This window comes from Clostridium sp. HGF2 (assembly GCF_964240115.1).
In the GTDB taxonomy this organism is placed as follows: Bacteria; Bacillota_I; Bacilli_A; order Erysipelotrichales; family Erysipelotrichaceae; genus Clostridium_AQ; species Clostridium_AQ innocuum.
Map to the genome: position 1 here is coordinate 1 of NZ_CAXSSO010000013.1, position 57,671 is coordinate 57,671.

A 57,671-nucleotide genomic window follows, 5' to 3' on the forward strand; every position below is an offset into this window, starting at 1 on the left:
CCCTGCAAAACCAAAAACTCAAGATTAACCCTTAACTAAAGGGTTTTCTTGAGTTATTTTTTCCTTAAACTGTCAAAAAAGGGATTATATGATAACCTGTTTAGTTCCAGATGGCAAGCCCTTTTCACAAATTGACTATGATAAGATGATTGACGACATTCCTTTCCATCAATTGTGCTGTTCCTGTGGTGCCCATGGTACTCTCATTAGACATGCTTATTATACAAGGCATTTGAAACTTGTAAATCATACATGCTGCCTGTGTGTTCTTCGTGTTAAATGTAAATCCTGCGCATGCCATCTTGCCATCCTGCTGTGTCCCTTACTCACAGCTGTCATTATCCTGTCAGATCCAGATTCGCTGCACCTTTAATATTCTTTTTCCACAACCCACATAGCCTGCTTCTAAGGTCTTTCATCGTTGCTCGTTCCTTCTTTATATAGACATCATATAATATCTCACGCTCTTTATGAGGCAACTTTTCAATCCTATTCTCTACAAACTCCAAATTGTCGTTGATCCTAATAATATCTCTTTTCAGAAATGATGTATTGATTTCGATATCTTGTGTTTCCAGCAATTTAAGATAACATTCCTTCAATTCTGAATCTGATTGATAACTTTCCAGAATGAATTTCATTGTCATATGTTTTCTAGTATAAAGATAACCATATCTCATGATGTTCACCCTCCTCCTGCAGTTACATCTGACCTTATGAATCATTGATGCAAAAAAACCTCTTGAATTGGATATTCAAAAGGTTTTTAAAATCAATATTTATACTCCTTACGGCAAAAAAGAGCCTTGCAGCTCCTTTCCAACTATATTCATAAGCAGTGATATGCTTTAACATTTTATTCCAATTTACTACAGGAACAGTTAATTTAACAGGATAACAGGAATGCGACAATAATATAGATTCGGTTAAAACTAAAAAATGACAAAAATTCATTTATTCTAGCTGATTTTACTGAATTACCTTGCTTAACCAATTTCGAATTTCTTCTTTGTTTTCAGTACCATTAAAACGATATCCTTCTAACCATATTGAAGTATTTGATGTCAATGATTGAAGATTTACAGCACTTGTTCCCACACTACTACTGTGGGATGTACAAAACGGTATGATTATTTTATCACTGAAATCATAACTTTCCAGGAATGTATTCAATATTTTAGGAGCCTGCCCATGCCAAATCGGATAGCCAATTACAATCGTATCGTATTGACCTATATTGATTGTTCTATCCATCATCTTGGGAAGGCTTAATGGATCTTCTTGCTCTCGGTTAGCTCGACAGTTTGTGTTGTAATTCAAATCCTCTTCAGAATAAGGTATTTCTGGCACTATTTCATATATATCAGCAGATAATACTTCTGCGGCGTTTTCTGCTATTTTTCTGGTAGTCCCTGTAGGTGAAAAATACACAACTAGAACTTTCTCTCCTAGACTTGTAATTTCTTTCTCAGTTTCCTTTACTTCTCCTTTGTCTATTGGAACGATATTTTTGTTATTGCTACATGATGTAGCTAATAATCCAATAACAAATATCATTACAAAAGAAGCTATTGTTTTCTTTTTCATGTTACCCTCCAGCTAATTAAATCCTTTAATAGCAATCATGTTTTTCATCACGATTTAATGCATTGATACGCTCCATTTCTGATTTTGATAGCTCAAAATGGTAAATTTCTGTGTTTTCTTTAATATGATCAGGATTACTAGAACCAGGTATAACAACGACACCTTTTTGAAGATTCCACCTTAAAATAATTTGTGCGGATGTAACTTTATGATTTTCTGCAATTTCATTGATGACTTCATCATCTAAAAGCTCTTTTATGTGGCCCCTGCCACCAAATGGATACCATCCCTCTACAACAATATCTTTTTCCTGTATAAAAGGTATGACTTCATTCTCTTGATAATAAGGATGTATTTCATTTTGTACTACAGCAGGCGTAATAGACACTTGTGGTAAAAATGTTTCTAATTCTTCAACATACCAGTTTGATAAACCAATAGATCGTATTTTACCCATTTCCACATAGCTCTCCATGGCTTTATATGCCTTTACATCGTCAACTCCCGGATGATGCAAAAGTAACAAATCGATATAATCAACATCCAGTTTGCCCAAGGCTTCTTCAATAGCTGCCTCTGGATCACTGAACTGATCCGGATAGAGTTTCGTTGTTATAAAAAGATCTTCTCTTGGAACACCTGAGGCTTTTATTGCTTTTCCTATTGCTTCTTCATTGTCATATGCATGTGCTGTATCAATCAGTCTAACTCCAGACGCAAGTGCACTTGATACAGATTGAACACATATTTCATCTTTCAAACTATAGGTTCCCAGTCCATTCAAAGGCATTTCATAACCACTATTTAATGTAACTGTCTTTTCATCGATATCAAAAATAGCATCAGTTTCATTTATGCTATTCATTGTGTTTTATTTAGATTCTGTTAATATATTCATTACATCTTTATTTACTGCGAACCATGTATTTACTTCTTCACTACTTTGACCACCATGATCACTGCCACTACCTCCATGATCTGTCGTAATAATAATCAACCAATCTTCTTCTTGATAACTATCACGCTCATAGATTGCTTGTAAAAGTTTATAACCTTCTCTATCCACTTGCTGCGATGCGCCTACATATTCATCCACATCATTTCCATAACCAATGGAATGTCCTGCATGATCAGTATACTCCAAAGTCGCAAAGATGACGTCATCGGAAGAATCGGATGTATCCTGCAACGCTTTTTGCAACGTTTCTAATGTTTCCGCATCACTGTCCATTTGCTGATAGACCGCTTTTCCCTCAGCATTCATAATATCTTCTTGGTAAGTAACATCGAAATGAGGTGCCCAGGAAGCAATAAAAGTAGATGGATATCCCGCTGATACTGCATCATTCAAAAAAGTGGCTGTACCTGCATCCTTTCGACCAGTATTATCTTGAACACCTAATTGATATGCCCATTTGCCGCTCAGTATTGATAACCAACCTGGAGCAGTACTTGTATCTTGGTTTCCATTAGCACCTGCATAACTATGAAATAGTCCACCTTCCTTAGCTATCCTTTTTACGGCACTCTGTTCCATACCAAATATATTTTCTAACGCATCTTCACGATAACCATCATAGCCCAATACCAGAACTTTTTTTTGCTTACCTTCATTCTTGTCTATAAGAAAATCTGCAACGATGTCATGAATAGCAGTCTGAGGATATCGATCAGTTGATTTATATTTTATTTCTGACAGATCAACTGTGGAATCAGTAAGCACATCATAGCAATTACAGTGTGCATTCACCTCTAAAAATGATGTAGGAAGTATCATTGCTATAACAGCAAGAATAACTTTTGCACTTCTTATCATTTTTCCACGTCCTTTCTTCGTTGCGTAATTCGTATTTTAGCATAGTCTTATATATTCTTCCGTAAATTCTTCGATACCTTCTTTCAGTCTTTTAAGGCCATCCATCATCCGTTCCTGTGGACATGCCACATTAATTCGTATAAAATCCTCACCATTTTTTCCGAAACCGGCACCATCTGAAATTAGCAATTTCTTCTTTTCTCGAAGATACTTACAAAACATATCCACAAATGGATGTATCGTGTGACAGTCGATCCATAAAAGGTAGGTTGCTTCAGACCCGACTAACTGTATTTGTGGTAAGTTTTCTTTGATGAATTGCTTTGCTGCTTTTTTATTTTCGCTGATATAAGTTCTCAATTCATCTAACCATGAGGCACCATCATGAAAGGCCGCAATCGTTGCCTCACAGGAAAATACATTTGGTTCTGCAACCTCGTCATTGTTTAGCCCTCGCCAAACCTTATGGCGAATTACAGAATTAGGAACTACAACACATGCAGACTGTAATCCCGCTAAGTTGAAAGCCTTACTGGCAGAAATACAGGTAATACTGTTTTGCTTACACTGTTCATTCACTGATGCAAAGGGAGTATAATTGTATCCTGGCTCGGTTAAATCACAATGTATCTCATCACTTACAACAAGTACATGATGTTCATAGCATAGTGCTCCAATTCTAGTCAATTCTTCTCTGCCCCATATTTTCCCAATCGGATTGTGAGGGTTGCATAAAATCATCATCGTTGTCTGTGGATCCTGAAGTTTTCGTTCTAAATCCGTAAAACTTATGTGATAGGTACCATCTTCATATACAATATCTGATGAGATGACTTCCCTTCCATTGTTTAATATTGAATTGTAGAAGATATTATATACCGGCGATTGAACCAATATCTTCTCTGCAGGTGATGTCATCCTTCTAACGATGGATGATATTGCAGGAATTACACCACTGCTGAACATCATCCAATCTTTATCTATTTCAAACTGATGTCGTTGTTTCCACCATTGCTGATAACTCGTGAAATAAGCTTCAGGAAGTTCACTATATCCATAGATACCCAAAGTTGCTTTCTTTTGAATAGCTTGCTGAACGCATGGAGCGGTTTGAAAATCCATATCCGCAACCCACATCGCGATTTCATCTTCTTTTACATTCCATTTCATGGAATTGGTGTTTCTTCTGTCAATTAACGCATCGAAGTTAAATTTCATGCAAGCACTTCCCTTGTTTCAATTTTTGTTTTTGCCGGATCAACATATGCTTCCTCAAAAATAATTTCTTTGATTTCTTCTGCACGAATCATTCCTTCATAAGGATTTGTGATACTGTCAATCGTTGATACAATGTCTGCTTTGACGGTTGAATATTCAAAAGCCAGTGTTGTGTTCAATAGTTTACAGTTTTCAAGTTCAACATTATCCATATAACACATGCCCTGTAAGCTATCAATCGTACAATTGACAAAGCGTACATTTTTAGAATTCCAACCAAGATATTCACCAATGATCAAAGAATCATAAACTGTAACATTCTCGCAATTCCAAAATGCATCCTTTGATAAAAGTTTTGCATTATGAACTTCGATATTCTTCGCACCATCAAAGGAATAGTTTCCAGAAAGGGTAAAGTCAGAAATTTTGATATTTTCTGAGTTCATTGCAAAATAGTTTCCACATGCTGTTACATCCTTTAATTTGATATCTTTACAATTCCAAAATGTTTCTTCTGCATTTGGAAGCTGCACATTTAACAAGGTAACACCCTCACATCTGCGGAATGTCTTTGGTGCCTGAATAAAACAATTCTTCATTGTAATATTTTTTGTATACCAGATTCCTGATCTCGCTGTTTCCATCAAGGTTGTGTGAATACAGTAGATATCTTGGCTGTACCATAATGGGTATTTCCACTTAAAAGTACTATTGTTTAATTTTATATTCCTACTTTCCTTCAATGGAGATTCTCCATCTGCAAATGTACAATCTTGTACATCCTTATCTAGTGCATGAAATAATGCTCTTTCACCTGTTAAATACATTTGTTTGATCTGTTCCAATTTGAACTCCTCCTATTTGTTATTTTACTTCTTCGTTATATGTGTTGAAATTTCGTATTTCTCGACAATCAACTTATCTTTTTTTATAGCACTTGTACAAAATTCCAGATTGTCTATTTTTTTATTTTAACTTATAACTAACACATCACTATAATGCAAAATTACATGACATCTTATCTTTTTACAATCAAAGATATTGATACATGTTTCTATGAAATCTGACGATATTTCACAATTCTCAATAAAATCAATAAAAAACTCAGTACCAGCAACAACATACCTCCAAAAATTGCATAATTGATTCCCACAGATGTGATGAACAATCCACACATTGTTGTTCCTATCGTTGTTCCTAAATTTGTTGCAGCTAAGAATAATCCATTGCCAAATTCAGGAGCATCAAATGTTACACTCGTTATCCAATACTGATTGATATTTCCAGCTGCTCCTGCAAGCACACCCCATATGAATGTAAGAATTACCATCGGTATCGTAAGCTCTCCCATGAAAAACAGTACGATATAGACAATTCCGAGGAGAATGGGAAAGTGTCGAACAAAGCGCAAAGGTCTTCTGCTTAATTCTTTACCACCAATCATATTACCTGCAATATTGGCAAGACCGTATACCAGCAATACGATACTAATGGTATTTTCTGACATCTTAGTTACTGTTCCTAATATTTCTGCAAGGTAACTATAGACACCAAATATAGAACCATTTAGAAATACAACGCCGAGAATTGAAATCCAGGTAATCGGAAATTTCAAGCATTTCAATTGCTCACCATATGTCAAACGCTCTGAAACAGACTGGGTTGGAATGAATAGGAAAGTTGTTACCAAAGCAATTGCATTAACGATTGCAAAGAAGAGCATTCCTACCTTCAATGATGTTGAATTTGCGATAAAGCTAACGATAGGTACTCCAAGTACCATTCCTGCTGATACACCCATCAAAACTTTCGATACTGCTTTTGGTGCTTCTTTTTCCTTCACAGATGATCCAGCAACTGTAAGTGCTAATGATACATAGATTGGATGAAAAAACGCAGGTAATACACGAGTGACTAAAGCAACCATAAAATTAGGCGCGAATGCTGCAATTATATTACAAATTGTAAACATACCTAACACCGTGATCATTGCTTTTTTTCGATTCATTCTTGAGAATAGTAGTGGCATGGTTGGTCCGGCGAATGCTACAACTAGTGCAAATAAGCTTACCAATAATCCAGCATCAGTAATGGTAATACCATAATGGGTTGATATTAGGGGCAAGATGCCAATGATTCCCATCTCTGTATTGATAATGCTAAAAACGCCTAGTGTTAAAATAAATATAATCAATTTATTTTTCATAATATCTTTCCTTTTCCTGTTAACTTTCCCAAAATATTTGAAGACTTCTTTCCTGCTCTTTAGGATATTTTACATAACCTACAGGAATCATTTCACCAGTTGCATGATGCATGAGTTTTGCAAGTTCTTCTCCAAATGCGCCACATACCTCAATAGCTCCAAAGCCTTCCTTTGTCAGCTTCTTTGCTAATTCAATTGCTTGATCCGCTGAACAAACTGTGAATATATGATGCTCAATACCTGGAATATTTAATTGAGTATCTTGTGATGTGAAATCTTCGTTCATCAACATCATTGCATATTTTTTTACTGATCCATTCTTATACATGACTACCCATCTCATATGCCGCCTGTAAGGTTTCTGGATGTGTTAGAATAGCATTCATGGCATCAGATGCCGTCCCATATACAACTCCTTTTAATCTTGCTTCTTCAAAACAGTCGATCCATCCCTGCAATCCTTTAATTGCACCATCCATCGCACTTTTTTCACCGTCCGCAGCACTCGTTAACAAATAGATATCGCGGAATTTGTATGCGATTGGAAACAGCGGATTGCTTCGATCAAGTAATGTCTTCATTTGACCACTCATCTCATAGAAGTAGATAGGTGTTGCAAATGCAATCACATCGGCTTCTGCCATTTTCTTTATAATTGCATCGGCGTCATCCTGAAATACACAATGCCCTTGTGTACTGTTCTGACATGCTAGACACCCTTTACAAAAATGGATTGCTTTATCATACAACGTAATTTTTCCAACAGTATGACCAGCATCTTCTGCGCCCTTTATAAATTCATCTGCAAGTTGATCAGAGTTACCTTTTTGCCGCATACTTGTAGATATAACTAATACTTTTTTATTCATAATGTTCCTCCTTGTTTTCTTTACACTTATAGTATAATGCCTTCTTTCATAAATGTTAAATACCTATATCAAATATATTGGCATAACCAAAAAGCATATGTAATTCATTTGTTCAATAGGAGAAGAGACAATGCTATAAAAAGGCATCCAATGAAGAATACCTGTGCTACTGATATAGTTCTTTTCAATCTCTACTAAAAACTTAAAGTCCATGAAAACAATGTTTCATTCTTATCTAATTTTCTTATTTCTTGCATTTCTATATCCGATAATTGAAAATCAAAAATGCTTATATTTTCTATTAGCCTCTCCCCTCTTTTAGATTTCGGTATTACAGAAATACCTCTTTGCGTTAAAAATCGAAGTGCTATCTGCGATGCTGTCTTATGATACTTATAAGCAATCTCCTGTAGTTGTGGATGATGCATGATATCCGCTTTCCCTTGAGCCAGTGGAGACCAAGCCTGCATAGCAGTTCCTTGAGAGTTTAAATAGTTTTGTAGATCCCATTTTTGATAATATAGGTGCGTTTCTACTTGATTTACAGATGGAACAATTGAGCATTGTTTTATCAACGTTTCAAACCATCCTTGATCATAATTAGAAACCCCAATCGCATGAACTTTTCCTTCTCGATATGCTTCTTCCAATGCTTTATACATGTCATTCCCCTCTGCATATGGCTCATGAAGCAATATTAAATCAATATAGTCTAGTCTTAAATTACACAAAGATTCATTGATTGCTTTTTTTGCTGCATCATAACTATTTGTTTTCCGATATAGCTTCGTAGTAACAAACAATTTTTCACGTTCTGTGTTACTTCGTTTGATTCCTTTGCCAACTTCTTTTTCATTTCCATACATCTGAGCAGTATCAATTAAACAATAGCCAAGTTCTATTGCAGTCGCTACTATATTTACACACTCTTGTCCGTTTAAATTCCATGTACCCAATCCAAGCAGTGGCATCTCTATCCCATTATTCAATGTAATATACTCCATCATATATCCTTCTTTCATAATTGTTGTATTATAGAATTTTGAAAATGTATCGTTTCTGAATAATTGATCATCAATATGGTATCAATTATGCTATTTTGCTGTATACAAGCCAATCTATTTTCATTACAATAGTTATCTGTTGTAAAAAAATATGAAGACCACCATATAACAGTATGAAATAACAACACAACCCAAAAAATGATACTACGTCTTTTCTCTTCATAACGCTTCTCCCTTACTTAACAGTCAATTCATATCTGAATTCAATTCATGTAAAACACAGTCAATACAATCCATGACTTTTTTTGTCTTATGGACATTCTCTAGATTTTCATCACGATGTTTCCGTAAGATTTTAATTCTTGCGGAACGAGTATCTTCATCAGATAGTTCCAAAAAAATATATTTTTTTATCGTCTTTACATCAAGTCCCAAAGAATGTAGACATATACAGGAATCTAACCTTTGCACTGCCTCATTTCCATAAACATCATCCTTTATATCTGCTTTTAAATCATCTAAAATTCCTTCCCTTATAAATTGATAGACGAGAGCTATTGGAATACCATACTGCTTACATAACTCCTCTAATTTCATGTTGCTTATCCTCCATTTTATATTCTCAAAAATGATTACCTTCTGGGCAATCTTTACATCATAGGTACCTATAAATATCCCAATTATTTCTTTTTTGAAATTTTCTATAATGTCTTAATACAAACACAACAGCTAAATACGATCAAAATCAAGCCAAACAATACATTTAATCTATACAACCATTTCTCCGTCAATTTCTTTTTCATAAAATTAACAAGTACCACAAGCAATAACCACCAACATAAAGTTCCAAGAAATACTCCAGTGACTAATTGTATTCCATCAATGAAACCAGGTGTACCGTTAATACCGAATACAGAAAATGCAAATAGAAAGGAAATGATTGCTGCTGGATTTGTAATTGCCACTGCAAAAGAAGAAAGAAACATTTTCAAATAATCTTTCACATCAGCTTTCTCAGTAGATAGCATCATTTCTTTTTTTGTGATCATTCTTATCGCTATCAAGATCATCAAATATGCGCCAATCAGATGGATTGGCATTTGGTATGTCAAAAGAAAATCAGAAATCACAGTCAATCCAAAAGCTCCAACACAAGCATATAAAACATCTGCTATGGAAGATGCTGCTCCACTGATGAAACCAGCGACTACGCCATGATTGATCGTTCGTTGTATACTCATAGCTCCTACCGCACCGATTGGCATACCAAAAACCAAGCCAATCAGCACTCCATTTACGAAATATTCAATAATCATGAATTCCTCCTTCATTTCTTTTTTTCTATTTCATAGATCAAATAATCAATATTATCAATAGATTTACAATCCTCATCTATTTCTCCTTGGAGTTCCTGTCGATATTTATCGAATGTCTGTATCATCCCCACTTTATTTTCTTTTTCATCTGTTTTCGTATACACATCAATAATATCTCTTCTACATCCACATTCTTCCATCTTTAAGATGTTTTTATCTGTTTTCTCAACCATATGACCACTTCCCTTTTTCTTATCAATTGTATCGATCTTAAATATGACCGTAAGACATGTTTCCTATGCTTATGTCACTGTATTGTTTCTTACAATTCTTCCAGGAATCCCTACCACAGTACAATTATCGGGTATATCTTCTAAAACAACTGAGCCTGCACCAATTTTACTATTCTCACCAATTGTTACTGCACCAAGAATTTGTGTACCAGCACCAACCATGACATTATCCTTTAAAGAAGGGTGACGTTTTCCTTTGTCCTTTCCTGTTCCTCCAAGTGTTACACCCTGATATAATGTAACATTATCGCCAAGAACTGCTGTTTCTCCAATCACGATGCCATTTCCATGATCAATAAAACAGCCTTTTCCAATAACAGCGCCAGGATGTATCTCAATGCCTGTTTTCTTAGCTCCATGCTGTGATATCCATCTCGCCATAAAATATCTTTCTTTTAGATATAAACGATGTGCCAAGCGATAATGGAGTAATGCCTTGAAGCCAGGATATAATAATACCTCAATTGGAGAGCGAAACGCTGGATCTCGCCCTTCAATCACATGTATTTCTTCTTTCACGTATGAAATCAATCCCATAAATACACCTCCATGAACAACTTAATTTACAGGTCGAATCGAAACAATTTTATTGCTCCACCCTTCTACAACTGGATTGTTTTCCACCGCAGACACAAATTCTTGCGTCGCATCAAAAGTTCCCAGTTTTGTATACTCGCCAGTTACAGTTGCATCTTTATAAAACAGCACGATACGATTTGGTGCAGAGTAATAAACTTCTCCAGCCTTCTCAGAAGTGATTGTTTCAGGATTAGAAGGAATTTCATAGCGATCTGGAATATCATAATATTGCATAACTTCATAGTTTTCATAGTCATCATAATGGTAGATTGGAAGATTCCAATCGCTTGTTCCTACATATCTTGATATTGCACGTGCCGTATCATTATCATATAAGTTCATTGTGAATGGTTCTCCATCACGCCCGAAGCTTACTTCTAGTTCTGGTATAAATTCTGTTGGTACTGATGATGATGCATTGGTTGTTGGTGTATTTGTAGATGATGATGACGATGTATTATTATCATCAGAACTACTGCATCCAGCCATTAAAAATCCTGCTGCTAAGATCATACATAATATTCTTTTTCTATTTTTTTTCATTGATGTGTTCTCCTTTTGCATTTGTATATGCGTGTTTATTTATTCAGAAATTAATTCATTCATATTTAATTTTTTCATTTTTCTTGATGTCAGATATGCAAACAGCATGAACAATTCTGAAACGATCATTCCAGGTAGGATGATGGATATCACATCCGGATAGGAAGCAAAGTTACTGATTCCATATAATTTCATTAAGCTGCCAATAAGTGTATCTGTAAACAGAAAACTCATGAATGTTCCAATCATGGAACCTATTCCTGCAATGATCCCATAACGAATCGCGAATGTGAAACGCAATTGTCCTGTCGTAAATCCTAATGCTTTATAAACTGATAGATTTCGTTTTTCTGATATGAATATCTTGTTTCCCGTAAGAATCGTAACAATCAATATAAATACTGCTGTCACTACATACATGAAAATTAGCAGCATCTGCATCGCAGTGATGATACTGAATAAGCCTGGCCATGTGTTTTCATGAAGATAGACATCTCCACCATAAGCTGCTTCCAACGCATCCATCAAACCCTGTTTTTGATTTGCATTCTCCAAAAAATAATGGTGACACCACATATCCGTAGTTATGTTACCAATTCGTTGAAAACCTTCCCTGCTCATTCCAATATTTCCGCCCATTTCATTTGCACACTGATAGATTCCCGCAATGCGATAATCTGCCGTTTGCCCATTATAGGAAACAGTGATTTGATCATCTACATGTAGGTTACGATCTGCCGCTATCATTTCTGTTATTACGATATCATTCGCATTTTGAATCGTAGTACCATTTTGTATATGGAAGCGTTGTGGCTCTGTGATCACATTTGCTGTATAGTCCACACCGTCAACGGCCACACCTGGCATTGCCAGAGCATAACTATCTATGATTGATGTATAATTTTGAATCAAGTTTTCCATTTCATCTTGTTCATGTTGTCCAAGCAACTGTACACCAATATCAAGATCTGAGGGATTAAATGCATCCATCATGCCTTTTCCATCTGGACCAAGCCACGTATTCATTCTGCCAATCATTGAAATGATGAACACCAGCAACACAGTAGTGACTCCGACACTTAAATATCGCCGTTTTCCACTCAGCAACTGACGCATAGAAATGCTCAACATCAACCAACGCCCACGTAATCTATTTGTTTTCTTGCTAGTAGAGTTCCCATTTGTTTCTTCTTGTATCACCTTTACTGGCGGTATTTTATCAATTTTCCTTGTTTTAAAATGGATAAATCCATAGAAGACAAACAATATACCAAGAAGAATGAAGAACCACAAAAGTATGTGAGGTGTTGCTGGTGTCTGTATACCTGCAAAAGATATCATCATCTTACTAATTACTGGAATCATTGGAAGTGACAGTAATATTCCTACTGATAATCCAATAGCGATGACTAGGAGATATTGCATTTTCATATTCTGTCGAAGTACGCCTCCATTGTAACCAATCGTTTTCAATATAGCCATATTTTTTTGATCCTGCTCGATGACAGCACTGATACTATATCCTACAATAATCATCGATATGATAAATAGGATCAATGCAAAGGAAAAAAACAATCCTGTAAATGCATTCTGCAATATGAGCATGAATCCTAATATTGCTTCTTTGCTGTGGACAAACTCCGTATACTCACTTAACTGTGTTTCACTATTTAAGTATTGATTGAACTGCATATTGTTTAATATACTTTGATCACTTTGCTTAACATGAATCATTTGCCCTGTTCTGGCAAGTGCATCCATATCCGCCTGATTGATTCTTTCAGCAACCTCATCATAATCAATCTGACTAATCAAAAATCCTTTCATACCAATCATAGAACTGCCCATGAAAGGATCTTCATACATTCCTTTCACAGTAAATGTTTTTTCATTTCCTGCTCTTCCTATTACAAAACTTATCTCATCACCAATGGAGATATCAAAGGTAGAACGTAAGGATGGGGATATATAAATTTCACCCGCTTGAATGCTTATAGATTCTTTTTGATATCCATTCATTGTTTCATTGAAGATACGATATGGAAACTCTTGTGGATTGTAGACAATCAACTGTCCTTCACTATCTGATTCTGTGTCATTGATGATGTAATCCGAATAAATCAGCTGTTGTACAGAAACAGACGCAACATCCTGCTGCTGATTGATTTCTTCTAATAATTTATCCTGATCAGGAATGCCTTGTGTCCATACCGTGATATCACCATACTGCAAACGATCCATCTCTGTTGTAACATAGGAATTGGTGTTCAGCCAAAGTGTTAAAACGCTGATCAGCGTAAGGGATACCATCCCCATGATAGCGAATATTCCTATCATCACTGCCTTATGACGTTTACTATTTGCCTTGATCAATATTCTATTTTTCATGCATACACCTCCGCTACCATTTTAAAGATGTAAGCCATTCATGTATCCTTGCTTCTCTTTCTTTCAAATCATCTTTTATCATAGAAGCAAGCTTCATTTCTGCTAAGATTTTTCCATCTTCCATATATAGGATTCTGGTTCCATATGCTGCGGCATGCATATCGTGTGTTACCATCAGAATACTTTGTCCTTGCTCATGCAGTTTCTGCAAAATGGATAATACTTCGTCACTATTTCTCCGATTCAATGCACCAGTTGGCTCATCCGCAAATAACATCTTTGGATCATTGATAATAGCACGAGCAATGGCTGCTCTTTGTGCTTCACCACCAGATACTTTCGATGGTAAGCGATCCATCGCATGTGCTACATCCATCTGTTTCAAAAGTTGTTTTACTTTCTCATCGGTTTCGTTTGTTGTTCTTTTTTTATTTAGATATCCAGCAACCGCAACATTCTCTAACAATGTTAAATTACTGACTAGATTGGTCTGCTGAAACACAAAACCAAATGCATCTGAGCGAAGTTTCGCTTTTTGCTTTTCGCGAAAGGTCGTAATATCATCGTCGTTATACAAGATTTTTCCTTCATCAATCGCATTCATACCACTTAAAGAATAAAGTAGTGTAGATTTTCCAGCACCCGATGCTCCCATAATAACCGTAAAATCACCATCATATAGCTCTATATTTACGTTATTTAAAACAGGAGTATCTGCTTCTTCGAATTTCTTTGTAATTCCACTGCCTTCCAAAATCACAGGTTTCATATAGTTACTCCTTTTTTTCTAAAATAATCAGTCGTTTTTTCCCAGTACGGTTATCTGGAAGTATCTCATCTACAAAAGATATAGCAAATTCTACATAGTCAAGCCGCTTTTCTTTTAACATGGATGTTATTGATGTCGTCATCTTTTTTTGTATCGTATCCTTATACTCCTCGTTAGACACTTCGATGTCCAATTCAAAAGAGTGTTCATCCTTTTGGATGAATTGATAATCCAACATATGTTCCATACAAAATCCTTCGATTGCTAGTGGATGAAGAAATTCTCTGGTTCCCTGTTCATTTTGAAACCACATCAGATCTTCGTTTCTCCCTGCCAGATTTTTAATCTTCGAGAATGGATAATGATCATCAAATTCATCAAATACGAGGCGATCTGATAATTCATAGCGAATCAATGGCTGTGCATAATTATATAAAGAGGTCAGATACATTTTGCCATTCTCCACTTCGATATAATTCATATCATCAAAAAGATACATTCCTTCTTCTCCATGTAGTTCAACACCTAAAGCAAGGGATTCACTAGCACCATAGAAATTTACAATATCACAATGGAAGATTTGTTCCAGATAGGAGCGAAGATTTGCATTCAATGGTTCTCCACAGGATATGATTCTTTTGATTTGAACGCTTACTTTGCCTGTGGATACCTGTTCTGCAAGTATCTTGATAGCGGACGAATATCCTATTACGATATTTGGCTTAAATTTCTGAATCTGATTGATCCATTCATCCAGCGGTTGTTTAATATCCAAAGACAGCTGTAATGCACGTACACCTTCGATACCTGAACCAACTGCCATAGCACCACCATAACGTCCATCGCATGCTGCAATATAAACGATACGTGGTGTTTTCCATAATAACTTCAAAATATCCCACATACTCATATCCCATAATGCTCCGCGAATAATTCCTAGCAGCATATGATTCCATGCCTGTTCATCATAAATAAAATATCCTGGTTTTCCTGTACTTCCTGAGGAATGAACGACATGATAATTATTTTTAAACGTATCTTCCGTATCCTCAAGTTCATCAAAAACCTGCAACTCACTCTGTTTCACATCATCAACTGTAACTAGTTTATCGAAATGTTTGATAAGCTCTTTTTTATTGATAGAAGGAAACTCTGAAATAGGAGTGATATCAATGGTCTGTTTTGTAATACCTGCTTGCATAAATGCAGTCCTATAATAATCGGAGTGATCGTATGCATAATGAAGAATCTTAGATAACTTTTCCTTCTGTAGCTTTTCCATTTGTATTTTTGTTTTCTTTGTATTATTTTTAAGAGATCGAAGCTCCCATAGTAGTTTAAAATAATTCATATCTGATTCCTCCATCTTATTCGCTTATATGAAATACATAGCGCTGATTATAATTTTCTCTATGATAATAGTGAATTTCCTTTTGATTCAGGTTATAGACAATACTCCACTCTGTAGATTCAAATTCACCAAAGTTATCTTTACTCACGCTATCCAAAGCATCTTTTACTTGCTCCATATTCATTGTTTGATTTGTATCAAGGAGATCCATCAGAATATCGTAACGCTCATGTGATTGGGAAGTGCCGATTCCTTGTTTTTCTCCGGGTGATAAATAGAAGTTTGTTACCGCACGTGTTTCTATCACATTAATTTCATCATTGATATACTCCACAACTACACTTTTGCCTTTTGCATCTGCAATCGCAAAATGAATCATCATCCCCATAGAAGAGTGCATATCATACGCTCGTAATAATGTTATCGCTTCGTCTACATCGGCAGCCTGATTTAGAATCAACCGTATTGCTGTTGTCGTTGTTAGATCTTGTGTACTTTTGTTTTGTTCGATTATATCAGAATCCTGAATCATATTAACTGAAATAGCCAGTCCTTTTTCATTCATCCCATCTAAGGGAGCATACATAGCAACTTGCGCAAGAAGATCATCCGGTAAACGATTGATTGAAACAGAGGTACCACTCTGGATAAAATCAAGATTTACAGTAGAAATGGAAGCATATGCATCAATTGGGTGTGATTCCATAATCAGGGCTTCACTGTTTTCCCAATCAAAGTTTCTTCCAAACAGGATATCCTGCTGCTCATTGATTGTCTGTATCGTACTGCAACCAAATAATCCTTGTATGATATCCAAATCAGAAACATCCACAACATGATCCATCAAATAATTCAAAACGCCATCATCTGAAGTTGCACCTCCAGCTTCTAAAAAACCTTGAAAGCCATAATCTCCATCATATCGAATAACAGAAAGTCCTTCTTCCAACTGGGTTAAGGAAGCAGTGGGCTTAACATCTGCCATAGTGCCTTGTCCTGTCGTCTGTTGTGTGCGTTTTATCATTGCCTCATCTCTTCCTTTCTGCGTTATAAACCATATATCAGCTATTACTATAAGAAAAATGAAGTTAATAATCAGGTATCTTTTTTTCATTTTATCAGCTCCTTTCCTTTAATACTTGTATTCTATCATTCAAGTTTCACTCATACAAATACTTATGTCAAATATCCACCTATGTTTTACAAGCATAGCAAATCGTGTTATAATTTTGATAGATAGGAGGTTCGTACTATGGAATTAAGAGTGCTTCAATATTTTTTAGCTATCGCACGAGAACAGAGCATATCTGGAGCTGCTGAGTTTCTGCATGTATCACAACCAACATTATCCAGGCAAATCAGAGATATGGAAGATGAACTAGGAAAACAATTGTTTATTCGTGGCAATCGTAAAATCACATTGACAGAAGAGGGGATGATTCTTAGAAAACGTTCTGAAGAAATCATAGGGCTAGTAAAGAAAACAGAAGATGAGATTGCGTTGAGCGATGATATTAGTGAGGGAGATATTTATATCGGGGCAGGAGAAACACATGCGATCCATATCCTTACGGATAGCGCAATACAACTACAAACAAGTTATCCAAATATTCGTTTTCATATTGCTAGTGGTGATACAACTGATGTTTTGGAAGAACTGGACAGAGGACTCATTGACTTTGGCCTGTTATTGGGTTCTATTGATAAAACAAAATATGAGTATCTAGAACTTCCAATGAAAGATATCTATGGTATCCTTATGAGGAAGGATAGTGTACTAGCTGAAAAAGAAGTTATTACACCAGAGGATTTATGGGATAAGCCATTGATTTGTAATCGTAATTCAATCAATCATGAAGATGATATTTATAAATGGCTAAAAAGAGATCAATCAGAAATCAATATCATAGCCACTTATAATCTTTTGTATAATGCATCCATTATGGTGGAATCAGGTATTGGGTATGCAATTGCCTTAGATAATATCATCAATGTTACAGGTGACTCTAAACTTTGTTTTCGCCCACTATATCCAAGTTTGGATGCTCGCATGTCATTAGTTTGGAAAAAATACCAGATATTTTCCAAAGCTGCCGAAAAATATCTGATTCAAATGCAAAAGGATCTAAAAAAATGAAACAGAGATTATCCAATGTCATTAAGTTAGAGAGACAAAAAACAAAAGAAAGAAAAAGATTCTTCCTTTTTTAGGATGGTATATACGAAAATTAGGCATGACAAAAATACTTTCACAAGCATCTTTTTTAAAATAGCGTTATAATAAAGTTGCTTTTATGAAAAGCGATAGTTAAAGCACATAACAGATTGTGCACACACATTTCTACGAAACTTGCGATCGGGGCGAATCGGCAATACTTCATTTGAAATGGGGGTTTCAAGATCAGGCGGAATCCCGCCTTTTCTTTTACACCGTCGTATATAATTACGGCAATGATGAATCGTCTCGTGATATTGATCGCATATTTATATTCTGTTTTTCTGTCTTTGTTATTTATTTTTTCATTCTCGACATGCATGATCAGGATGAATGACATATTATATAAAATCATTCTTGCCCATATCTCCTGTTGAATATTCAGACGTTTTTTGGCGTGGATCGCACATAAGTTCGCTGAATATTTCAGATGCCGGAAGGAGATTTCAATACCCCATTGTTGATGATATAATTCTTTAATATCAGCAGTGCAGAAACGTTCACGATCGAGATTCGTTGCAATAGATTCATATCCCTCACGATTTCCTAATTTGAACCGTACAACACGAAATCTCATTGTAAAGTAAGGATATAATTCATCCAAGAAATCAAATGTGGAAGTCGTAGAGAGAAGACGATATGATTCAGGATGCATCCTTATTTCTTTTGTATGCTTAGTTGTCAGTGAAATGCAGATATCTTCATCAAATTCTTCATCCGGGAAATTGAATTTTTTCAAAATACCCGTATGGGAATGAATATCTTTCGAGCGGATCAAAAAATATCTGTCAGAATTCATGATATAAGCCATATTATTCCAAGTAGCGTAGTTTCTGTCCGCAATAAAAATTGTTTTATTCTCGTGGAAACGGGAAGCCATAGTCCACATTGCTTCCATTTCATTTAAGCTGTAAATACCTTGAATAATCATATCTACATAGCGATGATTGAGAATATCATAACTCGCATTAATATGATAACTGGACAAGTGTTTTCCTTTAGAACCAGAAGTGTATAAAGTATCCATATCATTTTTATCGATAGGGATAAGACGATAGCCTTTATGTGTAAGGGATGAAGGAAAGCTTTTGTAAGGTTCATATAAGAACAGCTCCTATACATCCTTACAAAAGTGCGAAACGCTCGATTTTTATAGATTTGTCAAGTCATTGCATAAAAAAGACACCTATATTTGATTTTTATAGATGCCGTTTTTAGATACCTTTTATTTTTTGTCTCTCTAACTTAATGACATTTCAGAGATTACCTGTTTCATTTTTATTTATACAAAACATAACAGAATATTATCTTTTATAGTGTTTCTCCATTACTATAAATTACATTCTCATACCAGTAAGAAGACTGCTTTCTCTTTCTTTCTAACGTGCCGGTTCCATCATCATATTTATCTACATAAATAAGCCCGTAGCGTTTTGCCATTTCTCCCGTTGAAGCACTTACAAGATCAATACATCCCCATGGTGTATATCCAAGCAGATCAACACCATCTTTCACAGCTTCTTTCATCTGTTCAATATGAGAACGCATATAATCAATACGATAGCTATCGTTGATGCTGCCATCAGCTTCTATCTTATCATAAGCACCAAGACCATTTTCTACAACCATTAAAGGTATTTCATAACGTGCATAGATTTCATTCAATGTATAACGTAATCCCTTTGGATCAATCTGCCAACCCCAGTCACTTGCTTCCAGATAAGGATTCTTCAGTCCGCCTGTTAGATTTCCACCTTTGATTTCCGCATCAGAAGTTTCTGCGACACAATTACTCATATAATAGCTGAATGTGTAATAGTCAACACACCCATCCTTTAACGTTTGCTCATCTTCTGATATCTTCTTAATATGAATGTTATTTTCTTCAAAGAATCGATCTGCATAATATGGATATGCTCCACGTACCTGTACGTCTGAACAGAACCAATTTGCCATCTGCATTTCTCTTTGCGTCTTCATCATATCATCAGGATTACAAGTCAATGGGTACATGGTAAGAAAACAAATCATATTTCCCATTTTAAAAGACGGATAACAATCGTGAGCCAGCTTTATAACCTTTGCACTTGCTACTAATTGATGATGCAATGCTTGATAACGTACTTCAGGATTGTCTGGGAAATCAAGAATTGCACCTGTAAATCCCTTCACAGTTCCTAAAGATAGTACATTCCCCATTGGCATGGTTCCCGCATTGATTTCATTAAAGGTAAGCCAGTATTTTACTTTGTTCTGATAACGTTCAAATAGCACTTCACAATAACGCTGAAAGAAATCGATGCATCTGCGATCTTCCCATCCATTGAACTCTTCTACAAGGGCGTATGGCATTTCATAATGTGAAATGGTGACAAGTGGTTCAATTCTATATTTATTCAGCTCATCAAAGACCTTGTCATAAAAAGCCAGACCTTCCTCTAATGGCTCTTCTTCCATCCCTGTTGGAAAAATTCTTGTCCATGCAATAGATAGACGATATGTTTTAAAACCCATTTCAGCCATCAATTTTATATCTTCCTTATAATGATGATAGAAATCAGAAGCCTCATGACTTGGATAAAAAGTACCTTCTTCTATTGTATTTGTGATTCTCTTTGGTACCTCATAGGACCCGTTGGTGCACATATCAGATACGGAAGGTCCTTTTCCATCCACATTCCATGCTCCTTCAAATTGATTGGCGGCTGTAGCACCACCCCATAAAAAATCTTTTCTAAACGTTTTATTCATCTTCTTTTCTCCTATCTAACTGTAATCAGTTTATCGCCTACATGAATGGATTCACCAGAAACATCTGGCAATACTTCATGATAACTATTAGAATTTGTAATCACGATTGGTGTCACTACTGAATAGCCAGCTTTTTGAATTTCTTCTATATCAAATTCGAGTAGTAAATCTCCATGAACGACATGATCTCCTGGATTTACCTTAGCATTGAATCCTTTTCCATTTAATTCAACGGTATTCATACCTACATGCATAAGAATCTCAAGACCATCTATCGTTTTGATTCCAATGGCATGACCAGTTGGAAATACCATAGCGATTGTTCCATCGATTGGTGCATATAGTTTCCCTTCTGTAGGAATGATTGCTGCGCCTTGTCCTAGACTTCCACCCCTGAACACTTCATCTTCCACTTCTTTTAAGGCGATAGCTTTGCCATGCATTGGCGAAACAATCGCTGCAGAAACAGCATCTTTCAATTGAGTGGTAAGCTTCTTAACTTCTTTTTCTTTATATGTCAGATAAACCGCTGCAAAGCCACCAACCAAAGCTAAGATAGATGCACCAATTGCCCAGATCATGCCTGTAATATTTTGTGTCTGTGTATTCATAAAGGCTGTATAACCAAACACGCCCATTCCTGGTACGATATAATATTTTGCGCCTGAGGCCGCAATGATAGCTCCTGTGATTGCTGATACGATACAGGTAATGATAAATGGTTTCTTCTTAGGTAGTGTAATACCATAGATGGCTGGTTCAGTCACACCTGCTAAACCAGATACAATTGCCGGAATACATAATGACTTTGTTTTCTTATTCCTGCTTCTTAAATAGATTGCAATAACTGCCCCTGTCTGTGCAAAGGATGCACCAAACATTCCGATCATAATCGTGTCGAACCCTAATGTCTGTATGTTATTGATCATCAATGGTGTGATTGCCCAATGTAGACCAAACATAACCAAAACCTGCCATAATCCACCTACTATAAATCCCATTAAGATTGGGCTGAACTCATAGATTGCTGTAAATACCATACCTAGCCCATCAGAAATTGTGGATGCCACTGGACCAATGATCCAGAATGTCATACATACTGTCACAAGGCAAGTGATAAAAGGAATCGTAAACAATTTGATCGTATCTGGAATAAAGCGTTTATAACGTTTTTCAAACCACGCTGCGAATGCAATCGCACAAATAATTGGAATCACACTACTGGTATAATCGCCAGCAGCCGGCATAGTTACTGGAATACCGAAGATATTTGATATATCCAATTGTCCACCACTCAATAGATTAGGATATACCATTGTGGCACCGATAACCAGACCCTCCAATTCCGAAATACCAAAACGCTTTGCCGCTGTATACCCTAAGATAATTGGCAAGAAATAAAATAGTGAATCTGATAAAGAGTAAAGAAAGTTATATGTTCCACTTGTAGTAGATAAAACTCCAAATGCCACAAACATTGCCAACAAACCTTTTAAGATACCACAGGCACTTAACACACCTAGTATAGGAGTGAAGACACTGGTTACAATACCTACAAAAACGTCCAAAGGCTTTTGTTTTCCTTTACCGTTCTCTTCATTATGTGACATTCCATCATCTACAATATCCTCTAAATGGCCACGCTTTACAACCGCTTCATATACATCTGGAACGTGATTACCAATCACTACCATATATTGCTCACTATTCTGAATCACTGTAACGATACCTTCTGTTTCTTTTAATACATCTGTATTAGCTTTCTTTTCATCTTTTAACTGAAAACGAAGTCGCGTAACACAATGAGTTAATGCTTTTACATTTTCTGTACCACCCACGTTCTGCATAATAATTCTAGCTAATCCGTCGTACTTACTTGCCATGAAATAATTCCTCCTCTCTATTATAAATCTCATGAACAAAATTACACTTTCACACTTGTTCTCTTTGAAACCATCTACCTTCTTCCCATTTTTGTATCATCGTGAGGCTTCACAAACTCTTTAAAGAAATCATGATAGCTTTTCTTTACAACTTTATTGTAAGCGTAACCGTGTACAACATCAAATACTCATATCAAATACATTCATATAACTATTAAGCATATCAATAGCATGAATAACAAAGATAAAAAAACTGCCTAATCAAAGTTAGACAGCATTTTATAAAATAATTATTCAATTAAACGAAACTGAATTTGAATACTTCCATTTCCTAATGCTTCTGAAAGTCCTTGTGGGTTATCAATCTGTCCCAATGAAGTATAAGAAAAGGAAGTTGGGAAATCCTTATAGAATAACACAAGACAATCATTACCGAAGAGCTTCAAATCGCCAGTATAAATCTGAGATACACTTTGTGCTGAGGATGATAGACCCTCTGAAAAATAATAATATTTTTCATTACCATGTAATTCATCCATTTGCAAAGACATAGGAAAACGTCTTAACAGTTCCCTTACTGTATCATTATCATAAAGTGAAGCTGTAAAAGTCTTTGAACCTATAGCGATTTGGATATGATGCATGCCATCACTCTGTTCTATTGAAAAAGCCTCATCTTTTTTTACTGTTGGTTGTGTGTCTTCATTTTGCTTAGCCGTATCATCATCCTGTTTTGTGTTTTCTGAATATTTTGTGATTTCAATTAAACCACTCAATTGGCTAATTTGATCAATGCCAGAGATTGCTTCTCCGAGTGCATATAGACCACTAGCTCCACCGCAATCATCATAATACATAACAACATCTCCCCATGGTTCATAATAGGCGAGTGTACCAATTGGACCTTTTGCCATCGGTGTCTTGCTGGTATCAAGTTTTTTATCAGGATAAAATATTTTTTCATCATCACTATAATCTTCCACATCGATCGTCATTGGAAGCTGATCGTATAAGGAGCTAGCTGCAGTAGAATCATTTAATTGAAAAATAACGGTTTCATCATTTTCTCCTTGTATCTGAATTTGCATATCACTTTCTTCTTTCTTGATTTCCATAGTATTGGTACTACTCTTTTCATCTGCTTGTTGACGATTACTCTCACACCCTGTTGTGATCGTTAGTAGAAAGCACACCGCTAACATTATTGATAAGAATTTTTTCATGCACTGTCCTCCTCACATTTTTATTGCTCTAGAAATTCTTTAACCAGTTGCCCTTCTGTTGACGATATAGTAGAAGCAATCCACGTATACATAGTTCACTGGACATAGCAAACCATACACCATGTAATCCCCATCCTTTTACAAGTATAAGGGATAGTGTCAAACGATCTCACCATATGCTGACCAAGTTCATGATACTTGGTATGAAGGTATCTCCTGCACCCCTAAGAGCTCCTGATGCTACGATTGATACAGCATAAAGTGGTTCGGCAAATGACTCTATCCTTAACACTTCCGTTACTAGTTTCTGTACTCGTAGATCATAGGTTAACATCTGAAAAAGAAAAGGACAGTCAACGTACATCAATAAACCGATACCTGTCATAAGTAGCGCTCCAAACAATATAGCAATATTAGAATAGCTTTTTGCAAGTTCTTTTTCATTTGCTCCTATACTTTGAAGTCGTAGCTGCTGTTGCTATACCATATCCAGGCATATAACACAGGCTTTCTGTTGTAACCGCAAAAGAATTCGCTGCAATAGCGATGGTACCTAATGGAGCAATGATACGTGTTACGCAAATCATGGCGCCACAAACAGCAGTATGCTCTAAAGCCATAGGAAAAGCTATGTAAATGGCATTTTTTACGATAGATCTATCTATAGAAAATTTCCCAGAGATATTGATTTTTAGAACTTTAGAATGAACAGACAAACCAAAACATCCAACTGCCAATAATGATCTGTGATAAAGCTGTTCCAATAGCCGCCCCTAGTACACCATAGAATCGTATTAGAATTAGATTAAATAACAATCCAAGACACACATGATAGCATTTAGTATACTAGTAACTTTCATGTTGCCACTGCATTGTAACATGGAACTTGATAATACATTTAATTGTTGAGCAGGTAAGGCTACATAAACTAAAAAATAAAGGAATGCATTTTTATAAATATCATTCGATGCTCCCAACTATCTAGGTAGGGAAGTACTAACGCTGATTCCAAATATCGTTAGAAAAAATAGAAAAGCTTATAGTTATCAATAATCTGTGTTTTAAAATCAAACGTGCTTTTTTGTTGTCACCTGCGCCTATCTGTTGTGCTCCTTGTACAGAAAAGCCAGATGCCGCCGCAATACATAGTCCACCCAATAGTCATGTACTGGTGGATACGATACCAATCGAAGCGGAAGCATCAGCACCCAATCCGCCTACCATTGCAGTATCAATATACTGCATAATGATGGAAGTAAGCTGTGCTGGAATAGCTGGAATGCTCAATTTCCAAACAGCTTTTAGCTTACCTTTGAGAGTGATTTTTCTCTTACTCTGAAATAATGTTGTCATATGTTTCCTAATTTCTTTATTCATAAACATTACATCCATTATAGATGTACTTACATGCTTTCTTTGAATATTCTCAAAATTTCATCATGAGAAAGAACCTTATATCCACCTTCCATAATGATTGTACTATCTGCAAGTCCATTCAACATATTCTCATTAACGCCTAGTTCTTTGATATTCATAACCAATCCAAGTTCTTTCATCCATGTTTCCATTGCAGAAAGTCCTTCTTCAGCGATTTGTTCCTGTGTTTTACCATCTGGTGTAATATTCCATACATTTATTGCGAAACGCACAAACTTTTCTAGACCGTATGGACAGATATGACGGTAGTAAGCCATAGAAACAGCGGATAGTGTCATGCCATGAGTCGCATCGGTGTATGCCCCAACAGCTTGTCCCAACATATGAACCATCCAATCTGTTGTTTTTCCTTTTGCAATTAACGTATTTAAAGCCCAAGTTGCTGTCCACATGATATTGCTGCGAGCTTCATAATTCTTAGAATCTTTCAATGCAATATATGAAGAGTGAACAACAGAACGCATCAGTCCTTCACTGATATAATCACTTGCGTTGTCGTCTTCTCCAGAGAAATATTGTTCACAGATATGATTGAATATATCATAAATACCGGAAATCATCTGGTATTTGGGCAAAGTATACGTATATGTCGGATCTAAAATTGAAAACTTAGGAAATACATTTTCACCAAACACATGACCAATTTTTAATTTCTGCTCATGATTTGTAATAACTGCACCACCATTCATTTCTGATCCAGTACCTACCATAGTAAGCACACAGCCTACAGGGATGATATCACAATCAACATCTTCCATATTTAAATAATATTTCTTCCATGGATCTTCATCACAATTAGCGGATACCGATACTGCTTTCGCATAATCACAGACAGACCCGCCTCCAACTGCTAGAATGAAATCAATCTTATTTTCTTTTGCAACATTACAGCCTTCATAAAGTTTCTCAATTGTAGGATTTGGCATTACTCCAGCATCTTCAAACACTTCTTTTCCTTGAGTTGTCAATATTTTTATGATTTCATCATAAATTCCGTTCTTTTTGATAGAGCCACCACCATAAATAAGCATAACCCTTTTACCATATTTGGGTAATTCTTCCTTTAATCTTGCAAGGGATCCTTCTCCAAAGTATAGCTTGGTTGGATTTACATAACTAAAATTTCCTAACATTCTGTTACCTCCTCTTTTATATTTATAATTGACTTTCCAAAGTCTCTCATTTTATTTAGTATTTCTTCTGACTTATTCTGTTTATCAAATGCTGTAAAAATACCCATATCTTCTAGTTTTAGATATTCTAAAAATGACTTTTGATATTCATAGATGGCGCCATCGTATACCTCATCACTGCCTGAACTTAAAATTAATGCCGCTTTTCTTAGGTTTTGTGGTTTATCTAAAGCATAGATACGATTGATCGCACATTGAAGTTGTCCCGTAAAACTGTGATAGTATACAGGAGATGCCAAAATTATCATTTCAGCTTCTTTCAAAAGAGGGTAGATTTCTTGCATATCATCTTTTTGAATACAGTTTCCTTTGCCTGCCTTATGACAATATTCACAGGCTAGACAGCCGGCTATGTTTTTTTGACAGACATTAACTACGTCAATTTTATGTCCATTTTCTTTTGCACCTGCAACAAATGCTGTAACCATTGCATTTGTATTTCCATTAGGATGAGGGCTACCATTGAATATAATGATATTCATATTCCACCTTTATAGAGACCTTTCAAAAAAATCTGTTATCTTATCGAAAGGTATTTTATCAACTCTATCATACAGATCTATGTGATCAGCATCTTTCACAACATAAAATTCTTTAGGTTCTACAGCCTTTTCATAAGCAAATTTGCTATAGTATTTAGAATGTGCTTGATCTCCTACGATAAATAAAACTGGTCTTGGCGATATCTCATCTATAAAATTCAACAACCTTGTATTCAAAAATGGCATAGAACTCGTGGTAGTGAATCCACCTCTAGCATGAGGATGATGTCCACGTTCCATTCCGTAAAATTTAAACCAGATTTCATCTGTAGCATCCAATCCTTCTGGAATCGATTGTGCTGGTTCTAATGGAAAACCTGGTATATATTCAGGATATCCATTTTCTGCGTCCGTCCATCTCTGCTGAGAAAGTTTATCTTTCAGAGTATACAAATCTTCTTTACTCATCAGGTCTTTTCCACGTGTAGAAAAGCTAATATCATACATACTGGTGGTTGCGACAGCTTTGATTCTAGTATCCACCTGTGCTGCTGATAAAGCAAATCCACCTGAACCACAAATACCAATGACACCTATTTTATTTCTATCCACATTCTTCAGTAAACCTAGATAATCAACGGCAGCACTAAAATTTTCAGTAAATATCTCAGGTGATGATACATGTCTTGGTTCGCCATTTGAATCTCCCATGAACGTTTGATCAAAGGTCAATACAATAAATCCTCTCTGTGCTAATTCATTCGCATAAACACCAGGGCCTTGTTCCTTTACACCTCCATAGGGCGCGCCTACAATCAACGCAGGGTACTTCTTTGATTGATTCATATCTTTTTGTGTATATAATTCTCCAGATACAACGAATCCATATCTGTTTTTATAGGTAACACTTTCCCTTTGTACTGTTTCAGCCAATTTAAAAATATAATTATCTTTCATGTTTTCTACCTCTTTCTTTATCTACTAATAACATACTACTTTGCAAGCATTATATCAAATACTTATTATGAATTGTTTGATATGCTTAAAAGTTATATCAAACTTTATTTAACAAATTTTCGATAAATCCCTCATTTTATATAGCTTAATAAACTAAAAAATCAGAGACGAATCCAATGTCATTAAGTTAAAGAAATATAGATGAGAGACATTTATACAAAAAGTGGTTCTTTCTAAACTTTGGATATACCCAAAGTTTAGAAAGAACCCAATATCTGGATGAGTGCTTTTTCGATTTTTAAGTCTGCTTACTCGTTACAGCCCCAATTCATTCAGTTTATGGGAAAAAGATGAAGAGCACTGGTAGAAAGTTTCTAAGCCGGCCTCCTCATCTTATTTTCCTGCAGCAGTATTGTTTATTTCATAGCTGCTACTTTCTAATTCAGCTTTATAATCGAATTTGCCATATCCTTCATTAGAATCGCATTCATCAAATGATCCTGTGCATGTAACATAATGAGTGCCAAGGTGGAATTTTATATATAGTTGAATAGTCTTTGAAAACGATTTCTTTATATGAACCTCTTTTTAGTGCATCTTTTTGTATCATCTCTTTACGATTTCCTCTGTTTAATTTCAATTTTCCTCTTGACATATTACCAGAAGGATTTACAGCTTCTAATTTACTTTCTCTTCTTTGTGCCAGAACATATTGCAATACCTGCACATAAAATTGCTATTCCAATCAAAATCCATAATATTGTGTTCATCTGATACCCCTCGGTTTAGTAACGTAATATGAAATATATGACATAAACCGTATAACTAATAGCCATAGCTAAAGCACTTCCAAATGTTACTCCAGATTTTACTGTCTTTTCGACAATCGTTGTTTTATTTACTTCCATTTTGTCACCTCCATAAATTCTAATTTGTCTTTCGCTTACTGCTTCGTGTATTTGTTTGATTGTGTGTCAATATCTCGACCACCATACATTACACGAATTATGGTAACGACAGCATTCCCTGCATCTGGAATGTAAAACACACAGTAATTATTTACAGGCATGATGCGCAGGCCTCGGCTGTGCCACGGCTCCTTTTCGTATCCAAGAAAACGCTCCGGCATCTGGTTAAGTCCCATGATGCTCTCCTCCAGTCGGTTAAGCTGACCTGCCGCATTTTCTGGGGGCTGAAGTTCAAAAGCAATATACTTATAAATATTTCTAAGATCTCTATCCGCCTGTTCTGAAAACTCAATTTCAAAGATCATAAATTATAATCCTTGCGGATATCTTCAAATATCTTACTTGCTGGCTTTGTACGGCCAGCTTTCATGTCCGCATAACCTTTCTCTAATTCTTCATTTATCTGTTCTTCTGATAAATTGCTCATATCTAATGGTCTTGCAGAGGGGATTTTGACTTCAAACGGTAATCCTCTGTGAAGTATAATCTGTTTATAAAACATGTTAATTGCATTCGATGCAGGAATGCCAAGAGCAGAAAGTATTCCCTCTGCCTGCTCCTTTACCTCTGGTTCAATTCTGGCATAGAGATTTGCTGATTTTGCTGCCATAGTTATCGCTCCTTTCAAAAACGTATTTCTTCTACTTATAGTATATTCACTTGTAAGCACAATAGCAATACATTTTTGAACTTTGCAATCATTTATTAAAATCTGTCGAAGAATCACCTTTTTATACTCCATCATAATATCATCTGGAATTGATCATAAGTCACTGGATATGTTTTCACAGTTAAATCTGCAGCATTTCCTCACTTCTGTATTTTGCGTGAACATCTTCACCCTCCTTTCAGGCTCAACACCTAAAAATTCATAAAATTATGACAGCCGTGTTTTTACGATTTTTTTAATCATCTCTTTTTGAAGCAAAAAAAGAGTGAAAAACCCTTTATTTATCGGGTTATTTCACTCTTGACAGTCGAACTACTGTCTCGACGGTTGTACCAGATTCCCACAAAAATGCCACTTCTAAATTTTTTCTGAAACTTCATATCCCAGTTTAGTGAGTTGAAATATTTCATTTCTATTACCAACCGCCATTATCAACTGATTGTTTCGAAGTTCCTCCACAGCTGCTTTCCATATTGGCAACAGACTTACCAATCTTATCAATATTCATTATCTTATTATATTTTTGTATGTCTGTTCCTTCAAGCGAATCAATTACTAATATTTGACCGGCAGCATCTTTTGTTGCCTCAATTAAAAGCTGCTTTGCTTCCTCTGATAATATTGGTATTCTCACTTCTTCTTTTTCTGCATTAAACATCACATCTATTTCTTCTTCAGAAATAGGTTCCCATTTCATTTGTGTCCGTTCAACTTTTTCCAAAATAGAATTTTGTATTTCTTTTAATTGATTTTGCAAATCTTGAATTCCACTAGAATCTTTCGCTGTCGCAATTGCCTGCTCTGCCTGATCAGCCCTTACCCATCCAGACATAGGTACATCATTTATAATTTCAGGTATTGCCATAGCAATCTTGTACTTTAATTCTACTTCATTAAAATAGAAATCTACTAACCTTCCCGCATTTTTAACGGTACTATGAAAATTCCTTACTCTTTCTCTTTCTTCATCTGTTGCTCCCATTTTAATCACAGGAAGCAAATCAATATTTTGATGTAAAAATGCTAATGTAGGCATTTTCTTAGCGACAGCATACCTATATTCTTTTTCTGTATAACTTATATTTTCCTCAGGATCAATAGAACCATATTTCCCTGCTACAATCAAAAGATAATAATCGCTCATATCAATCATCTTTTTAATGTATTCCCATTGACTCAATGAACTTGCTGGAAGTTGCTCCATTCCTACTGAAATACAATTCATATCAAGCAAGCAACTTATTGCTGTTTGTCTCTCTGTCTTCAAATCTTCATATGTAGAACTTATGATTACTTGATATTTTCTTTCCTTTGAGTTTTCCGCTTACATTATTACTCTATCATTCCGTTTTCCAATGTGGGTAAATTATTTAGGCTTACCTTTTCCAATGTCTGTAACTGTTGTACCGCTAACTGCCGAAGTAATTCCATACGCTCTTTTTGATTCTTTCCCTGATTAATCAGAACAGCGTTATAACTTTCCAAATTTGCATGCACTAACAATTGGTTCAACGTTGCCACATCTCGCATATTTCCTTTTGCTGTGGGATTTTCATCTTTCCACTGCTTTGCTGTCTTGCCAAATAAAACAACATTTAACATATCTGCTTCATTAGCATAGGTATACACTACCTGTGCGGGTGTTAATTCCGGTGGAATCAAATTATCCTTAATTGCATCTGTATGTATCCTGTAATTCAGTTTGGAAATTTCTCTGTTTAAATTCCAATTCAAAGATAATCGGCTATTCTCGTCCGTCTTTAATCTCCTATAATCTTTCATAATATATAGCTGGAATTCAGGCGAAATCCAGGTTGCAAAAGACATGGCAATATCACTATGCGCATACGTTCCACCATAGCGTCCCGCTTTTGAAACAATACCAATAGCATTCATTTGTGTAATCCACTTTGTTGGTGTCATTACAAAACGATTCAATCCTGCCTCGTTTTTAACCGCCTCGAATTGCACACGTTAAAATCTGGATTATGCAATTCTTCCCAAACGCTCAAAAATTCTATAGTATTTCTATTACGCATCCAATTCTGAATTATAAATCTTGGGTCATCCTCATTGCGATATTTTGCAATATCTGTCAGTGAAATAAATTCGCTTTCAAAATTTGTTGTGTAAATTCCAATATCAATACCTTTAGCATGAATGGTCTCTTTAACAATTTTCGCCATATGCTTTCTCCTCGTTTTATCACACTATAAACTTAATCTCTGTTCATTTTAAAGATTGTATTCAAATTATTTTTCTTCATCTACCCACATATCCCTATATGCTTCAACATAAAATTTAATACAATTCGGATACGTATACAAATATCTCCTGCACACCCTTTTATACAAAACCAATATTTTTTCATCACATGCAAAATCCAGTAAATAATCGAGTAATTGTGATAATTCATCTTCAGATACCTCTCTGCTGCACACATTTTCAATCAATGGCAAATAAACCTCATATGCCTTCTGATTTAATTGAATTATCTGTTCTGCAATCTGACCTATCCTTTCATTCATTAAATCACCTCAAAAATTCTAGGGGCATCATACTTTGTTAATCCCAACGACCGTTTCACTTCTGCAATGTATGCAGTATGTACTTTAAACCCATAGTTTTTTCCACATACTCTTGTATCATTTTATATGTAATTTTCGGTTTCGGTTGATATTTCTTTGCCCGCTATGCAATTGCATCCAAAGGCATCTTCCCCTTACCTTCTCCAAATTCCACTTTTACATCTATATAGCTATCAGGTGACTTGTGGGACAAGAGTACAACCGTCTCAACGTGTGATTGTTAGGCTATTCTACACTTTTAAGAAACATAAGAATTTTCTCTGTATTTAAGCGTTTTCCAATAATCTTATCAACTCAAAAAGACGATTTTTGATTAGGCTATTTTATTGATAAAATTTTATCCCCAATACAGAATTGTTACTCATCTTCTTTTTTAGTGAGCATTGTTAATCCTGCCATCGTCAAAGATTCCATCGTTTTCATCTGTTTAACTGCCAAATCACGTAGCAGTACCAAACGCTCAGACTGTGCTTTGCCTTGTTCAATCAACACAGCATTGTAACTTTCCATATTTGACAATACCAATAGCTGATTAAGGTTCGCATCGTCACGCATATTTCCTTTTTTATCTGGATTCATTTCTCTCCATTGCTTTGCTGTTATACCAAACAAAGCAACATTCAGCATATCCGCTTCGTTAGCATATGTATAGGAAATCTGCTCCTTCGTTAATTCTGGAGGAATCAAATTTTCCTTAATTGCATCTGTATGAATACGATAATTTAATTTTGATATTTCCCTATTGAGATTCCAGTTTAAGGACAAGCGACTATTTTCATCCGTCTTTATTCTTTGGTAATCTTTACTGAATGTGCATATGTACCACCATAACGCCCCGATTTTGATACAATTCCTATCGCCGCAACATTGTGTATCCACTTAGAGGGAGACATTGTAAAAGCATTTAGCCCTGCCTGGTTTCTAAACCCCTCGAATGCGAGGGGTTTAAAATCCGGATTGTGAAGGCTCTCCCACAAGCCAAGAAATTCCAATGTATCCCTGTTTCGCATCCAATTGCAAATCGTTGCGTTCGCATCATCACTTCTGTACTTCGCTATATCTGTTAGTGAAATAAATTCATTTTGAAAATCGTTTGTGTATATCCCAATATCAATTCCTTTTGCGTGTATTGTCTCTTTTATTGGCTTTTTAGGCATTGTTGTTCATTCATTTCCTTCCATTGCTCTTGTTTATTTTTATTGCTCGCTGCTACTTATTCCCATTCTTAACATCATTTATCAATGAATTAATTTTGGCTGCTTTAAATCTTTGTTCTTCCGTTGTCCATGCAACTGTCATATTTGCCTTCTTAAGATTCCTTATAAACTCCGTGATTTCTTTTTCGCTTTCTTCTGTATACATATATAATTTTCTCAATGTTTTATCTTGTGGTTTTCCCTTTGATAAATATTTTGTCCCAATTAGCACGGTCTTATCACTATCATCAATTGCAATTTTACTAATTACTTCTCTGTTTTTTCTAAGGATGTTGACTTTTTGATCCATATCTATATTCAAGGGAATAGCATCATTTAATTGACCAAGAAATGCTTCAAACTCAAATCCACCACTTCCTTCTAGCAATTGCAACTCATCCACCATTCGTTCTTGTACATCATCTGAAATGTACACTTTAAAATCTCCACGTTTATGACTTCCGTACATTTTTAGTTTGCGTAAGATTTTTGTGTTACGCATGTACAGAAACAATGTATCTCTTTCATCGTTTTCAGCTAAAAACATAAGAAATAAAAATTGCCCTTTTCCAATCTTCACATCAAAAGCTAATGATTTGTCATAAGAATTAAGTGAATCAAAATATACCTTTTTCAATCGAGAGAAATTAAATTCTATAGTCATATGTTTCCTCCAATACTATTTTTCGAACTATATTTTTTATCTTTTCTTCGGTTACCATCTTCATCTTTCACCACATTACTCCGCCTAGCCTTCTCAATCTGCACAGCCTCAAATATCTCCTTTGATATAATCACCGGATTATTATCTGTGGACATATACTGAACCTCACTGTTACTTGATTTTAGAAGCCTAACATCACCAGTATATTTTTCATTACTCAGCATAACATCAATCGTTCTTTTGCACCATTTCTCTTTTCCGGTTGGTGATAGGATCTTTTTCCGTTCCAACTCTTTAATAATCCCCATAACACTTCATCCACTTAGATACAAATCGAATACCAGCTTCACATTCTTTGCTGTTTCCTCATTAATTTCTAATCGACCATCCGCACCATGCTTGTACCCATAGCATTTTCTATCATATAATTTTGATTTTCCAGATGCAGCACGATTCTTAATTCCCCATTTTATATTTTCGCTGCGGGATTCATTTTCTGCCTGTGCCACGGATTCAATCACAGAAATAATCAAATCACTATCTGTATTCGCTGTGTCCAATTCTTCCTGTTCAAATATCACACGAATTCCGAGTGCTTTGAGCTGATTCAATGCGTCCAATGTTCCAACAGTATCTCTCCCAAATCGACTTATGTTTTTTATAATAACAATATCCAGTTTTCGAGATTGGCAATCTTCCAGCATTCGATTGAATTCTTTTCTGGACGAACCTGTTTTACTGGTTGCGATATCCATATAGACATCTGCCAAGAACCACTGGGGTGTTGCCGCAGTTATTCTGGTTAATGTGATACCTGTGCCGTTAGACTTTGCAATTGTTCCACACTGTTCGTGCTGACGCGACAATAAATACCAACACGCTTTTCACGTTTTGGTATGGGTGGAATAAAATGCACTCTTTTATTATCCGACATAAAGTATCACCCCTTCTTTATCACCTACTTATCATAGCCTTGTTTTTGGTTTATGTTGATTAGTCGAATTCAACCATCTTGTCCACCCATCCTACCCTCATAACAATCCTATCTACACAACCTACCTATGTTTTCATCCTGTTAACTCTAAGAAACCGTATTAAGTAATTGGATGTTAATGAGATTTTTCCAATTTCATTTTTGAGTGTTTTGGTTTTCGTTACTTCATTTCTACTTTTTCTATATACTTCTTTGCGTTGTCGACTATATCAGCAATTCTAGGATAACCACCTTTTTCGATTTCTAGCTCCGCAATAATATAATCAATAAGAACACCGTTCCCTATTTTGTGCTTTATTGTCTCATAATCCCATTTAGAAAAATCAAATGCCTTTTGTAACACATAAGGCAAAAGTACTTGCAAATAATCGAAAATAACAAATTCATCATTTAGGCTTGAATGAAAAAGCAAATCAAAATATTGAAATGCAATATCATCCCTAATATAAGGCATAATTTTTAAATTCTTCATGCAGTTAAATGTAGCTATTGCACCCATACAATGTTGAGTTACCAGCATAAAAAACAAAGATGATCCGCCCATTGACTCCATAAATGGAATATATAGTTTCCCAATATAAAGAGCATTTTCACATTTTTCTTTTATTGACAATTTACTATCTTCCAAGGAATCAAATATCAATCGCTCTTTTATCCAATCAGGTAAATGATTCTCTATATCCTCATATGACGAGTTGTCATTCTTCATTTCTTCGACGGAATCGTATTTATTAGAAAATAGCGACACTAGCATTTGTTCTGCTGCACCTGCAAGTACCTTATGATATCCATCATAATCTGAAATGGTTATTGTTTCTAATGGAATAACAAAAAAATCTTCGGAGTACTCCCGTAAAAGTGCAAGCAAATCGAAAAAACAATCCTTCAGGTATCTATTTGCAGTTTTAAAGTTTATTTCGTCATCAGTCCCATGATAAAAAGCTGACATCTTAATTAATGGATCATTTATTATCCTACATCCCTTAACCAAAACATATTCATTATGACCTGCATTCTTTATATCTAATCTTACAGCCCCTGATAGATATGTTACGTTGTCTCCTTTATCAATATTTGATAGCAAATATCCTATATAACCTTGCTGACGATACCAAAACAAACGAGCTTCGCCTATCAATCTTTTAATATCTTCCTGGCTAAAACTATTTATTCTGTCTTCATACTTTTCAAGAACAGAAAGGTATTCCTTCATTATACGTTTTAGATGTTTTGTTTCAACCAATGTACGCACTCCCTTCTTAACTTATTCAGCATTATAAAAATCCGGAAGTTCGACATATTCTGAAATAAGTTCAAATAGTTTTTTCATAAGCATATCGCAATCATCATGCACGCTTCTCAAGTTCTGTTCAGAATGATAATCTGGAACAGCATGATAATTATGGGTAGGATTATCACATATAAGCATTGAAGATTCTCTTATAGCCCCCCAAAATCCATGAGCATAATTTGTTCCATATTCATAGTAGATTTCATACAGCATCTGCTCACCACATAAGGTGAATTTTTTATTAATCTGTGTTTTATCAAAATAGCCAAAACTCAAATTAACAAATGCTTCATCCATATCTTCATTCACAATAAGCTCCATCATTTTCTGTTCAAACTGAGCTTCATCTGAAACAAGATATTTTCCTTCCCTCATCTTTGCCATAACAAGCTTATACTTTCCAAGGCCATATGCTTTAAATCTGCTATACACATCAGGAATTTCTTTCTCTTGTAGCATGATATATTTCAAATTGATATAACTTTCTGCCATAGTCCTAAATAGAATTCTACCACTTATATCGTTTTGAAGATTCTTTTCGGAGATTTCTCTATAAATCTTGTAAATATAGCAAGTAAGCCCCATTATCACCGCATACTTTGCTTCCATCTTTTTATCATTATTTGTCGCAGCAATATAGTCAATGACCTTTGTCGTCTTTTCATAGAAAGTCATATCTTCACTTCCTTCCCACACTATCATTAATGGATTACATTCCGATATTTCCCCTAATCTCTCCCACATCAGTTTTGAAAATTCCTTACTACTATCGATGCTGCACAATCCTTGAAAAGTTGACCTGATTGCAGGTCTATATGTCCTCATTAATTCATCGGAATGATCGAGATTATAATAAGAAGTCAAAGCCTTTGGTAATAAATCTAGTTCACTTGAAATATACAACCTTCCATTTTTAGCATAAAACCAATCCACTGCAAAACATATATCTGTTGTGAGCTCATCATGAAATTTATTGCAATCTTTGATTATTGAAAAAAGTTCAGAAATACTGCCATCAATATCCATTGTATATTCAAAAAATAAATTATAGAAAACATCATCAATATCTGGTGTCGCTACAATTGTAAATGGAGCCAATACATCATTTGAAACATATTTTAGAACAACGGCCCAAAAAAGCTCCTTTTGTTCTCGTTCCATCTTATGTATTATAGAAAACTGAGGCGCACATATTGAATAATCATTTAATTCATCAATAATGTGAGATATACTCTCTAATCCTCTTTTTCTGCCTTGCTTATAAATAATCAGTCCAATCCATAAAAACTCTGGAAGCCAATTCTGAGACCAACTCGACAAGTTCAATTTTGCACCAAGCCCATTAGGATCCGTATACGGAGTATATAATGTATCTCCCTTTTTTACATGCTTTGATAGTTCGATTCTATACACTAAAAGGCCTCCTCTCGTTAAAATATTTATTCCATTCTCTTCATGGATAACGTGAACCTTGCCTAAGTTCTTTACTATTTGTGCTGACACGGCAGTAAATACCAACACGCCTTTCCCACTTTGGTATAGGCGGAATAAAATGCACCCTTTTATTTTCCGGCATAGAGTTTCACTTCCTCTCTTACGCCTAATTATCATTGTCTTGTTTTTCGTTCATGGTAATTAGCCTGGTTCAACCATCTTGTCCACTCAACCTACCCTCATAACAATCCTATCTTCACAACTCACCCCTGTTTTCATCCTGTCAACTCGCCCCTATGGATAAAGGCAGGGGATATGTTCCTCAGAAGAAAAATCTGTGGCAGGACTTCCGGTAGGCTGCTAAACCTAAAACCGTGGGAAGTGCTTGTTTTCAGGTTATTTCTACACTTTATTTATGTACCCTTGACATCAATACTACACTCTCAACATGAGTATCTTTGTCCAAACTTATATTTGCACTAGTATCTAAAAACTCCCTTTAATTTCGTCATCTATGTGGCAAAACATTTTTTCTTTATTTCTTACTGTTCTTTTTAACTGTGCTTTGAATATTTTTAATACTTTCAAAATAGTCCTGTTCAACCGGTGACAAGTTCTGTACTTGATATTTTCTATACTCTTCTGTTGCTTTCTCGATTGCCTGTGCATGACTAATTGTTCCCGCCCCCTGCAATACATTTTCACCCGTAGTTCTTAAAACGTTATCCAGATGCTCCACATAGTCTGCCATATACATAGGATTATGACGCATAGCCTGAATTTCTGCAAAATCAAAGTAACCCGATACGATATTATTTAGAATTTTCAATTCTTTATCATTAAGATAATTCTTTGCAATACTTATATCTTTTAGTGCAGGAAAATCACCAGAAATACTTTTTAATCCCATAAAAGGCTGACTTGCATCTGCACGCTCATATATAACTTCCGCTACTATATGACCATGTGCTGCATAGTGCAATTTGTTTTGTACTATCTTAAAAAATGCAATAGACTCACTACTCTTAGGATTATAGTCAACACTTGTTGCATACAAATCAAGCACTTGACGATACATAACCTTTTCAGAGGAACGAATATCCCGAATGCGGTCTAATAACTCCTTCCAGTAATTACCGCCACCCAGATTTTTCAGTCGTTCATCGTCCATTGTAAAGCCTTTTATCATATACTCTTTAAGGCGTTCGGTAGCCCAACGACGAAAATTTGTGGCAATTTTAGATTTTATCCTGTATCCAAGAGATATAATCATATCAAGATTATAGTGTATTGTATTATAGCTTTTTCCATCAGCTGCAGTTGTTCGGAATTTCCGAACAACTGATTTTTCATCTAACTCTTCCTCTTCAAAAATATGCTTAATATGCTCGCTGATATTAGATTTACTGGTTTGATAGAGTTCACATAATTGTGCCTGTGTAAGCCAAACTGTCTCATCTTCAAATTTTACATCTATTGTAGTCTGTCCATCTTCTGTTTGATATATGATGATTTCACTGTCTGTAATGTTTAAATCATCTTTACTTTTCTCTGCCATTTGATTTCCTTTCTACTTTTATATTTATGAATTATCCTCTTAAGATTTCATCTATTTGCTCCGATTCAATTCGCTCTTTTAAATAACCAATTTTTGTTTCAATATAGTTTTTATGTTTTATCCACTTTAAACCTATACAGTTCGGTAACAATGATTCGAGAAATTCAATCCAAGCTGAATACATAGGTACTGCACTGCCTGACCAGCTCCATGAAGTAGGTATTAATGGTACCCTTTCAAAGTCTTCAAACAACGGATTATTCTCAAGAAAGAGCACTATATACTCTTTTTTTCTTTCGAACTCTAATTTTGACACAACTGAAAATAGGCAATACATTTTTGTTTCATCATCACAGAATCGTTGAATACATTGCCGAATCCACATATCTTGTCTTTCTAACAACTTTTTCTCATTTTGTTTTGGCAATAATAAAGATTCCAAAAAATACGGTACTGACAACGTAGAATATTGGCAGTTTCTTATCAATTGCTCAAAAATTTTATTATATATTTCTACAAAATCGTCCAAATCAAAAAAGCAACAATGCCTTTCTTGATTGTCTCTAAAAGAGTCCCTATTTATTAAATAGTCTATATACTTGTCCAGTATAGAAGATCTAACCGAATATATTTCCTTCAAAAATTGTCCATCATAATCATGATGATTATCATATAACAACAATGTACAATATATTTCCTCAAGCAATTCTAAATTACAATTAAATTTTTGAATCACTTCCTTTGGTGTATTATGATAACAATTAAATAACAAACCAAAATAAATATCCACTATAAAGAGGGAATATTCTTTTTTTGTCAAAATAATTTTGCAACCTTCTATTAATGCTAGTTCATCTATTACATTATACTTCTCAAGAAAATCCACATCACGCATTGATGATGAAGTAATATCTCCATCAGAAGTATCTTTCAAAAAGGCATAAAGCCCATGTAGATGTTTTTCTGTAATTAATTCTGGCGGTAATTCATGATAATATGCATATACCCAAACATTTTTCTGACTATACTCTTCACCAATAATAATTTCATGCACTTCCAAATCGGACAATAAGGAAAATAGAGTATCTACTAAATGATATGGATGTAAATTGATTGGTGTATCATTTTTTATATAATATTTAATTGCATCAACATAGCAATCTTTTTTATCAGAAATAGCATCAAAAGCAATACCTAATCCTTCACCAACCTTCCAAGATGAATGAGCATCAAATTCAGAAATATCACTACAAACATCGATTAGCTTCTTAAACATTTCTAAATCACAATTGGAAGTGTATTGATTAATTGATTTCTGCTTTAGTTTTTCACGTTCTTCGTAAGCAACTTCTATTTTGTAATCTGGTCCTTTAAGAAGACAATATAATTGAAAGCTCTCTCCTTCAAAATATTCAGAAAACAAGGATTCACAAGAACAATCTACGATACTAAGAACTTGCACTATTTTTTCCGCCAAAAGACAATTTTCTAATTTATCTGGCAAAAAATTTGACTTCAAAATTAATTTGATATATTTTAAATCAAATTGCAAAACGGGAATGCTTCCGTCCTCGATAATGTCACCATAAGAACTGAGAATTTTTCTAACTTTTACTCTATATCTTTCAATTTCACACAAAGAAGATAAAGATTCCCAAATTAAATTTCGATATTTTTCAACACCTTCAGACATAACTAATGGAATTTGATATATGGTTACTATATTTTTTCGTCTTTCCTCTGCTGGGGAAAAATGTAATTTCAAAAATTCTTCCGCTATTTGCAAAAAGAATCTAACAATAAGTTCTTCATTCCAGTCTTCTGAATATTCTTTCATTTTTTCAAAAAAAGTTATTTGAGTGTAAAAATCATAGTACACAGAATCCCTGTGAATGCCAAAATATGTATTAACTGCATGATAAAATTCCATAAATAAATCTGGTCGCTTTAGATAATATTGAAAGAACAAATCACAGGCTGTTGGCAAATCAGTCATATCTGCAAATCCACCGAGAATTTTAATAATATCGTTTTCTACATACTGATAGTTTTTTCCTTTTTCAGTATCTATATCGCTCCAATCACAAATCACTCTTTCTTCAGACTCAATTTCATTTTGTAAAAGCAAAAGTGTTTCCGTAGGATTAATACGAAAAAAGACTTTTACAAATTCAAAGAAGATTGGCGATTTTTCTGCTGATAAGTTATCCCATAATAACTTTATTTCTTTCTCCACAAAATTTAAAAGAACTTTATTTCTAAAAATATTAAGTAGCGTATTAACGGAAGAGATAGTTCTCTCTCTGTAGCTTGAAAAACAAGTTTTAATCATTTCCGACAAACTAAGTAATTTTTTATCAAAGAAAACATATTTTAATAAATAATTAGACAAACATTGCTCAGAGAAATGAACAGCTTTATCATTACAAAGATCGACAATTTCTTGCTCGTGAAGCATACGTATATTTTCAATAAAACTATCTCGACTTAACCCTTTTTCCTGTAAAATCGGTAGAAGTGCATCAATGCGTTCTAAATGAATTGCTTCCAGAAAAGCAATTAAACCAGCAGTTATACACATATCTTTGTTAACAAGTAATTGATTATCTTCTAAAGCAGCGCCATAATAATCTTCATATAATTGTGACACATCATCAATAGACTCCAAACGATTTGAACTGCATGCCACCTTCCCAGCAAGTATAGCAATACGAGCATTTCCTTCTGCAATTCTTATAATTCGTTCTTGATAGTCTTGATTCAAAATGCCCAATGAAGTTTTAAGTAATTCCTTAATCTCGTTATCTGAAAATACATTTACATTCACAATTTCATACGAAGTGATTTCTCGAACATCGTTTATTACTTTTTGAAGTGCATAATCCCTCACTGTAATAAGTATTTTTACATTATATCCCTCTGGTTTCATACTAACGTAACGGATAATATGCTGCAGTCCTGACAATTGATTTGCATCATCGATAAAAAGAAAATAGTTTCCCGGTCTGTCTAAAAAAAGTTTCAAATCCTCATATATTGGTAATGCATTACTGTGAATACAGTAGGTCTTTTCATTCTTAGTATCTGGATGATTTTTTACATAATGCAAAGCTAAACGGGTTTTTCCCGTGCCTGCCAAACCACTGAGTATAACAACATCCACTTTCAGATAAGCATCGCCAATATCTTGAAATTCTTTTTCTCTGAATAAAAATTTAGTATCAATTGGAGCAGCCATTCTATTTGAGTTGTAACTATTAACAAATTCATCATATGATTGAATTTGATCCGTACTTATTGATATTCCTAAAAAATCACGTGAAAGATTATGATGAAAAAGATATATATCTTCTGCAAGCTTATCAATTCCAATAATTGTAAGCTTAACTCCAACATCTTCACATAGGTTTTTTACTTCACTATCTTGAAAGGGTGTAAGGTTTGATGAAGTATGGCAATAAATAATTTCAGAGATTTTATCATGCGGAACACCTGTCTTTGCTGTATCAAGACATTTTTCAAGGTCATCCCTAATTTTTGCGAATAAGTTTGTCCTTTGAGTTGTGTATTCAACAAAAACATACTTTCCATTTGATGCAACAAAATAAGTATCAGGTGTACCTAAAGTGGTCTTTCGTGTACCTGCTTCTCCACCAAGAGATACTATACTCGGATAGCCTATTTTATATAAATAAGAATCACAAAGATTTTGAAATGAACCTGCATCCAGTTGTAGTATTTTTTGTTTAATACTTTCAATATTAGCCATTATTACACCTCTACTATTTAAAACCCTTTTATCCCACTAAATCATCTTAAAATATTTAAACGCATCTTTGATTGCCTCTTCTTTTTCTATTGGACAACTTGGTTGTCTTGAAGCATTATTTTTAGATTTGTTATAATTTTCTCTTTCTCTAATTCCACACTTTTCTTTTACCTGTGCTATATATAAGTTCGAAACCTTAAATCCGTACTTATCAAAAACATATTGTTTTATATTGTTGTAAGTTATTTTACACTCTGAAGAAGTTAAATCCAACTCATCGGCTTGCAATTCTATGTCGACATGTTTTTTCGTCTTAAGTTTGGAAAGCAATACTACCGTCTCAACATGGCTCGATTGGCCCTGATTGATGTCGGCATATTTTAGATTGCGCCAATCCTTCAACCAATTTCCGTTCGTTCTCGGAAACATATCCACGGTTTTTACAATCCAAAATGTACCTACACTATTGCTTTCCATTTCCCTGTCTAAACCTCGTTTGCAACAGGGAAGTGGTCAGCGTTTTTCTTTGTATTTACTATTATAGTGACGACTTCAGCAGCCAGCAATTCCCGTTGCCTCAACCCTGGCGGTTTCGTGTGCAGGGGATAGGTCAACGGCACTTTCACAAGCTTTAGAACTGTGTAATTCCCATGCACTCGACCTTGATTATCATAGACTAAACTGATAACCATTCTCGTTAGTTCAAGTTCTATCAGTAAAAAATAAGTTTTGAAATTCGTTTGAAATTCGATTTCTGTAGCAAAATTAATATACTTAATAGTAACTTAATAGCTGTTCAAAAGATATCACTATTCCTATCTGCGCTAAAAGTTCTTTCCTTTGAAGATATAAACCATATAGTATATCTTTGTATGTAGCACCGTAATGCAAGAGGTTATGACAATTGCTACAAAGAGACACGATATTTTGCTCTCGATCTAAATCAACATTTGGAAAATCACAATACGCAGATAATGGCACCAAGTGATGCGGCTCAGTATAATTGTTTTGGCTATTCTTTCTTTTAAATACAAAATGATTGCTATCTACTTCACATAAATAATTGGCATATCTCAATGCATTTTTGGACACCTCTTTTTTTCGAGGATATATACACTGCGTTCTTTCTACTTTCGCAGGAGCTGATTTGGGACTATTATCATATTGGAAATCCTTATTAAAGCACTCTATAAACTGTCGTTCTTCTACAGACTCAACTAAAAAATTATCCATCTTAGTCTCTTTATCAAGAACTTTTTTTGCCTTTTCTATCGCTTGTGCATCAACACGTTTGCTATCAATGATAATTCGCAATGCATCTTGTTCCTGACCCAACTCAAATATGTGCCTTGCTCTAGGTATTCGGAAATTCTGACTTGTCGATTTTGAACCCGGATTCTCGGAATAAATCTTTTTTGCTAATTCATCACTCGGAATGGAAAAATCCTTAAAGTCATAATAGAAATTTACAAATACAGCTTTCCCAACTGCTGCTAATGTTTTATTTAAATCTTCATATTTTGTATCCTTCAAAATATCACCCCTTAGATTTCTTCCATTCCAGCGCTCTTCAAATATTGAAAAGTTTTATCATAATAATCTCTGTTTCTTGATGGATCTTCTTCTGAACCTTCAGGAACATATATAATCAATCCCTGTCTTGCTCTGGTTAGCAAAACTCGATAAGCATTTTTTAGGTATCTCTGCCTTTGTTCCTGATTGACATGATTCCACTTCGTGCCTCTGAACTTGAAATAATCAAAACCTTCAGTCGTATATCTAAAATCAGCATCCCATGCTAGTATTGCATAATCAACCTCTAAACCTTGCACTTTAAATTCAGACGCCGCCACTTCTAAGTAATACGATGAGTCAACATTGTCCTTTCCATTCAAAAACCACCCTATATGATTTATATCTGATGGAACCCATATACCTTCAGCTCGCAATCTTTTTCCTTCTGAGCTTGCTAAAAGTCCATATCTTTCTGTTCCACGAGCCTGATCTTTCACCCATTTTTTTGCAATTTCAAAATCTCGTGTCAGAAAAATCGGATATGATTGTTTAAGCTCGCAATAAACATTTTGAGCTTCTTCCGCCCTTTCATCTAACAACAGTTTCACAAAAAGAGCTAATTTTTCGCTTCTGAACGAGCGTAACGAAACCCCTAGATGCAAATCGGAAATGCAGTAATACTCTCGTCCATGCAATAATGTCGAGATATCTGATTTTCCTACGTATTCTGTATCTGTAATTTTATCCGACAGATATATCCTCCAGTCTGGATAATTATCTGCCAAAGTTTCAAACCAATCCTGAATTCCTGCTTCTCCATTATATATTTCTTGTCCACCACCTACAAGACAAACTATAACGGCCCAATCTCTATGTCGGTCCATAATGCTAATCAAAAATTCAGGTTCTGACTGATTAAAATCGGGTATCCCTTTTTTCCGCTTCATAAAATCAGTGAGCGACTCTTTATTCCATGCTCTTTGAGCCTCATCAAAAATTGCAACCTTCTCTACTGGTGCCATATCCGTAGTCAAAGCCTCATCTCTAAACTTATGAATAATTTGAATAAAGGCTTTCGTTTCTCGAAGGGCACTTTTCTTAGTTATGCCTTCTCTATCCGCGCGATCTATTGCGAGCGCATTTTGCAAAACATCAACCAGTGGACCATTTCCCGAAAGAAAAACAGCATGTTCATCTTCATTAAAATGATGACGTTCGTTTGCTATATTCAAGCCAGCAAGTGTTTTTCCAGCACCAGGGACTCCTGTAACAAAACATATAGCTTTCTCGTTGTTTATCTTACACTGATCAATTATATTAGAAATTGCCTCTGTTGTTATCGTTAAATTCTTTGCACCAGCATCATTCCTAGAAATATCTTCAACACCATGTTTTCTATACAATGCTTGCGCAGCTTCAATGATGGTCGGTGTAGGAGCGTATCTTGAATTTATCCACTCCAGTGCAGATAATGACGTGTCATTAATTATCGAAATAGTTTTTCGAATAGTACTGCCAATATTGTCTTCATTACAAAAAAGAGTGTTATAAATATTATCTGCCATACAGTAATATTCATTCTGTTTCTCTGCCGCCTTCGTTGAAACATTGATCGGAACAAGATACCTTGCCCTACTTTTATCATGAAAGTATTTCAAATCCAATGCATAATCCATCACCTGATCTGTGGTAGTTTTCTTGTACTCTTTATCTCCCACTTTAAACTCTAGGAGAAAAATAATTCCCTCTATTATGCATATCACATCTACTCTGTGTCCCATTCTTGGTATGGTATATTCGAAAATAATGTCACCTTGAGAAAATTTGACTAATTGTTCCTTTAAAATTTGAATCTCCGATCTCCAAGCCATCTTTTGGAGATCGGTAGTCTCAAACTCGTCATTAATCAATAATTGACCGAGAACAGACTCATCATCCTCTAATATAAAGTTGGTTATAGAATTAAAATAGTATGCTCTTCGGCTCATAAGTATCTCCTTAGTTCTTTGATAATGCTTTATTAAGCTGGTTAGCTAATTTCTTTGCTATAGCTTTTGCCATTATAGGCGGCACCGCATTTCCTACCTGCTGATATTGCTTATCCTTTGTTCCACAAAAAACGAAACTATCCGGGAAGGTCTGCAAACGAGCTGCTTCTCTTATACTTACTGCTCTGTCTTTTGTAGGATGCACCCACATTGATTTACGCACATTGACAACGGTACCGGACGGCTCATCGTATTTTAAACGAAGATAGATCGTGTTCTGGGTTCTTGTAACATCTGTATAAGTGTTTGTTTTCATTTCATCAGATAAGGAATGAAAATTTTGTCCCTGATCTAACGCTTTAAAACGCTCCATAGCTGTTGGTGTCGTTTTCGTTATAATATGATTATGCAATATCTTAGAATCACGAAGTGCCTGAGCCAAATCACTTAAATCAGTTTTAGCTTGTAGCTTTATGCCATTTTTATCATCAGATACATTATAGACCGGCTCAATATCTTCTAAATCTTTAATCGCGTCCGCAACTGTCCTATATGGACCATCTTTAAATTTTCCTTCCGGAAGTTTCACTTCATCAGTAATATCTTTACGAATACCCATTACTACAAAACGCATTCTTTTTTGCGGAGCTCCAAATTGAGTTGCAGAAAGAACATCTGCCGAAATTGCATATCCGTCGTCATCATTGGCCCCCTTTAGCTTTGCCTTTAAATAATCAAAAACTGCATATGAACGTATATTAGCTATCAGTCCTTTATTGTCGGTATAGCTATCGACCACAATATCGTTTTCAAATATTTCCTGCGCCTTACTTATCATTCTTTGGTACATAATTGCCGGTTCAATTAGTGTCTTGATCTGAGATTCTTCTATTTTTCCAGCGTAATAATCCAGCATTGCATTAAACGCAACACTATCAGCGTTGATAATGAAATCATCTTCATTTCGCTCGGTGTGCTTTTCTGATATTTTTATCAAACGCGGTCTGTGCTTTTCCAATACATCTTTAAATTTGGTTACATTCTTAGACGCTTTATAGATGACGTTCAATTCGAGATAATCAAAATCATCCCATTTATATCGAGCAATTTCTTGCTCAGACTGCACAACATTAATCGCCCCATCAAACATAAACTCAGCATCCAGTAAAACCAACTCCGTATTAGCAGTTTCAATCACATTGCTATCCACTAATTCTAGGTCATCCTCACATAAGTAGAATCTGTGAACATCCGATCTAAGCATACTCACATTTTCCATTACGAATGCTTTTGGTCTTAATTCCAAGATTGCTCTAATATACTGTTTCACCAGGGAATTATTCTGACTAATTGCATGATTCTTTTGCCTATTTGCATTAGAAAATCCCTGACAAGGCGGTCCTCCAATCACAACATCAATATCGCCATATTTTTCTTTTATTTCTGCATAGTTAGCATCTCTAACATCACCAAATACAGCTACTCCCGGATGATTTTTCTTATAGGTTTCCTGCATTGCAGGATTAAATTCATATGCAACTTTTATATCGAATTTTTTTGTTTGCATAAATCCCAGGCTCAATCCCCCGGCACCTGCAAACAAATCTATTGTATTAAACATAGTTCCTCCATCTTACGCTTCAGTATTAAAGCCTTCTTCGGAGGCTTTGCGCAACAATGCCAGTAAGCGTTTGCATTGATATGTATTTGGTATTTTAGCAGGCATTTTACATGCAATCGCTAATGCAGACACATCAGTAGGTGTAACCATATGATTTCTAACAACAAACTCCGATAATCGCATCCACATTTCTACAGGACAATTAACAACCGTTGTCTGTGCCTGAATTTCATTTACAACCTTTTGCTCTTTCTTAGCGGATTTCTGTGCAGCCTTCTGTTCATCGATAGTAATTAAACAATTCTCAATATCTTCAGGAATATCAATATGTATCTTCTTTACATCTTCCCAACAATCATTTCTCTTACACCACTGAGTAACGTTTGCGACTTTTCTTGACGGATCCGTTATTCGCAAAAGGACCAACTCTGCCAATGCTATTAAAACTGTACCCACTTGTTCGGGCACACTCTGCCTATTCCATATCAACATCAAATCAAGTTCTTGTCCTTGATATTGGCTATGTAACAATCTTCTAAATTGTGCCAATGTGTAATATATGATATTTGCACGGTATCCACCCTCGTACCAAGGCTGTTTTGGTATAGTCTTCTCTAAATATTGGAACAAAAGAATCAAGGCTGCAGTAGTTTGGAAATATCTCTCATTAAACTGCTCCTCATTTGCATTCCATTGCTCATCAATGTACTCTGCAAACGAATTAAAATTGGTCTGCGCACCCTTACTTACAACCTGAGGGAATCCTCTCCATGTATTCTGAACCTTTGCAAGATCTGTTTTCTTAATTACCTTATTTTTAGGATGTTGCAACTCAAATTGTTTTTTCTTTGCAGGTGTCAAGCGCATTTGCTCTTGCAGATATTGTCCTCTTGCTCTTTCATAAAACCATTTCGTTTCATACTGTGCACCTTCAGATGCCGGTGCAAATAAGTGTCTTGATATTTGTTCCATACGACGATGAAATGGATGAGATGCAAAAAAGTCTGCATCACTAACCTTATTCTGACTGTTTGATGATCTAGAAATATTTCTGATCAACTCGTCTGACTCTTCTGGTGTTGATTCATCAATTGAAGTCAATTTCATTTGCACAAAAATAGATGACAAATCTGCTTTGTCTTTATATCTTGCATTTGAAATAGAGGCCGTTGTCTGTCCACCATTAATAATCTGAAAATCTCTAACAAAGGTGATAAATCTTCCATGGTTTGTATCCTCTATCTCAACATCCATTGCAGTTGCTGATATACCGTTATTAAACGCAAAAAACATCTGCGGATTGTTCAAGATAGTCCCTCTTATTTTCTTATTGACCGCCACTTTAGTAGATAAGAATGATCTTACATTTCCCTCCAAAAGTTTACTTCCATACTTGTCATATATATCAGCCAAAACAGTTCCAGGAATTACTCCCAGATAGCTACTGTACTGTTCTGTAGACGCTGAGCTAGCTTCTATACACGGAATACCTTCACCACAATATTCCTTAAAGTCAATCTCAATAATCTGACGGCCTTGCTCTGAACAACAGACTCTGAACAAACGATCAATATCCCATATCTGACCTTCTACCGGAATAGAATTATAGTCATCAATTTCTACGGTCTTTATAGCAGCACTCAGATCTGCATCGGTAAATACAAGAAAACGATATTTACGAATCGCCTTTTTGTTATACCTTAAAAGATCTACTAAGTCTGCACATGGTGTACTCATCTCTATTTCTTGATATAAATTAGTTGTCAATGCTGCATCAAGAAATTTCATAAGCAAGCCAAAATCCTTATTCGCAGCTGTTCCGGTAAGTCGGCGTTCCAAATCATTACCATCAAAATCCGCAATAATAAGATTCATCGTATTATCGAATTCATCGTATACATAACCGTCTACTCTATAATTACTACGCCCACTTTTGCCTTTATAAAAAGACGGTGTGAAATCTGATAACGCCTCAGCATCAATTAGATACTGCGCCATATTATCTACAAAGGATGCACATGACCCTTCTCCTGTAACTGCTGCAGCAGTTTTTATACTCTCTATAAAATCTTTTTTAAATTCGGTAGAATCCATGCTAACATCCTCCCATTTTCGTTACTTTTCCCAGCTTTTTATGCTAGGGATATCTATCTGATAAACAGCATTCGTTATTTCTGTCGGAACATCAACTCTCCGTATTCTCGGAAATGATTCATTTACAGTGTATATTTGCTTTGAGGACACACTAAAATTCTGTTTATCATATTCTTTCATGTCAATATAACCTGCGGCGCCAAGTTTTAATATTAGCTCATCTGGATTTTCGCCGTGTCGTGAAATCAACTCTATTACCTCATGAACCAATCCATATAACGTGAATGATTTTGGTTGATCCGGTGCACATTTATCGATACGATAAATAACCAATTCTCCTTCATCATTTCTATCTAATTGCTCAACAGAAGAAATTGATATTTCTGAAGATGAAGCACCTGTAGATTTAATCTCATGCCAACAATCTGCATATACAAAATCTTGATCTGCTCCTTCTGAACCAACCCAGCCTGCTAAAGCAACAGACGGTAGCATTCCATTTTCTATTTTTTCCTTCAGGAACAACAACTCTCCAATGAGACCTTTCTGTGTATTACTACCTAATACCGCATTGCTTTTATGGTCTAATAGTTTTAACCATGCGTTATATCTGCGCAATACTTTAAGCAATGCAATATCATCAGTTTCTACATTGGAATACTCGATAATATCTCCTGCCATTGTTATGAAAACATCTTCCTGTTTTCGATCCATCAATGTAAAGGAAATTGCATATTTTCCATCCTTCCTCTGATTACATGAAGCATCGATACATTTTGACGAATCTATTTTTTTAATTGCCTTTTGGCTCACTATTACGACAGACTTATGCTCCGGTGTTGCATATCGAACATACCACTCAAGCGGATGCTTTACAGATAATTTCAATGCTCCACTAGAATAGTAATTAATAGTATTCCACTTTTCTCTTAATTCATTTTCTTTACCACTCATTACATATCCTCATCGTCATCATAATTGTCATAAACGTCCACCCAATTTCGCAACTCAATTAAGTTAACCTTATAATTTGCAGTTTCAGTGGAGCCACTAGTTTTAGGGAATCCCACTCCTAACGCGAATAAAAATTCAGGTAAATCTTTATTCTCAGACTTTGAATAATCGGCTTGTATTATATGTAGCATTAAAATAGGATCTCTGTTGGCTATCAAATACGCTTTGTCCGGAATATTTTTCTTATTCTCATTTCCTGGTATGTTTCTATATGCTTCTTCCGCATCTTGAATCTCTTTTTTCGTTAATCCAATTCGTGTGCATCCACCAGCTCCAACACGTAACTTAGTACCACTCACACTGATCATTTTCTTATCAGCTAAAATTTTTCTTTTTTCTGTCCCTTCGATCTCTAATATTTCTTCACCACACTGCAACGGCTCATCGTATGGAATACCGGTTCCAGATTTTATCAATACTACATCCCATCCATTGCTCCAATGATGACTCTCTATAAATTCCGCAAGTGCCCTACCATTGAAACTCAAATGCCATGGATTTGTCTCGAAATCTAGCAATAATTGAGCAATATTATCCCCAGGAACATTTTTCCAGTAATAATGTCCTCTCGTACGCTCTTCATCAAAAAATCTATCTCCAATACTACTCAATGAATTTACAAAATTCTTGAATGCTGTCTCATTTGAAGCCAAAATGTTTTTTGATGCTTTTAATCTAGGTGTCTCAAGTAAATTACCAGAGACTGTAACAGGACACGTCAAATCAGTTGCTGTACGCATTTTGTTTCGCGCGGTCACGATTAATGCGCCAGGATCTTGTCGAACTTTCAGGCCAAAGTCTCTAGGAGTTTGATTCGCGTTTCTCATTTTCGAGATTTCTTCCTTAAGTTCAACTGTTGCTCTAGTAATCTGTCCGTACCAATCGATTGCTTCTGGTGTCATCCATACCTTTGCAACATCCCCATAGTTTGGTCTATATCCGAACCAACGCCCCATCTGCAACAAAGTATCATACATCTTTGTATTACGATGGAAATATGTTACGCCAAGGCCCTCTAATGTCAAACCTCTAGACATACTATTTCCACCTACTGCAATCACTCGTAAACCATCATTCTTATGATTAAAATAGTCTAAGCTTGCAGCACCAGTTTTCATATTTACCGCACGAACTTCAATAGGGGAAATTGCCTTATGCAAATAATTTTTAAGCAAGTTTTCCCATTCTATTCCCACAATTCCGCTCAAATGATACTTGTCCCAAACAACATGCATTGCTTTTATGTTTCTGATTTTTTCACTTTGAGAAAGTGGTAATTTAGCATAGTTTCTAACATCCGATTTTACCTGATCTAACCAAACATTCAGCATTTCTTGTATCTGATTTTGAACATTGGTATAAAGGCTTATATGTACCATCATAGATCTATGTTCTGTAAGATCACCTCTATAGTCACGAATTGCATTTAGCAACAAGAAATAATATGCGGCTTCATATAAATCCTCTGGCAAATCTTCTACCACAAAGTCTTTTTTATGTTTCGGAGGGAAGCACGCTTCTAACTCTTCTATATCAATCTCTTGGAGCATGTGATCGCTATCAGAATTTTCACCAAATATCCTATCCGCGCCAATATAATTAGTAGGAGCAGACAGCGCATAAATAAAATCAGCTGGAAAGAGATCATCGTCTTTTTCCGGATCAATAAAAATATTTGCAAAAGGCGTTGCTGTAATACCTAAATAAGTAGTTTTACTGAATAAATTCAATAAACGTCTGATACAGTCATTAATTGCAGCAGGCTGAGAATCTTCGTCTTTCGTATTAACTGATGCGTTGTCAGCCTCATCATCAATTAGCATAAGCGGAAGATCAATCTGTCCGGCAGCATTTTGCGTATTATTATCTGACAGCCACTTGATTAAGTTATTCAAAATCCTTTTATTCTTCTTCACCACTAAAATAACAGGACAATTAACATTTTCGATGCCCAAATTATTGTTTCTCAGAATACCGCTATCAAAATCTTTAGTTACAGAAGTAAACGCAACGATTTTTTTATCTGTTCCATATCTTCCTACTCCGACCGGCTGATTCTTTATACCCTGTTCAGCTTTAGGATCCAGATAATATTCGCTCTTTCTTCCGGTGCATTCGGCATCTAATCTTTCTTGTGTTTGCTTACGTAAGTTCTCCTGCATACCAGCTAAAACAATAATAATTCGATAACCAGTATCTGCTGCTTTATTGCAAATAGCTGTGTAATTAGCCGTTTTACCAGACTGCACGTCACCAAGCACCAGCCCTTTTATTGCAAAATGATCTTCTGATGGATCGCCACATAAATCTAATATTTCATCAGAAACTTTTCCTAGATTTGTTGTAACTCTTGGATTCCAATGTTTAATTTCTTCCAGATACTTCTTGTATCTATTCCAAAAGAAGAAATCGAAATCTGCTCTCTTGGAAGGCAACCAGGACTGATGCCCGTTATTACGATCGTTAATATATACTCCTACATCCATCTGGATGACTAATGATTGCTTGAGTCTAGAAATTATCTCTGCGAATTCATCATCTGAAACCGGCATAATAGATGCATTTGTATTTCTTAACAAAGTTGCTTTCTCCAAAAATTCATCTTCTGTAGGTGGAACTTCCTTATAAAGATTGTTAACAACTGCGGAGATTAAACTTTCTAATTGTTCGACATTTGGATTAATCATTTTTCAAAATCTCCTCCTTAAGTTTCTCTACTATATCAAGATGTGACGAATATGGATCAATACAAGCAATGGCATCAAGCAGATTACATTTTTCTTGCTTGTCAACACACATCGTAATCATTTCCTGTAGTGATTTTACTATTTCTACATCTGACTGCTCATTATCATTGGTAATTTGCTCATCATTATTCAAATCCACATATAATTGATTAAGAGGCAGTCCCATCTCAATCTGTTGCAACAATGCATTTAATGACACCTCTATATCGGGATGTGCTTTAATCATTTGTTGCACAAGTGGATGCTCGCGATTAACTTCATAATAAAATCCGCCTTGCTTATTTTTCATGCGGTTCCAAACGTGAGTTTCTGTATCACTTATTTCCTTTTTACCTCTGAAAGTCCACGTTCTTTTGCTCCGTTCAGCAATTTGATTAATAATTATCTCCAAATTCTTTCTAACTTCTGCTGGAGGCAATGCGGACGATTTCTTTATGTCTAGAGACCACAGATCATCTAATGTGTTTGGGATATCAACACGGATTCTGGCAAGTTTTGATAAGTCTCCTTGCCTCATCATTCTGAACCAAGTACCCCAAACCAACAATCTTTTGTTCCTGTATACATAAAACCCTTGTTGTTTTCGAAGTCCATCCTTCCCACCAAGCATTTTAATTTCATCTGATGTCAGCTTAGATATGTGAGGAAGAATATACGGTCTCACTAATATCTTATTGCCCTGAATAACTAATGTTTCATCATCCATGGCTTGAACACTTTTCTCCGTCAAAAATGGGTCAATTCCTTTAATTTTTTCTCCGTTAATTGACAGTTTAAGTTTTGTGATCCCTGATTCACCCGCTAAATATCTGTGGTAAACAAGAGAAAGTTGATCTCTGACTCTATCAATTTTACGTCCTAACGATAGTTCAAAATTGATCTCGCCAGCCTTGAGACGATCTAATTTTTGCCAGACTACTAATGTGCCTGATTCGTATTTTATCAATTCATCAAACTGAGGTATTTGTTGGATATCTTCCTCATCAAGAACATTTAAGGACCAATCTCCTACTTCTGTAACATGATCTATATCCCATTGACGTCCTTCCAAATTATCTCCTTGCTTAGAAATGACAGTCAGACATCTACACTGAGATAAAGATGCAGTTTTTAGTCCTAAGCCAAAGCGTCCTAAATCTTTTTTATCCCTTTCTTCAGTTGGATTCTTACTTCCATATTGCATCGCAACATCAATTTCTTCTTCGGTCATTCCTTTTCCATTATCGAGAATTGCAATATATGCACCGTCTACCGGAAAAAAATAGATATCAACATTCTTTGCATTTGCTGCGATACTGTTATCAATAATATCTGCCACTGCAGCCTCAAGAGAATATCCAATAGCCCTTGTTGACTCAATTAAAGTAGGCGCATAGGGTGGCAAGCTTTTTGTTTTCATTTGCAGATCCCTTCCTTAGCTAAACGAGCGTTTATTCATTTTCATCCGGTATGAATTCCATAATATCCCCGACATCACATTTGAGTTCGTTACAGATTTTTGCTAATACTTCTGTAGTAACATTTTCATCTTTACCTAGTTTTGCAAGTGAAGATGAACTGATTCCTGCATTCTTTCTCAAATCTGATTTTTTCATATTTTTATCAATCAGTAACTTCCATAATTTGTTATAACTCATCTTCATACTGGTTTTACTCCTCTATATTCCATGACCTTCCATACAGTTCACAATTATCATTTGAAAGACGAAGAACACAATTCCTCTCTAGAATATCCCTAGTCTCCGGTCTGCAATCACCCTGCTTGTCATAAGCAATAAACACTTGTTTCTTTGTGCTATTATAGATTTTTATAATTCCATCCTCGACATTCTTTTCGAGATTTTTAAACAACAACGAATCATGTGCCAACGCCGGAAGTGCTGTAGAAAAAAGCATCGCCAGATCATAAACTATCATTCCTTTATAATTTGATCCTGTTCCCGTATCCATAGGCGTTTCAAATTTATAACTATCATAACGATTGAAGTGGATATACGGTGGCTTACGCTGAGTCGAAAACAAGGAATCATTAAACTCTTTCATTTTATCGTTCAGAGTTACTTCAATTTCTCTCAAGATATCTTCAATGCTACGTCTTAAAACTTCATCCGCATTGGCCTTTGCTTCCTGCAATTCTTTTTGCTTTAAGAACGCCTGATTCTGGGTTCTCAATGCATTTATTTCTCCTGTGATAGCAGAATGTTTATCCAAAAATTCTTTAGAAATATTACCGACAAATCCAAGTTCTTTTATTTGGGTGTTTACTATTTCCAATTGTTCTTTTATGATATCAATTTCACCCTTTATAGCATTCTGTTCACTTTTAAACTGTCCGTCTAATATTTTTGCTAATTTCCGATGGTACTGCTCCACTTCATATAGCTTTCGAAGATTCACTGTCGGAAAGTATTGTTGTAATGCAGCTATATCTGCCTCTGTCGGATACAACCCATATTCTAAGCTCATATTAACAAGTCTGAGTCGCATTTCTTTTGATTGTAGCAGTGTCTCTAAATTAAGCTTTATTGTTGTTAATTCCGCTTTGCGTTTATTTTTCTCAATTTCTTCATCAGTATGACCTTTTTCTGCAACCTCCATTAAAGTTCCCAATTCCTGTTCTAACGCGCGAATTTCCTGAAGATTTTCTTCATACTTCTTTTTTCCACCGACTAAATTGGAGATAAACTCATATTTTCTTGCAGTATTGTAGGCAGCAAGTCTATTTTTATGTTCATCAACGCTCTGTTTGAACACTTCGATATCCTTATACTTATCAAAAAGCGTCAAAATAACATTGATAGATTTTTCCATATTTTGACCCGGAATTCCTTGTAGCGGATTAAGTTCATCATGGTTCTTCTTTCCATAGATTCTGAAGAAACTACTAAGAGCTTTCCTAAATGATATTCCGGCAAAATCCATGTTGTAGTTAACCTTTAACCAATTCGCAAACTCTGTTTTCGTATAAGTCTTATCAGTTCTACGATAATGATTATCACAAATATAGAAGGTATCACTATCACCGGTATTTCTCTCAAAATAATATCTGATACCATTAAACTCAAATGCAAAGAATATTGAGTGATTACCTTCCTGTTTAACGCCATCACTTTTAACATAAGTATCTCCACCGAATACAAAATCAATTGCCAGTAACGCTGATGACTTACCTATTGACATAGCTCCATCGTTCTTACCCAGAATTACATTTAAGCCTTCCCTAAATATGATAGGAGGTCGTTCCTTACCCTTTTCCTTAAACGCTGGAGACTTCATTTCTATAAGCATATGAACACCTCTCCCTCATCATTTATGTCTGTAGCTCCTAAAGCATACAGACAATCCATAACAGACATAAAATCTGTTGCATCATCCAGTAACGGTCTGATTTGCTTGTACAAATCAACAACCGGTACTGGTCCATTCTTAATTGCGTCAAGCACAATTGGAATCTGTGCTAACGTACTCTTTTTATATGAA

General features: G+C 35.4%; 53 protein-coding genes and 4 pseudogenes (1 of these 57 running past the window's edge). 1 reads left to right on the plus strand and 56 read right to left on the minus strand.

The window, feature by feature from the left end; translation table 11 throughout:
• Window positions 1–338: 338 nt before the first annotated feature.
• The 19 genes and pseudogenes from ACESPQ_RS17920 to ACESPQ_RS18010 form a co-directional block, all read right to left on the minus strand.
• Window positions 339–680: a hypothetical protein gene (locus ACESPQ_RS17920; RefSeq protein ID WP_002609900.1), complete on the minus strand. Its 342-nt coding sequence runs from the start codon at window positions 678–680 to the stop codon at window positions 339–341.
• Window positions 681–969: 289 nt separating this feature from the next.
• A complete protein-coding gene (locus ACESPQ_RS17925) occupies window positions 970–1,587 on the minus strand; it encodes a flavodoxin (protein ID WP_373144661.1) in 618 nt (205 codons plus the stop codon).
• A 25-nt stretch (window positions 1,588–1,612) separates the two neighbouring features.
• Window positions 1,613–2,452: an aldo/keto reductase gene (locus tag ACESPQ_RS17930; RefSeq protein ID WP_257327892.1), complete on the minus strand. Its 840-nt coding sequence runs from the start codon at window positions 2,450–2,452 to the stop codon at window positions 1,613–1,615.
• Window positions 2,453–2,458: 6 nt separating this feature from the next.
• Window positions 2,459–3,403: an alkaline phosphatase family protein gene (locus tag ACESPQ_RS17935; protein ID WP_373144664.1), complete on the minus strand. Its 945-nt coding sequence runs from the start codon at window positions 3,401–3,403 to the stop codon at window positions 2,459–2,461.
• A gap of 36 nt (window positions 3,404–3,439) precedes the next feature.
• Window positions 3,440–4,621 carry a MalY/PatB family protein gene (locus ACESPQ_RS17940; protein ID WP_257271459.1) on the minus strand — a complete coding sequence of 394 codons (1,182 nt, stop codon included), beginning with the start codon at window positions 4,619–4,621 and terminating at the stop codon, window positions 3,440–3,442.
• On the minus strand, window positions 4,618–5,466 hold the full coding sequence (locus ACESPQ_RS17945) for a DUF3737 family protein (RefSeq protein WP_109771115.1): 849 nt from the start codon (window positions 5,464–5,466) through the stop codon (window positions 4,618–4,620). Before ACESPQ_RS17945 ends, ACESPQ_RS17940 begins: the two co-directional genes overlap by 4 nt.
• A gap of 209 nt (window positions 5,467–5,675) precedes the next feature.
• Window positions 5,676–6,827 (minus strand): MFS transporter, encoded by a 1,152-nt coding sequence (locus tag ACESPQ_RS17950; protein ID WP_257377086.1) that lies wholly within the window; start codon window positions 6,825–6,827, stop codon window positions 5,676–5,678.
• Between the two features lie 19 nt (window positions 6,828–6,846).
• Window positions 6,847–7,155 carry a DUF6506 family protein gene (locus ACESPQ_RS17955; RefSeq protein WP_038274592.1) on the minus strand — a complete coding sequence of 103 codons (309 nt, stop codon included), beginning with the start codon at window positions 7,153–7,155 and terminating at the stop codon, window positions 6,847–6,849.
• Entirely contained in the window at window positions 7,148–7,696 is a 549-nt protein-coding gene (locus tag ACESPQ_RS17960) for a flavodoxin family protein (RefSeq protein ID WP_008728575.1), read from the minus strand. The genes ACESPQ_RS17955 and ACESPQ_RS17960 overlap by 8 nt, the downstream gene beginning before the upstream one ends.
• A 194-nt stretch (window positions 7,697–7,890) precedes the next feature.
• On the minus strand, window positions 7,891–8,700 hold the full coding sequence (locus tag ACESPQ_RS17965; protein WP_109771114.1) for an aldo/keto reductase: 810 nt from the start codon (window positions 8,698–8,700) through the stop codon (window positions 7,891–7,893).
• Between the two features lie 246 nt (window positions 8,701–8,946).
• Window positions 8,947–9,297 (minus strand): MerR family transcriptional regulator, encoded by a 351-nt coding sequence (locus ACESPQ_RS17970; protein WP_109771113.1) that lies wholly within the window; start codon window positions 9,295–9,297, stop codon window positions 8,947–8,949.
• Window positions 9,298–9,401: 104 nt separating this feature from the next.
• Window positions 9,402–10,016: a LysE family translocator gene (locus ACESPQ_RS17975; protein ID WP_109771112.1), complete on the minus strand. Its 615-nt coding sequence runs from the start codon at window positions 10,014–10,016 to the stop codon at window positions 9,402–9,404.
• 11 nt (window positions 10,017–10,027) lie between these two features.
• Complete coding sequence (locus ACESPQ_RS17980; protein ID WP_109771111.1) at window positions 10,028–10,249, minus strand: hypothetical protein; 222 nt, start codon at window positions 10,247–10,249, stop codon at window positions 10,028–10,030.
• 87 nt (window positions 10,250–10,336) lie between these two features.
• Window positions 10,337–10,846 (minus strand): annotated as a pseudogene (gene cysE / locus ACESPQ_RS17985) (serine O-acetyltransferase); the annotation flags it as partial.
• Window positions 10,847–10,867: 21 nt separating this feature from the next.
• Window positions 10,868–11,431, minus strand: a complete 564-nt coding sequence (locus ACESPQ_RS17990) for a cyclophilin-like fold protein (protein ID WP_109771110.1) — start codon at window positions 11,429–11,431, stop codon at window positions 10,868–10,870.
• 39 nt (window positions 11,432–11,470) lie between these two features.
• A complete protein-coding gene (locus tag ACESPQ_RS17995; RefSeq protein WP_373144666.1) occupies window positions 11,471–13,819 on the minus strand; it encodes an FtsX-like permease family protein in 2,349 nt (782 codons plus the stop codon).
• Window positions 13,820–13,832: 13 nt separating this feature from the next.
• The gene (locus ACESPQ_RS18000; RefSeq protein WP_109771108.1) at window positions 13,833–14,588 is read right to left on the minus strand and encodes an ABC transporter ATP-binding protein; all 756 of its coding nucleotides are present in this window, start codon (window positions 14,586–14,588) and stop codon (window positions 13,833–13,835) included.
• Window positions 14,589–14,592: 4 nt separating this feature from the next.
• On the minus strand, window positions 14,593–15,939 hold the full coding sequence (locus ACESPQ_RS18005) for a phenylacetate--CoA ligase family protein (protein ID WP_373144667.1): 1,347 nt from the start codon (window positions 15,937–15,939) through the stop codon (window positions 14,593–14,595).
• A 16-nt stretch (window positions 15,940–15,955) separates the two neighbouring features.
• Window positions 15,956–17,053 carry a C45 family autoproteolytic acyltransferase/hydolase gene (locus tag ACESPQ_RS18010; protein WP_118002776.1) on the minus strand — a complete coding sequence of 366 codons (1,098 nt, stop codon included), beginning with the start codon at window positions 17,051–17,053 and terminating at the stop codon, window positions 15,956–15,958.
• 138 nt (window positions 17,054–17,191) lie between these two features.
• On the opposite strand from ACESPQ_RS18010, the gene ACESPQ_RS18015 reads away from it, so the two are divergent.
• Entirely contained in the window at window positions 17,192–18,076 is an 885-nt protein-coding gene (locus ACESPQ_RS18015) for a LysR family transcriptional regulator (protein ID WP_002609866.1), read from the plus strand.
• A 127-nt stretch (window positions 18,077–18,203) separates the two neighbouring features.
• Here the strand turns inward: ACESPQ_RS18015 and ACESPQ_RS18020 are convergent, their stop codons facing one another.
• The 37 genes and pseudogenes from ACESPQ_RS18020 to ACESPQ_RS18200 form a co-directional block, all read right to left on the minus strand.
• Window positions 18,204–19,265: a transposase gene (locus ACESPQ_RS18020; RefSeq protein ID WP_373144701.1), complete on the minus strand. Its 1,062-nt coding sequence runs from the start codon at window positions 19,263–19,265 to the stop codon at window positions 18,204–18,206.
• 200 nt (window positions 19,266–19,465) lie between these two features.
• Window positions 19,466–20,905, minus strand: a complete 1,440-nt coding sequence (locus ACESPQ_RS18025; RefSeq protein ID WP_109771106.1) for a glycoside hydrolase family 1 protein — start codon at window positions 20,903–20,905, stop codon at window positions 19,466–19,468.
• 11 nt (window positions 20,906–20,916) lie between these two features.
• A complete protein-coding gene (locus tag ACESPQ_RS18030; protein WP_118002777.1) occupies window positions 20,917–22,788 on the minus strand; it encodes a beta-glucoside-specific PTS transporter subunit IIABC in 1,872 nt (623 codons plus the stop codon).
• A gap of 290 nt (window positions 22,789–23,078) precedes the next feature.
• Window positions 23,079–24,011, minus strand: a complete 933-nt coding sequence (locus ACESPQ_RS18035; RefSeq protein ID WP_257334916.1) for a cyclophilin-like fold protein — start codon at window positions 24,009–24,011, stop codon at window positions 23,079–23,081.
• 169 nt (window positions 24,012–24,180) lie between these two features.
• On the minus strand, window positions 24,181–24,414 hold the full coding sequence (locus ACESPQ_RS18040) for an MATE family efflux transporter (RefSeq protein ID WP_233105571.1): 234 nt from the start codon (window positions 24,412–24,414) through the stop codon (window positions 24,181–24,183).
• Window positions 24,415–24,451: 37 nt separating this feature from the next.
• Window positions 24,452–24,775, minus strand: a complete 324-nt coding sequence (locus ACESPQ_RS18045; protein WP_142692053.1) for a hypothetical protein — start codon at window positions 24,773–24,775, stop codon at window positions 24,452–24,454.
• A 1-nt stretch (window position 24,776) separates the two neighbouring features.
• A pseudogene (locus tag ACESPQ_RS18050) lies at window positions 24,777–24,839 on the minus strand (hypothetical protein); the annotation flags it as partial.
• Window positions 24,840–25,172: 333 nt separating this feature from the next.
• The gene (locus tag ACESPQ_RS18055; protein WP_109771103.1) at window positions 25,173–25,388 is read right to left on the minus strand and encodes a hypothetical protein; all 216 of its coding nucleotides are present in this window, start codon (window positions 25,386–25,388) and stop codon (window positions 25,173–25,175) included.
• Window positions 25,389–25,414: 26 nt separating this feature from the next.
• Window positions 25,415–26,581, minus strand: coding sequence for an iron-containing alcohol dehydrogenase (locus ACESPQ_RS18060; protein WP_109771102.1), 1,167 nt, complete (start codon window positions 26,579–26,581; stop codon window positions 25,415–25,417).
• The gene (locus tag ACESPQ_RS18065) at window positions 26,575–27,123 is read right to left on the minus strand and encodes a flavodoxin family protein (RefSeq protein WP_002609850.1); all 549 of its coding nucleotides are present in this window, start codon (window positions 27,121–27,123) and stop codon (window positions 26,575–26,577) included. Before ACESPQ_RS18065 ends, ACESPQ_RS18060 begins: the two co-directional genes overlap by 7 nt.
• Window positions 27,124–27,132: 9 nt before the next feature.
• The gene (locus ACESPQ_RS18070; protein ID WP_373144670.1) at window positions 27,133–28,080 is read right to left on the minus strand and encodes an alpha/beta hydrolase; all 948 of its coding nucleotides are present in this window, start codon (window positions 28,078–28,080) and stop codon (window positions 27,133–27,135) included.
• Window positions 28,081–28,517: 437 nt separating this feature from the next.
• Window positions 28,518–28,607: a PTS lactose/cellobiose transporter subunit IIA gene (locus tag ACESPQ_RS18075; RefSeq protein ID WP_306461009.1), complete on the minus strand. Its 90-nt coding sequence runs from the start codon at window positions 28,605–28,607 to the stop codon at window positions 28,518–28,520.
• Window positions 28,608–28,865: 258 nt separating this feature from the next.
• A complete protein-coding gene (locus tag ACESPQ_RS18080) occupies window positions 28,866–28,988 on the minus strand; it encodes a hypothetical protein (protein ID WP_257379513.1) in 123 nt (40 codons plus the stop codon).
• A 35-nt stretch (window positions 28,989–29,023) separates the two neighbouring features.
• On the minus strand, window positions 29,024–29,353 hold the full coding sequence (locus ACESPQ_RS18085) for a type II toxin-antitoxin system RelE/ParE family toxin (protein ID WP_373144673.1): 330 nt from the start codon (window positions 29,351–29,353) through the stop codon (window positions 29,024–29,026).
• A complete protein-coding gene (locus ACESPQ_RS18090; RefSeq protein WP_109771121.1) occupies window positions 29,350–29,658 on the minus strand; it encodes a type II toxin-antitoxin system RelB/DinJ family antitoxin in 309 nt (102 codons plus the stop codon). Before ACESPQ_RS18090 ends, ACESPQ_RS18085 begins: the two co-directional genes overlap by 4 nt.
• A 475-nt stretch (window positions 29,659–30,133) precedes the next feature.
• On the minus strand, window positions 30,134–31,009 hold the full coding sequence (locus ACESPQ_RS18095; RefSeq protein ID WP_373144703.1) for a DUF4062 domain-containing protein: 876 nt from the start codon (window positions 31,007–31,009) through the stop codon (window positions 30,134–30,136).
• 41 nt (window positions 31,010–31,050) lie between these two features.
• Window positions 31,051–31,904, minus strand: a pseudogene (locus tag ACESPQ_RS18100) (KilA-N domain-containing protein).
• A 66-nt stretch (window positions 31,905–31,970) separates the two neighbouring features.
• Window positions 31,971–32,246 carry a hypothetical protein gene (locus tag ACESPQ_RS18105; protein WP_109771098.1) on the minus strand — a complete coding sequence of 92 codons (276 nt, stop codon included), beginning with the start codon at window positions 32,244–32,246 and terminating at the stop codon, window positions 31,971–31,973.
• A 417-nt stretch (window positions 32,247–32,663) separates the two neighbouring features.
• Window positions 32,664–33,463 (minus strand): annotated as a pseudogene (locus ACESPQ_RS18110) (KilA-N domain-containing protein).
• Window positions 33,464–33,515: 52 nt separating this feature from the next.
• A complete protein-coding gene (locus ACESPQ_RS18115) occupies window positions 33,516–34,166 on the minus strand; it encodes a hypothetical protein (RefSeq protein WP_109771096.1) in 651 nt (216 codons plus the stop codon).
• Window positions 34,163–34,474: a recombinase family protein gene (locus ACESPQ_RS18120; protein ID WP_257377094.1), complete on the minus strand. Its 312-nt coding sequence runs from the start codon at window positions 34,472–34,474 to the stop codon at window positions 34,163–34,165. Before ACESPQ_RS18120 ends, ACESPQ_RS18115 begins: the two co-directional genes overlap by 4 nt.
• Before the next feature lie 6 nt (window positions 34,475–34,480).
• A complete protein-coding gene (locus ACESPQ_RS18125) occupies window positions 34,481–34,921 on the minus strand; it encodes a recombinase family protein (protein ID WP_257377095.1) in 441 nt (146 codons plus the stop codon).
• A gap of 399 nt (window positions 34,922–35,320) precedes the next feature.
• Window positions 35,321–36,403: a hypothetical protein gene (locus ACESPQ_RS18130; RefSeq protein WP_373144674.1), complete on the minus strand. Its 1,083-nt coding sequence runs from the start codon at window positions 36,401–36,403 to the stop codon at window positions 35,321–35,323.
• 21 nt (window positions 36,404–36,424) lie between these two features.
• Entirely contained in the window at window positions 36,425–37,972 is a 1,548-nt protein-coding gene (locus tag ACESPQ_RS18135; RefSeq protein ID WP_219931069.1) for a DUF5677 domain-containing protein, read from the minus strand.
• Between the two features lie 448 nt (window positions 37,973–38,420).
• Window positions 38,421–39,443 carry a virulence RhuM family protein gene (locus ACESPQ_RS18140; protein ID WP_109771094.1) on the minus strand — a complete coding sequence of 341 codons (1,023 nt, stop codon included), beginning with the start codon at window positions 39,441–39,443 and terminating at the stop codon, window positions 38,421–38,423.
• A 31-nt stretch (window positions 39,444–39,474) separates the two neighbouring features.
• Window positions 39,475–43,212 carry a hypothetical protein gene (locus ACESPQ_RS18145; RefSeq protein WP_373144676.1) on the minus strand — a complete coding sequence of 1,246 codons (3,738 nt, stop codon included), beginning with the start codon at window positions 43,210–43,212 and terminating at the stop codon, window positions 39,475–39,477.
• A 36-nt stretch (window positions 43,213–43,248) separates the two neighbouring features.
• Entirely contained in the window at window positions 43,249–43,689 is a 441-nt protein-coding gene (locus ACESPQ_RS18150) for an RNA methyltransferase (RefSeq protein WP_181392555.1), read from the minus strand.
• Window positions 43,690–43,986: 297 nt separating this feature from the next.
• On the minus strand, window positions 43,987–44,745 hold the full coding sequence (locus ACESPQ_RS18155; RefSeq protein WP_109771093.1) for an HNH endonuclease: 759 nt from the start codon (window positions 44,743–44,745) through the stop codon (window positions 43,987–43,989).
• 11 nt (window positions 44,746–44,756) lie between these two features.
• Complete coding sequence (locus ACESPQ_RS18160) at window positions 44,757–46,715, minus strand: DUF2075 domain-containing protein (RefSeq protein WP_373144678.1); 1,959 nt, start codon at window positions 46,713–46,715, stop codon at window positions 44,757–44,759.
• Between the two features lie 10 nt (window positions 46,716–46,725).
• A complete protein-coding gene (locus tag ACESPQ_RS18165; RefSeq protein WP_109771091.1) occupies window positions 46,726–48,336 on the minus strand; it encodes a DNA cytosine methyltransferase in 1,611 nt (536 codons plus the stop codon).
• A 12-nt stretch (window positions 48,337–48,348) separates the two neighbouring features.
• Window positions 48,349–50,430 carry an AIPR family protein gene (locus ACESPQ_RS18170; protein ID WP_109771090.1) on the minus strand — a complete coding sequence of 694 codons (2,082 nt, stop codon included), beginning with the start codon at window positions 50,428–50,430 and terminating at the stop codon, window positions 48,349–48,351.
• A 21-nt stretch (window positions 50,431–50,451) separates the two neighbouring features.
• Window positions 50,452–51,384, minus strand: a complete 933-nt coding sequence (locus ACESPQ_RS18175) for a PD-(D/E)XK motif protein (protein WP_109771089.1) — start codon at window positions 51,382–51,384, stop codon at window positions 50,452–50,454.
• Entirely contained in the window at window positions 51,384–54,131 is a 2,748-nt protein-coding gene (locus ACESPQ_RS18180) for a Z1 domain-containing protein (protein ID WP_109771088.1), read from the minus strand. The genes ACESPQ_RS18175 and ACESPQ_RS18180 overlap by 1 nt, the downstream gene beginning before the upstream one ends.
• Window positions 54,124–55,590: an ATP-binding protein gene (locus tag ACESPQ_RS18185; protein WP_109771087.1), complete on the minus strand. Its 1,467-nt coding sequence runs from the start codon at window positions 55,588–55,590 to the stop codon at window positions 54,124–54,126. Before ACESPQ_RS18185 ends, ACESPQ_RS18180 begins: the two co-directional genes overlap by 8 nt.
• Before the next feature lie 31 nt (window positions 55,591–55,621).
• Window positions 55,622–55,834, minus strand: a complete 213-nt coding sequence (locus ACESPQ_RS18190) for a helix-turn-helix domain-containing protein (protein ID WP_109771086.1) — start codon at window positions 55,832–55,834, stop codon at window positions 55,622–55,624.
• A 7-nt stretch (window positions 55,835–55,841) separates the two neighbouring features.
• Window positions 55,842–57,479: a DUF2326 domain-containing protein gene (locus ACESPQ_RS18195; protein WP_109771085.1), complete on the minus strand. Its 1,638-nt coding sequence runs from the start codon at window positions 57,477–57,479 to the stop codon at window positions 55,842–55,844.
• Window positions 57,470–57,671 carry the 3' portion of an ABC-three component system middle component 7 gene (locus ACESPQ_RS18200; protein ID WP_109771084.1) on the minus strand. Its footprint extends 23 nt past the window's final position, so only the last 202 of its 225 coding nucleotides appear in the window; its start codon lies beyond the right edge, outside the window; it ends in the stop codon at window positions 57,470–57,472. The genes ACESPQ_RS18195 and ACESPQ_RS18200 overlap by 10 nt, the downstream gene beginning before the upstream one ends.

Coding starts and splice junctions, on each gene's coding strand:
- ACESPQ_RS17920 (WP_002609900.1), bottom strand. CDS start 680: ATGAGATATGGTTATCTTTATACTAGAAAACATATGACAATGAAATTC.
- ACESPQ_RS17925 (WP_373144661.1), bottom strand. CDS start 1,587: ATGAAAAAGAAAACAATAGCTTCTTTTGTAATGATATTTGTTATTGGA.
- ACESPQ_RS17930 (WP_257327892.1), bottom strand. CDS start 2,452: ATGAATAGCATAAATGAAACTGATGCTATTTTTGATATCGATGAAAAG.
- ACESPQ_RS17935 (WP_373144664.1), bottom strand. CDS start 3,403: ATGATAAGAAGTGCAAAAGTTATTCTTGCTGTTATAGCAATGATACTT.
- ACESPQ_RS17940 (WP_257271459.1), bottom strand. CDS start 4,621: ATGAAATTTAACTTCGATGCGTTAATTGACAGAAGAAACACCAATTCC.
- ACESPQ_RS17950 (WP_257377086.1), bottom strand. CDS start 6,827: ATGAAAAATAAATTGATTATATTTATTTTAACACTAGGCGTTTTTAGC.
- ACESPQ_RS17955 (WP_038274592.1), bottom strand. CDS start 7,155: ATGTATAAGAATGGATCAGTAAAAAAATATGCAATGATGTTGATGAAC.
- ACESPQ_RS17960 (WP_008728575.1), bottom strand. CDS start 7,696: ATGAATAAAAAAGTATTAGTTATATCTACAAGTATGCGGCAAAAAGGT.
- ACESPQ_RS17965 (WP_109771114.1), bottom strand. CDS start 8,700: ATGGAGTATATTACATTGAATAATGGGATAGAGATGCCACTGCTTGGA.
- ACESPQ_RS17970 (WP_109771113.1), bottom strand. CDS start 9,297: ATGAAATTAGAGGAGTTATGTAAGCAGTATGGTATTCCAATAGCTCTC.
- ACESPQ_RS17975 (WP_109771112.1), bottom strand. CDS start 10,016: ATGATTATTGAATATTTCGTAAATGGAGTGCTGATTGGCTTGGTTTTT.
- ACESPQ_RS17980 (WP_109771111.1), bottom strand. CDS start 10,249: ATGGTTGAGAAAACAGATAAAAACATCTTAAAGATGGAAGAATGTGGA.
- ACESPQ_RS17990 (WP_109771110.1), bottom strand. CDS start 11,431: ATGAAAAAAAATAGAAAAAGAATATTATGTATGATCTTAGCAGCAGGA.
- ACESPQ_RS17995 (WP_373144666.1), bottom strand. CDS start 13,819: ATGAAAAATAGAATATTGATCAAGGCAAATAGTAAACGTCATAAGGCA.
- ACESPQ_RS18000 (WP_109771108.1), bottom strand. CDS start 14,588: ATGAAACCTGTGATTTTGGAAGGCAGTGGAATTACAAAGAAATTCGAA.
- ACESPQ_RS18005 (WP_373144667.1), bottom strand. CDS start 15,939: ATGAATTATTTTAAACTACTATGGGAGCTTCGATCTCTTAAAAATAAT.
- ACESPQ_RS18010 (WP_118002776.1), bottom strand. CDS start 17,053: ATGAAAAAAAGATACCTGATTATTAACTTCATTTTTCTTATAGTAATA.
- ACESPQ_RS18015 (WP_002609866.1), top strand. CDS start 17,192: ATGGAATTAAGAGTGCTTCAATATTTTTTAGCTATCGCACGAGAACAG.
- ACESPQ_RS18025 (WP_109771106.1), bottom strand. CDS start 20,905: ATGAATAAAACGTTTAGAAAAGATTTTTTATGGGGTGGTGCTACAGCC.
- ACESPQ_RS18030 (WP_118002777.1), bottom strand. CDS start 22,788: ATGGCAAGTAAGTACGACGGATTAGCTAGAATTATTATGCAGAACGTG.
- ACESPQ_RS18035 (WP_257334916.1), bottom strand. CDS start 24,011: ATGAAAAAATTCTTATCAATAATGTTAGCGGTGTGCTTTCTACTAACG.
- ACESPQ_RS18055 (WP_109771103.1), bottom strand. CDS start 25,388: ATGAATAAAGAAATTAGGAAACATATGACAACATTATTTCAGAGTAAG.
- ACESPQ_RS18060 (WP_109771102.1), bottom strand. CDS start 26,581: ATGTTAGGAAATTTTAGTTATGTAAATCCAACCAAGCTATACTTTGGA.
- ACESPQ_RS18065 (WP_002609850.1), bottom strand. CDS start 27,123: ATGAATATCATTATATTCAATGGTAGCCCTCATCCTAATGGAAATACA.
- ACESPQ_RS18070 (WP_373144670.1), bottom strand. CDS start 28,080: ATGAAAGATAATTATATTTTTAAATTGGCTGAAACAGTACAAAGGGAA.
- ACESPQ_RS18080 (WP_257379513.1), bottom strand. CDS start 28,988: ATGGAAGTAAATAAAACAACGATTGTCGAAAAGACAGTAAAATCTGGA.
- ACESPQ_RS18085 (WP_373144673.1), bottom strand. CDS start 29,353: ATGATCTTTGAAATTGAGTTTTCAGAACAGGCGGATAGAGATCTTAGA.
- ACESPQ_RS18090 (WP_109771121.1), bottom strand. CDS start 29,658: ATGGCAGCAAAATCAGCAAATCTCTATGCCAGAATTGAACCAGAGGTA.
- ACESPQ_RS18105 (WP_109771098.1), bottom strand. CDS start 32,246: ATGAATGAAAGGATAGGTCAGATTGCAGAACAGATAATTCAATTAAAT.
- ACESPQ_RS18115 (WP_109771096.1), bottom strand. CDS start 34,166: ATGACTATAGAATTTAATTTCTCTCGATTGAAAAAGGTATATTTTGAT.
- ACESPQ_RS18120 (WP_257377094.1), bottom strand. CDS start 34,474: ATGGGGATTATTAAAGAGTTGGAACGGAAAAAGATCCTATCACCAACC.
- ACESPQ_RS18125 (WP_257377095.1), bottom strand. CDS start 34,921: ATGGATATCGCAACCAGTAAAACAGGTTCGTCCAGAAAAGAATTCAAT.
- ACESPQ_RS18140 (WP_109771094.1), bottom strand. CDS start 39,443: ATGGCAGAGAAAAGTAAAGATGATTTAAACATTACAGACAGTGAAATC.
- ACESPQ_RS18145 (WP_373144676.1), bottom strand. CDS start 43,212: ATGGCTAATATTGAAAGTATTAAACAAAAAATACTACAACTGGATGCA.
- ACESPQ_RS18150 (WP_181392555.1), bottom strand. CDS start 43,689: ATGGAAAGCAATAGTGTAGGTACATTTTGGATTGTAAAAACCGTGGAT.
- ACESPQ_RS18160 (WP_373144678.1), bottom strand. CDS start 46,715: ATGAGCCGAAGAGCATACTATTTTAATTCTATAACCAACTTTATATTA.
- ACESPQ_RS18165 (WP_109771091.1), bottom strand. CDS start 48,336: ATGTTTAATACAATAGATTTGTTTGCAGGTGCCGGGGGATTGAGCCTG.
- ACESPQ_RS18170 (WP_109771090.1), bottom strand. CDS start 50,430: ATGGATTCTACCGAATTTAAAAAAGATTTTATAGAGAGTATAAAAACT.
- ACESPQ_RS18175 (WP_109771089.1), bottom strand. CDS start 51,384: ATGAGTGGTAAAGAAAATGAATTAAGAGAAAAGTGGAATACTATTAAT.
- ACESPQ_RS18180 (WP_109771088.1), bottom strand. CDS start 54,131: ATGATTAATCCAAATGTCGAACAATTAGAAAGTTTAATCTCCGCAGTT.
- ACESPQ_RS18185 (WP_109771087.1), bottom strand. CDS start 55,590: ATGAAAACAAAAAGCTTGCCACCCTATGCGCCTACTTTAATTGAGTCA.
- ACESPQ_RS18190 (WP_109771086.1), bottom strand. CDS start 55,834: ATGAAGATGAGTTATAACAAATTATGGAAGTTACTGATTGATAAAAAT.
- ACESPQ_RS18195 (WP_109771085.1), bottom strand. CDS start 57,479: ATGCTTATAGAAATGAAGTCTCCAGCGTTTAAGGAAAAGGGTAAGGAA.